Genomic DNA, 55432 nt, shown 5'->3' on the forward strand with positions numbered 1-55432 from the left:
GCCCCGTCCGCCCCGGCGGAAAGCCCGAACCCCACAACCCCGAAGCCGAAGCCGAACGACGGCGAGTAGACGCACTACTTCTCGGTTCGCGCACCGCTTTTCGAGCCCGAAAAGGAGAGCGCGAACCGAGAAAGGGTGCGGCTACAGTGATCGCAACGTGAGCCGCTGGGCGGACGGGAGCGGGGCCTGCGTGACCCAGCCTCGTGGCGTCGCGGCACGCGCGATCGCGCGGCGGACACGCTCCGCCACCTGCCCCGGGGACTCGAGCTCGTCCCAGGTCCACCGCACCACCTGGAAGCCGAGGTCGCGCAGGGCGTCCTCGCGCTGCTTTTCGGCGAAGACCGCGTCGCCGGGGGATTGCCCGGGTTTCAGTAGCCGTCCGTACTTGACGCGTCCGTCGAACTCCCCGAGCACGATGCCGTCGAAGTGGAAGTCGACCCGCCCGATTCGGCGCCCGCCGGGTTCGAACACCTCGCCTTGCTGGGGCGGGGCGGGCAGCCCGGCACTCGACAACATCACCCGGCTTCGCGATTCACCGACGCTTTCGCTGTGCCCGCTCAGGAACCGGACGACCCTCCGTGCCGCATCGACGCCGTGACGACGCGCAGCGCGGGCGAGTTCGGCCTCCAGGTCCTCTCGGCTGACGTCGAATCTTGCGGACGGCCGCGTCTCCCACCACGACGGCCTGCTCGAACGGCAGAGTTCTCGCGAGGTCGATCACGGTCCGCGCAGGGAGAGTCAGCGAGTGCCCGTCGACCACCGTCACGTGCTCTCCGATCGGGGCGCAGTGCACCGTGATCCGCCGTTTGATCCGGCCACCTCCGCGTCGATTTCTGGTGAGGTGCACGCGGTCGAGGGGCGTCTTCCACAGTGGCAGCCCGTACACGACGGCCGCGGATTGGTGACTGAGCACCGCGTCGTCCGACACGGCGTGAACTGTCGAGTCGATCAGGAAGCGATGACGTTCCTCCTCACTCAGCGCCGAGTACATCGACGCGGAGAGGTACGCGCCGCGCCCGATGCGCCGCCACTCGCCACGTGTGTACAGGCGTCGGATCTCGTCGTCGCTGTAGCCGCGGCCCAACGCCTCCTGGCGTCGTAGCATTGCCCCCGGGTCATGTTCCATGGGAACGATTCTCGCCGGAGCCACCGGAAGAATCCGGTCCGAAGGAGCCTGCTGTGGATGAACTGGAGCTTGTGGACAACTCCCGCACTCTTTCTCGGCTCGCGCACTGCCTGTGGGGGCTGAAAAGGGGTGCGTCGACCGGGAAAGAGTGCCCGAGGTCGGCCGGTCGGGACACGAAAAGGCCCGGCGGCCAGGGAAGTACCCCGGCCGCCGGGCCGTGTGAACCCGATCAGAACGCTGCTTCGTCGAGCTCCATGATGTCGTTGTCGATGTTGGCGACGATGCTGCGGGTGGCGGTCAGTTCCGGCAGGACGTTCTTCGCGAAGAAGGACGCGATGGCGACCTTGCCCTCGTAGAACGCCTTGTCCTTGTCGGAGGCACCCTCGTCGAGGGCCTTGATCGCGATCTCGGACTGGCGCAGGAGCTGCCAGCCGATGAGCAGGTCGCCGACGGACATCAGGAAGCGGACCGAACCGAGGCCGACCTTGTACAGCTCGGACGGCTGCTCCTGCGCACCCATGAGGTACCCGGTGAGGGTGGCGGCCATGGTCTGGACGTCCTCGAGGGCGGTGGCGAGCAGGGCGCGCTCGGCCTTGAGGCGACCGTTGCCTGCCTCGCTGTCGATGAACTTCTTGACCTCGCCTGCGACGTGGGCGAGTGCCACACCGCGGTCGCGGGCGATCTTGCGGAAGAAGAAGTCCTGCGCCTGGATAGCAGTGGTGCCCTCGTACAGCGAGTCGATCTTGGCGTCGCGGATGTACTGCTCGATCGGGTAGTCCTGCAGGAAGCCGGAGCCACCGAAGGTCTGCAGGCTCTCCGTCAGGTACTGGTAGGCCCGCTCGGAGCCGACGCCCTTGACGATGGGGAGCAGCAGGTCGTTGACGCGGAACGCGAGGTCCTTGTCGGCACCGGACACCAGCTTGGCGGTGGCCTCGTCCTGATGCGCCGCGGTGTACAGGTACACGGCGCGCAGGCCCTCCGCGTACGCCTTCTGCATGGCGAGGGCGCGACGGACGTCGGGGTGGTGCGTGATGGTGACGCGCGGCGCGGCCTTGTCCGTCATCTGCGTGAGGTCTGCGCCCTGGACGCGTTCCTTCGCGTAGTCGAGGGCGTTGAGGTAGCCGGTGGAGAGGGTGGCGATGGCCTTGGTGCCGACCATCATCCGGGCGTGCTCGATGACGTCGAACATCTGCGCGATGCCGTTGTGGACCTCGCCGACGAGCCAGCCCTGGGCGGGAATGCCGTGGCCGCCGAAGGTGACCTCGCACGTGGCGGAGACCTTCAGGCCCATCTTGTGCTCGACGTTGGTGACGAAGACGCCGTTGCGCTCGCCCAATTCGTTGGTCTCGAAGTTGAAGTGCGTCTTCGGGACGAAGAACAGCGACAGTCCCTTGGTGCCGGGGCCTGCGCCCTCGGGGCGGGCCAGGACCAGGTGGAAGATGTTCTCGAACAGGTCGTCGGAGTCGGCGGAGGTGATGAACCGCTTGACGCCCTCGATGTGCCAGGAGCCGTCGTCCTGCTTGATGGCCTTGGTGCGGCCTGCGCCGACGTCGGAGCCGGCGTCGGGTTCGGTGAGGACCATCGTGGCACCCCAGCCGCGCTCGACGACGGTGGCGGCCCACTTCTTCTGCTCTTCGGTGCCGTTGTGGAACAGCACGTCCGCGAATGCGGGTCCGGCCTGGTACATGTGCGCGGCCGGCTGGGAGCCGAGGATCAGCTCACCGATGGCCCACACGACGGACCGGGGGACGGGGACGCCGCCGATTTCCTCGGAAAGTCCCATGCGGTACCACTCGGCGTCCCACAGTGCGCGGAACGACTTCTTGAAGGATTCCGGCAGGGTGACGGTGTGGTTCTCGGGGTCGAAGACCGGAGGGTTGCGGTCGGCATCGGCGAAGGACTCGCCGAGCGGTCCCTCGGCGAGGCGGGCAACTTCGCTGAGCATGTTGCGGACGGTGTCGGCGTCGAGATCGCCCCACACGCCTTCACTCAGCGGCTGCTCGAGACCGAGTACCTCGAAGAGGTTGAACTCCAGGTCGCGGACGTTGCTCTTGTAATGGCCCATGTCTTCTGTCTCTCCCAGTGAGATGGTGCGGTCTATCCGTTAGTACCGCCCAAGTTATTACTCGTCGGTAACATCAGCGATATTACGCCCGATTTACCTGACTGCCAAGACTCGGGTGGTGCGCGACGACGAGCGCGTCGATTGCCGTTCCGGCGTCCGTCTCGCGGAATCGCCGTTCGGCGACGTCGACGACGAGCCGCCCGCCGAACGAGTTCACCAAATCATCTGGCGTGTACAGAATTTCAGCGTCTTGGGGACCCCCGACTCCCTGTGACAAGTTAACGGCGTCATGCCCCAAAATCATGAGGATTCCATCAGGTTTCAGCGCAGATATGGCGCGGTTCACAACCTGCAGACGCTCCTCGGGGGCGAGATGGAGGTAGATCATGAGGACGAGGTCGTACTCGCCGCCGAGGTCTGCATCGGTGACGTCGGCGACGCGGTAGTCGAGCCGTTCGCGGACCGAGCGGGGTGCTTCGGCGGCCACCCGGCGGGCCTTGTCGACGGCCACGGCAGAGTAGTCGAGCCCCGTCACCTCCCAGCCGCGGGTGGCGAGCCAGTGCGCGTTGCGGCCTTCCCCGCACGCGAGGTCGAGCGCGCGGCCGCGGGGGAGCGAGGTGACCCGCTCGACCACTACGGCGTTGGGTGGCGCGCCCCACACCAGGTCGCTCTGTGAATACCGTTCGTCCCAGGCAGCTGCATCCATGCCCCGACGCTAGTACCCGGGCTACGGAGTGAGTGTGGTCCGCATGAGGAGCACGTTGTAGTTGTTGTGCACCGTCGTGAGGAAGTAGAGGTCGCGCCCCGACGACCACGGGTGGATGTAGGCGCCGTACGCGGTGGGCAGCTCCCGGGTGTCGACGAGCACCTCCGGTGGGCCCCACGGTCCGGTGACCGACGGTGATCGGCGCATGACGACGGAGTTGTACTGGTCGGTGGTCAGCATGAGGTATTGGCCGAGGTACTCGTTGTACGCGACGGACAATTCGCCGACTCCGCCCGGCATGATCGGCTTGGCGACGTCGGGATTGCCCTTGATCCACTTGGCGCCGTCGAAGTACTCGTACGCGCCGAGGTCCATGATCTGGGGTTCCGGGACCCGCGCGATGTGGACGAGTCCGCCGCGGCCGGCAGGCGTGCCGTATTGGTAGACGAAGCCGTCGGCCTTGACGAACGCGCTCATCTGGAAGTTGGCGTTGCCGCCGACGTTCGGGCGCTGCGTCTCGGGGGCGACGGCCCAGTTCTCACCGTTGTCGTGTGAGTACACGAGACCGGAGTAGTTGGTGTCCCACGTTCCCGCCGGTCCCCAGTTCTTCACAGACATCATGCTGAGGACCTGGGTGTTGCCGACGGCGACGCCGGCGGTGGGGATGCGGCTGATCTCGACGAACGGGATCTTCGGGCTCGGGACGAGCTCCTTGGACTGGCCGAAGATGTCGCGGGGTGAGCTGTCGAAGTTCATCCCGTCCGCGAGGATGCCGTCCGAGCTGCGGAACAGCGTGCTGCTGCGCCAGGCCCACAGGCTGCCCGACAGCAGGTTGGGCAGTCCGAGCCCGGCGGAGTCGCCGAACGCCGTGAGGACCTGGCCCTGGCCGTTGTCCCACATGATCCCGAGGTCGGTGCCGAGGACGTTGGCGTCCTGGGTGCGGTTCGGACTGAGCATGCCGGTCTGCTGCGCGACCGCCTGGGTGCGTCCGGTGAGGTTCGGAATCCCGTTGGTGCCGTTGAGTCCGGGGATCGGATTGATGGCGTTGGGATTCGCGGCGGCCGGGCCGGCGAATGCGATCAACGTCACGGCTGCGCCGACGAGCGACGCTGCTGCAAGAGCTTTGGTTCGCTTCACGAAGGACACTCCATCTCTAGCAGCAGGCGGCACTGCGTGGCCCGAAGAGACCACTCCCCCTACCGGTGATCAACTGCTGGAAATCGCCAGAAGTCTAACAAGTCTGTTCTTACGAAAGTGTCGGTTTGACCGCCGTGTTCGTTTCATCGGCTGCCCTGCCGAACTGATATTACCGACGAGTAACAGGAACCGGTGCTACCCGCTGGGCGGTCGCCGACGTAACGTGTGCTGGCGACAAGTCCACACTGCGCGTAACCACGCGGGACCTGATGAGGAGATCGATCGATGGGAAAGCAGATTGCCACCGTGGCTGGAGGTCGGCAGTCCGCCCTTCTCGGGCTCGGCGTGTACCGGCCCGAACGGGTCGTCACCAACGACGAGATCTGTGAACTGATCGACTCGAACGACGAGTGGATCCAGTCGCGCTCGGGAATCCGCAACCGGCGGTTCGCGGCGGAGGACGAGAACGTCGTCACGATGTCCATCGAAGCCGGGCGTAAGGCGATCGAAGCGAGCGGGATCGATCCCGAGCAGATCGGCTGCGTCATCGTCGCCACGTCGACGTACCTCCTGCTGACCCCGCCCGCCGCGGCGGTGGTGGCCGACGCCCTGGGCACCAACGGGCCCGGAGCGTTCGATCTCGGCGGTGGCTGCGCGGGCTTCTGCACCGCGCTGACCGTGGCGTCGGACCTGGTTCGCGGGGGATCCGTCGACTACGCCCTCGTCGTGGGCGTCGAGAAGATGAGCATCACCACCGACCCCACCGACCGCTCGACGCGGTTCATCTTCGGTGACGGCGCCGGCGCCGTGGTCGTGGGCAAGAGCGACGTCGCGGGCATCGGTCCGGTGGAGTGGGGTTCGGACGGCGCCCAGGCCGACGCCATCGTGCAGGATCTCGATTGGTACGAATACATCACGACGCCGGGTGCCACGCGCCCGTACATCAAGATGGCGGGTACCGCGGTGTTCCGCTGGGCCGCCTTCGAGATGGGCAAGGTGGCACTGCGGGCGGTCGAGAAGGCCGGCATGTCGGTCGACGACCTCGACGCGTTCGTGCCGCACCAGGCCAACTCGAGGATCACGGAGGTGATCGCGCGCAGCATGAAGCTCCCCGAGAACGTGCCCGTGTCCGACGACATCGCCGAGAGCGGCAACACGTCGGCGGCATCGGTGCCGCTCGCCATGGAGGAGATGCTGCAGTCCGGCGCCACCAAGCCCGGCGACACCGCCCTGCTGCTCGCCTTCGGTGCCGGGCTGTCCTACGCGGCCCAGGTCGTGACGATGCCGGTACTCGCGAAGGACTGACCCGGCCCCGGAGGGGACAGGAAAGCAGGGGTCGATGAGCGTCACCCGGCAGTCGATCGCCGTCGCCGTGCTGATGTCCGGCGCCGTGGCCCTCGCGGGCTGCGGCGGCGGGAGCACTGGCGGCGGCAGTACCTCGACGGTGTCCGGCTCTGCGGTGGAACTGAATTCGGGCGGTGACTGCGCGGGCCGCGACGTGATCGTCAACCGGGACGGTGCCGGGGTCGTCCTCGACGGCGAGTGCGGCACCGTCACCATCGAGGCCAACGGCGTCTCGGCGAACGTCGCGACGTCGAACGCGGTCGTCGTGAACGGTCAGGACACCAACGTCGTCGGCGGGCAGACCGGAACGCTCACCATCTCGGGACGCAGCAACAGTGCCACCATCGACGTCGTCGAGTCGATCGACGTGCAGGGCAACGCCGTCACCGTACTCGGCAAGCAGGCGGGGCGGATCTCGGTCAGCGGCAGCGGGAACTCCGTGACCGTGGACGACTCCGGTGCGATGACGGTGAGTGGCAACGACAATTTCGTGCGCGCCGTGTCCCTCGACTCCCTCGAACTGACCGGGTCCAACAACTCCGTCGACTGGGATTCCGGCGCGACGACCCCGTCGGTCGACACGGGCTCGGAGAATCGGCTCACCCCACCCGGAGCGTGATCACCGGGCGCCGCAGCCGGTGAGCACCGCGGCCATCGCATCGCGCTCGGGCGGCGTCACCCAGAGCCGGTACGCCACTTTCACTTCCACCTGCCGCGCCACATAGGTGCAGCGGTACGCCGCCAGCGGGGGCAGCCATGTCGACGCGTCGGCGTCGCTCTTGCGCTGATTGGTGGGCCCGTCCACCGCCTGCAGATTGCGGGGATCGTTCGCGAGGTCCGCCCGGGTCTGCGCGTCGAGGAGCTGAGCGCCCTTCTGCCAGGCGTCCGACAGTGCCACCACGTGATCGATCTGCACGGCGTCCGACGTCTTCGTGCCCCGGGTGAACGCAATGATGGTGCCCGTGTAGAGATCCCGCAACGTGCCCGACTGCACAACGCAGTTGCGGGTGCGGTCCCGTGAGGTGATGTCGACCAGGTCGCGCCGCAGGATGTCGTTGCGGGTGTCGCAGCCGTTGCGCCCGAGGTCGACCGACACGTTGTCGGTCCAGCTGGCACCGAACAGTTCCCGGTCGTATCCCGTCTTGGGTGCCCGGCCCTTCACCTCGAGGGTGGACAGCTGGGCGAACGCCATCTGTATCTGTTGTGCGTCAGTGACTTCCGAGGGCGCGACCGGTCCGGTTCCGGCGGCGAGGGTGTCGTCGGGGTCGGGCGAGAGCATCGTGACGAGTACGACGACGAGCAGCCCGGCGAGGATCCAGGGCCACTTGGTGCGGATGGTCGTGATGATGGAGCCGGTGTTCGGTACCGCAGAGCGGGGCATGAATCTCTCCTGAAATCAACGCTGTTCGTCATTTCTATCAGGAGTGGCCCCACGGGCCGGTGATCGGCCCGGGTTACGTGGTGGCGCCCCGCAGCAGGGGAATCAGCAACTCGTCGTCGGTGAGGGCGCCGTGTTGCCCGGGGAGGGCGGACAGCCTCGACTCCGCCTTGCGCCGGACCACCGCGACGCCGCCCTGGGCGATGGCGACGACGTCGCCGATGCGGCCCTGGACCTCGGATCGCACGGCCGGCCCGAACAGTCCCGCGGTGACGGCCTCGTCGCGCGTGCCGATCCACATGCGGTGTCCCAGTTCGTTCCGCCACCGGGCGGCGACGTCGTGCCCGGCTCCGGCTCGGGTGTGGACGTGCCTGCACCGGGGTTCGCCGGCGAGCGCCACCACGTCGTCCGACAGGGCGGGAGTGGCATCGAAGTCGATCTTGTCGGCGTCGTCGACGGTGACCATGCCGTGGTCGGCGGTGACGTACAGCGTGGTGTCGGGTTGTGCCGCGGCGAGTCCCGCGGCGAGCTTCTCGACGAGCCGGTCGACGAGCGCGACCTGGTGTAGCCAGGATTCGGATCCCGGTCCGTAAATGTGCCCGAGCGTGTCGATTTCGCTGAGGTAGCAGTAGGTGAGGGTCCGTTCGCCTCCCCGGGCCGCGGTGACGACGTGCGCGATCAGGTCACCGTACGCGTGTATTCCTGTGAACGTGCCGCCGCGGAGGACGGCGCGGGTGAGCCCGGACCCGTCGAACTTCGCGGGAACCACGGTCGTGCACGTGATGCCCGCTGCCGCGGCGCGTTCGAACACGGTCGGTACGGGCTGGACGACCTCGGGCACCAGGCGGGTGAGTTCATCGCCCTTGTGGCCCGCGCGCCACGACAGCCAGTTGAGCGTGCCGCGGACCTCACGAACGTATGACTGGTAGCCGGTGATGCCGTGACCGCCGGACGGCAACCCCGTGCCGAACGACGCGATGCTGGTGGCGGTCGTGGTGGGGAAGCCCGCCCGGATCGGCCGTCCGGTCAGGCTGTCGAGGAACGGGGCGTGGTCGCGGTGGCGACGCAGCAATGTCCAGCCGAGGCCGTCGATCAAGAACACCACGGTGTGCCTGCTGTCCGGCAGGTGCAGCCGGTTGGGTTCGCCGGCAACGCCGAGTGCGGCGAGGACGGACGGCATCAGGGCAGATAGTGTCGGCTGCGAATAGACGTCGAGCGGGGGCGCCGTAACGGTCATGACTTCCACTATGGTGGATCGGCTCAGGCTGCACTTGGGATATCGGCTCAGCCCGCAATGTCGAGAGTCGGCTCAGCCGACACGGTGGTACAGGTCCACGGGCTGGCCGTCGGAGGGAAAGGGCAGCGAGGTGTAGTTGAGCGGGGCGACGTAGCCGGGGCTCACCTGCCAGTCGAATCGCCGCAGCAGGTGATGCATGACCGTCTTGATTTCGGCTCCCGCGAAGTGCATCCCCAGGCATTTGTGCACGCCGCCGCCGAACGGCTCCCACGCGAACCGGTGAACCTTGTCCTCGCGGCGTTCGGGTGCGAACCGTTCGGGGTCGAACCTCTCCGGATCGGGCCAGTACTCGGGCATGTGATGGGTGAAGTGCACGACCACCGACATGTACGTGCCCCGGGGGATGTAGTGGCCGAGCACCTCGGTGTCCGCGACCGCGCGGCGGGCGACCACCGGGACCGGCGGAACGAGGCGCAGGCATTCCTTCATGACGAGGTCGAGGTCGGTCAGTTCGTCGAGTTGACCGTAGGTCGGGGTGGACGTGCCCAGTGCCGCCGACTGCCGCCTGCACCGCTCCTGCCAGTCGGGGTGCTGACCGAGGTACTGCATCATCGTCGACAGCGTGATGGTGGATGTGTCGTGCGCCGCCATCAGCAGGAAGATCATGTGGTTGACGACGTCGTCGTCGCTGAACCGTTGCCCGTCTTCGGATTCGATGTGGCACAGCGCGGAGAACAGGTCGTCGCCGGCACCCGCTCGCCGCGCGGGCAGGTAGCGGCGGAAGAACTCCTCGAGTCGTGCGCGCCCGTCGATGCCGCGCTTCCACCGCGTTCCGGGCAGGGGATACCGCACCACCGACGTGGCGGCCTGCACGCTGTCGATGAACGCCTTGTTGATCTCGGCCATCTCCCGGGGCGTCGACCCCTCGGCGCCGCCCATGAAGATGCTCGTGGCGAGATCGAGTGTCAGCTCCTTGAGCGCGGGGTACGCGGCGAAGCCCGGGGTGGGCTGCCAGCCGTCGAGCCCCTCCTCGACGGCCGGATGGAGTGCCTCGGTATAGCGCGACAGCCGGTCCCGGGTGAAGGCCTGCTGCATGATTCGCCGGTGGGCGAGGTGTTCGTCGCCGTCGAGGAGCATCAGCCCGCGGTGGAAGAACGGCCCGATCAGCACGCTCCACCCGTCGCTGTTGACGAAGGCTCGGTCCTTGTTCTGCAGCACCGTCTGGCAGCCGTCCGGTCCGAGCACGGTGACCCACCGCTTGCCGGCCATGCTCAGCCACGACACGGGGCCGTAGCGATCCCAGCGACTCTGCAGCAGTCCCATCGGGTCGCGGAAATAGTCCAGCGAGTGTCCGATGACGGGGAATCCGGCATTGCCCGAGATGGGTTGCAAGGTGCTTTGCGGTGGGGGAGCAGCGAGAACTTTGGGCATCGGCCCTCCTCGTGGCGTATGTGACAGGACCCTCTGTCAGATGTGTGTAGTGTGCGTCACACCTGCGGGTCTGTCAACATCGAGTCATGAGTCAGCCGGCGCGCCAGTACCGCGGTCGAAGTTCGGAGGAACGCGCCGCGGACCGTCGCGCGCGACTGCTCGAGGCGGGACTGCAGGTGTTCGGCACCGTCGGCGGCGAGAAGGCGACCATGACCGCGATCTGCGCCGAGGCGAAACTGACGGAACGCTATTTCTACGAGAGCTTCCACAGCCGGGACGACCTGCTGGTGCAGGTGATCGAGGGCATTGCCGCGGAGATCGCGGAGGCGACGCGGGTCACCCTCCAGACCGTGACCGGCGACCCCGAGGTGCGGGCGCGGGCCGCGATCTCGACGTTCGTCGAGATCCTGACGGCGGACCCGCGGAAAGGGCGGGTGTCGATCATCGAATCGGCGGGCGCCGAACCGCTGCGGACGCGTCGGCGTGAATTGTTGCGGGCGTTCGCCCTGCTGGTCGCGGAGGAATCGAAGGAACTCTACGGCGACCGGGCGTGGTCGTCGCCGCAGGACGAGATCACCGCGCTGCTGTTCGTGGGTGGGCTCGCGGAGCTCATGACGGCGTGGCTGAACGGCGAGATCGAGGTGTCTCCCGAGCAGATCGTCGATGCCGCGACCTACCAGTTCACGTCCACCGCACACCGCTGAGCGGGTCCCGGGCGGAAACGTGACGGGTGTCACGTGCGAAGCTGTGGGCATGGTGGATATCGCACGCCCGCAGTTGGAGGGCACGGTCGCGGTAGGCGAGGGGCGTCGGCTCGGCTTCGCGGAGTTCGGTTCGGCACAGGGCAGGGCGGTGTTCTGGCTGCACGGCACGCCCGGAGCGCGGCGGCAGGTGCCGATGGAAGCGCGCGCGTTCGCCGAACGCGAGCACGTCCGGCTGATCGGAATCGACCGGCCGGGGGTCGGGTCGTCGACGCCGCACCGGTACGGCGCCGTGATCGACTTCGCCGAAGACCTGCGGACGGTCGCCGACACGCTGGGCATCGATCAGATGGCCGTGGTCGGCCTGTCCGGAGGCGGCCCCTACACGCTGGCCGCGGCGTACGCGATGCCCGACCGCGTGGTCGCGACCGGCATCCTCGGGGGTGTCGCGCCGACGAAGGGTCCCGACGCGATCCGCAGCGGGCTGATGGATCTCGCCGTCCTGGCGGCTCCGGTGCTGTCGGCGGGCGGTGTTCCCGTCGGGTTGGCGGCGAGTTCCGTGATCAGGCTGGCGAGGCCGTTCGCGTCGCCGATCATCGACCTGTACGGGCGGCTGTCGCCGGAGGGCGACCGCCGTCTGCTTGCGCGGCCGGAGTTCAAGGCGATGTTCCTCGACGATCTGCTCAACGGCGGCCGTAAGCAGCTCAGTGCACCGTTCGCCGACCTCGTCCTGTTCGCGCGGGACTGGGGATTCCGGGTGAACGCGGTGAAGACCCCGGTGCGGTGGTGGCACGGCGACTGCGACCACATCATTCCGCTCCGGCACGGGCAGCACATGGTGTCGCTTCTTCCCGACGCCGAGTTCCACACGATGCACGGGGAAAGCCATCTCGGGGGCCTGGGCATGTCCGAGGAGATTCTCCGCTCGCTCCTCGACATCTGGGACGCCAAGGAGGCGCAGGCGCCGTTCGGCCCGGTGTGACGGTGGCGCGGTCTGCACGCCACCGTCGCCGGGTCAGGACTGCAGGGTCGTGATCTGGAACGTGGCGCCGAGGGGGTCGGCGACGGACGCGAGCCGCCCGAACGGTGTGTCCTCCGGTTCGCGCCGAACGCTGCCGCCCAGTTCGGTCACCTTCGCGACCGCCGCGTCCGTGTCGTCGACGCCGATGTAGAACTGCCAGAACGAGGGGACGCCTTCGGGCAGGAACGAGTCGGCGTCCATGACTCCGGCCACCGTGCGGTCGCCGAGGTCGGCCCGCGAGTACCGGAATTCGTCCGTGTCGCCGAGAGCTCGATAGGTCCAGCCGAAGACGTCCGCGTAGAAGGAGAGCGCCGCCGCGTAGTTCCGCGACAGCGTTTCGTGCCAGACGGGCGCGCCGGGTTCGTCCACGAGACCGAAGCCGCCGTGTCGATCGGCCTGCCACACGCCGATGACGGCGCCGGCGGGATCGCCGAGGATGGCCATCGTGCCCTGGTCGCCCACGGTCATCGCGGGCATCATCACCTGCCCGCCCGCCTCGGCCGCCTTCGCGGCGGTGGCCTCCGCGTCCTCGGACGCGATGTAGGTGGTCCACACGTTGCCGTACGGGTTGCCCTGTTGTTGCGGACCAAGGCCCGCAATGGGTTTGCCGTTCTTGCTGAAGATGGAGTACCCGCCGTACTGCGGATCCTCGTTGGTGTCGGACCTCCACCCGAACAGCCCGGTGTAGAACGGAATGACCTGTTGGGGGTCGGAACTGGTGAGATCGATCCAGCAGGGAGCGCCGGTGAGGGACGGGCGGTCGGGCATCGCGGTCTCCTAGGGCATGGTCGGGGCAGCGCGCGGTGTGGTGCCGGTCACAAACCTACGCGTCCCGACGACCTGCCGTCGGTTCGCGACGCGCTGTGGAAGACTCGGCGCATGTCTGCGAGCGAGAACCAGGACAGCCCGGGCCGGGCCCGCCAGAATCTGATCTACCGCGACGGCGTCCTCGGCCGCACACCCTCCGTTCCCACCGATTTCGACACGCTGGAGCGACGCGCGCGGAGGAAGATGAGCGCGAAGGGGTGGGCGTACGTCCACGGCGGCGCGGGGCTGGGTCGCACGATGCAGGCCAACCGCGACGCGTTCGACAAGTGGCAGATCGTTCCCCGGGTGCTGCGCGACGTCTCGAAGCGCGACATCGGCGTCGAGTTGTTCGGGCGCAGGATTCCGGCCCCGGTCCTGCTCGCCCCGGTGGGTGCCGCCGAACTGGCCAGCCCCGAGGCGGATGTGGCGATCGCCGCTGCTGCCGCCGAACTGGGTGTGCCGTACATCTTCTCCAACCAGGGCTGTGCACCGATGGAGGAGAGCGCCGCGGCGATGGGCGACGCGCCCCGGTGGTTCCAGTTGTACTGGAGCACCGACGACGATCTCGTCGACAGCCTGCTCCAGCGCGCCGAGAACATTCGTGCGGACGCCGTCGTCGTCACCCTCGACACGACCATGCTCGGCTGGCGCCCGGAAGACCTCAACCTCGGCTCGCTGCCCTTCGCGCAGGGCCAGGGGATCGCGCAGTACACGTCCGATCCGGTGTTCCGCCGGATCGTGCACGAGCGGATCAAGGCTGCCGCCGGCAAGGCGGACGTCGAGGTGACGCTCGGCGCGATCCGGTCACTGGTGTCGATGACTCGGCGCTTCCCGGGCCGCTTCCTCGACAACCTGCGGTCGCCGGAACCGCGGGCCGCCGTGGAGACGTTTCTCGACATCTACTCCCGGCCGTCGTTGAGCTGGGCCGATATCGAGACCCTCCGCAGCAGGACGTCGCTGCCGGTCCTCCTCAAGGGCGTGCTGCACCCGGACGACGCCAGGCGCGCGCTCGATGCCGGGGTCGACGGCATCGTCGTGTCGAATCACGGTGGGCGGCAGGTGGACGGCAGCGTGTCGTCGCTGGACGCGCTCGTGGACATCGCGCCCGTCGTGGACGGCAGGCTGACGCTGCTCCTCGACAGCGGAATCCGCACGGGAGCCGATGTCTTCAAGGCCCTCGCGCTGGGTGCGGACGCGGTGACGCTCGGCCGGCCCCACCTGTACGGCCTGGCCCTCGCAGGTCAGGCCGGTGCGCGGGACGCCACGGCCAACGTGATCGCCGAGTTCGACCTCACGATGGGGCTCAGTGGCGTGACGTCGGTGGCCGAGATCGACCGGGACGCCCTGCGCAGGGCGTAGGCCGTCAGAGTTCGGCGATCGTGATGATCCCGTCCTGAAGGGCCCGCACCAGCAGCGCCGTCTTGGTGGATGCGTCACGTCCGACCAGCGCGTACTTCTCGCGGATGCGGGTCAGGTGCGTGTTGACCGTTCCGAGCGCGATGTGGAGGTCGGCGGCGACGGCGAGCTTGGAGTCGCCGCGCAACCAGTGGCGGAGAACCTCGATTTCGCGCGCCGACAACGCCGGCTTCGGATACGTGCGGGCGACTGCCGGTTCGTCCGTGTGTGGGGGGTGCCCGAGTGCGTCGGGTGCAGTGGTCATGCCGATCTCATCTTTCTGACATGTACGAAAGCGCTACAGGTACCCGACGTCCCTGCAGGCAATTCAGGTTAACTGGTGACGGCGGCGTGTGTCGCGCCAGGCCCGGATCAGCTCTCACAGCCGACGCCGTCGCCGTCGCGATCGAGGTGGGTGCCGTAGCCCGGCTCGCCCAGGTGGACCGGCGCGGCACCGGCCGCCTTGGCGGCCAAACAGTTCTTGTAGTAGACGTCGCTCGGCGGTGCCGTGTCGACGAACGGGACGGGTGCGGGCGCGGGTGCCGGAGCGGGAACGGGTGCGGGTGCTGGTGCTGGGACCGCTTCCGGGACCGTGGCGGTGCTCGGGGCGGGAGCGACGGCAGGCGTCGCGGCCCCGCAGTCCTGGAGAACCCGGGCGATCGCATCGTGCTCGGCCTGGGTCACCCACAGCCCGTACGCGGCCTTCACCTCCACCTGATCGGCCACGTAGGTGCACCGGTAGCCCTTGTTCGGGGGCAGCCAGGTTGCGGCATCGCCATCCGATTTCTGCTGGTTAGTGGGGCCGTCGACAGCTTTCAGGTTCCGCGGATCGTTGGCGAAGTTCACGCGGGTCACGGTGTCGAGCTGCTGCGCCCCCTTCTGCCAGGCGTCGGACAGCGCGACGACGTGATCGATCTGTACGGCATTCGACGTGCCCTCACCGCGGACGAAGGAGATGGTGTTGCCCGTGTACGGGTCGAGCAGCGTTCCGGTCTGTACCGCGCAGTCGCGGGTGCCCGGCTTGAACACGATCTGTTCGAGGTCGCGCCCGAGGATGTCGTTCCGCGTGTCGCACCCGTTGTGGCCGCCCTCGACCGTGACGTCGTCGGTCCACGCCTGGCCGAAGAGATCCCGGTCGTAGCCGGTCTTCGGTGCGCGCCCCTTGATCTCGAGTTCGGCGAGTTGCTGCAGCGCGGCGGTCGCGTCGGCGCCGCCGACGGCGGCGGGTTCGACCGGCGAGAGGGCGAGCGCAGACGAAACCGGAACCGGTGTCGACGAACTCGACGCGGCACGCACGGTCGTCGTATCGGCGACCGTGGGAGTCACGGACGCGGATACTGCTGTGGCCTGGGCCGATTGGTCGTCCTGTCCGGGGCTGAGGAATGAGACCGTGGCCACGACTACGACGATCCCGGCGGTAATCCAGGGCCACTTCTTGCGGGTGGCAGGTGGTGAGGGCGGGGGAAGCGTCATGCCGGTCCTTCAATGAACGTGGGGGGTCGGATGTTCATCGCGCGGAAGGGCTCTTCCGTTACTCGGCATCGCGGGAACTGTTAGCATGCCCGGGACCGGAATTCGTGCGGGTGGAGGGCGGTACACGGTCGTGACACGACAGATCTTTCGGGGGAAATTGCGAACAGCGGCCGTGACGGCCGTGACCGTGGTCTCTCTCTGCCTCGGTGGCACCGGTGCGGCGGCCGCCGATCCGATCGTCGACACCGGTCAGGCGCTCGGTTCCGCGGTGGCGCCGAACGGGTCGACGCTCGATCACGTCACCGTGATCGATCCGAGACACCTGACGTTGCACGTCTTCTCGGCGTCGATGCAGCGGGTCGTTCCGGTGTACGTGCAGCGCCCCGCCGACACGAGCGTGCCGAGGCCGACGCTGTACTTCCTCGACGGTCAGGTCCGTCGGGAGAAGACCGATGTCGAAGAGTTCCTGGCCGGCCAGAACGTGAATGTCGTCAGCCCGTCCGGCGGCGAGAACGCGTATTGGACGGACTGGAAGAGCCCCGACCCGGTGATGGGGGTGAACAAGTGGAAGACCTTTATGACTCAGGAACTTCCGCCGGTCGTCGATGCGGCCCTCGGCACCAACGGAGTCAACGCGCTCGCCGGCATGTCACGGGTGGGTACCGCCGCGCTGCAGTTGGCGATCGCCGCCCCCGGCTTGTTCCGTGGCGTGGCCGCCTACAGCGGTTGCGCTCTGACCAGTGATCCGCTCGGTCAGCTCTTCATCAAGATCACCATGGACAACTACGGCTACGGCAACCCGGCCAACATGTACGGCGAGGCGGACGATCCGGCGTGGGCGGCGAACGATCCCTACGTTCACGCCGCCGAACTGCGCGGAACGGAACTGTTCCTCTCCAACGGCAACGGTCTGCCGGGGCGCCACGAGACCCTGGACGGCCCCGGGATCGACGGGAACGTCGCTATGCTCGCGCGTCAGATCTACGCGGGTGGTCCCATCGAAGCGGTGACCAACTACTGCACCCATCGATTCACGGATCGCCTGGGGGAAATGGGAATACCTGCAACCGCGAGTTTCCGTAACTCGGGTACACACTCGTGGGGGTACTGGCAGGACGACCTGCACGATTCCTGGCCGGTGCTGGCCCGGGCGCTGGGAGTGTGAGCGACGTTCCTCCGGTGTTTCCCGGTGGCGAGGTCACCGACGACCTCGAGATCACGCGGTCGCTCGTCGTTCCGGCCGCCGAGTTGCAGTGGCGGTTCTCCCGCGCCGGCGGTCCCGGCGGTCAGGGAGTCAACACCACGGACTCGCGGGTGGAGTTGCGGGTGAACCTGTGGACGTTGTCGACGCTGTCGCCGTCCCAGCTCGAACGCATGCAGGTTGCTCTGGGGCACAGGCTCATTGACGGGGTGGTCACCGTGACGGCGTCCGAAACCCGTTCGCAGCTGCGCAATCGGCGCGCGGCGCGGGCCCGGATGGCAGCGTTGTTGCGCGCGGCGGTCCTCGCCGAAACCCGTACCCGGCGTCCGACCAAGGCGACCAAGGGTTCGCACCGACGAAGGCTCGACGCCAAGAAGCAACGCGGCCAGACCAAGAACCTGCGGAGGAAGCCGGACATGTAGGTGGTTTCACGCACCGGGAAATGGGGAATCTCCCGGATGTGTTGACCCCTGGTGTGCCGGAGGATGAGTACGGAAGCGCCGTGACGGATGACCGGAGGCGGCGAGGTCGGGGGATCGAGGGCAACATGAGTGTGCTTGACGAGGAATTACATTCGGCAGCGACGGCCGCCGCGGCGGGGGATCGCGAGGCGGTCGAGCGAGTGATGACGACGCTGTGGCCGCAGGTAGTGCGCTATTGCCGTACCCGCGTGGGGAATTCGACGCAGGTCACGCGGCCGGCCGACGAGGTGGCGCACGAAGCGCTGCTCGCGGTCGCGCGCGGACTTCCGGCTCTCGCTCGCAGTGACCATCCTGTCCGCGAGGTGTATCGCGTCGTGAGCCGGACCGTTTCGGATGTGCACGGCGGATCGGCCGGAAGTCCCGACGTTCCGGCGGAAGTGGCCGGACTGCTGCACCATCTCGACGCCACGGCCCGGGAGATCGTTCTGCTGCGGGTCATCGACGGGCTGTCCGTGCACGACACCGCGGGCCTCCTCGGCCTCCCGGTGGGCCGGGTCCTCGTCGTGCGGCACGAGGCGCTGCGGACCCTGCGGGCGAAGGTGGCCTGACCGGCGTCAGCGCCGGCCGGACAGGACGCAGAACTCGTTGCCCTCGGGATCGGCGAGCACCACCCAACTCTGCTCGCCCTGACCGACATCCGCGTGCCGGGCGCCGAGCCCGAGAAGCCGCGCGACCTCGGCCTGCTGATCGTCGGGCCGGAAGTCGAGATGCAGCCGATTCGGAGTTCGTTTCCGATCCGGAACGGCCACGAACAGGATTTCCGGGTGGCTGTCGGCCCGGGGCCGGATGTGGACGTCGCCGTCGGAGTCGGTCACGGCGCCCCAGCCCAGGGCCTCGGCCCACCAGCGTCCCAGGGCTGTCGGATCGAGAGCGTTGACCACCACGGCTTCCCATTGCAGTCCCATGCGTCAACGGTACGGCGAGCGGTTGGCGCGCGTCACGGATTCACTGCAGCGTCGGATCGACCGGTTCGACGCCGAGGCGTTCGGAGTACTGCTCGTTGAGTTCGCGCCAGCCGTAGTTCATCGCCTCGGCACCGACGATCGGTCCGATCGGATTGCCGTCGAGCAGGGCGTCGGCGACGTCGAGGCACATGTGCCACCCGGCGGCCGTCATCGCCGCGGTGTGCTGGTCGTCGACCGTGTGGCGCAGGGTCAGTCGCGTGCCGGCGTCGGTTTCGTCGATCGTCCAGAGCAGGACGTCGTCGCCCCAGGCGTGTTCGAGGACGTGAGGTGAGTCGGCCCGGGTCACGGTGCCGTCGAGTTCGGTGCGATTCTGCCCGTCGACCATGATCAGGGTCGCGGGACCGACAGTTCCGAGGTTCCGGTCCGCGGTGTACGGCGCCCACAGCGGAAGTTCGCCGGGTCGGTGAGCGCGGTCCACAGCGCCGACGGCGAGTGGGTGAACTCGCGAACGAAGGTGAGGGCCCATCGGGTGCCGTCGGGTCGTGCTTCGACGTGCCGCAGTGGGCCGGGGCGGTAGTCGCGTCGTGCGTCTGACTCGGTCATGACGGGGTCTCCTTCGAATCGAGGTGCCGCTCCAGCGCATCGAGGTGATGCGTCCACAGCCGGCGGTAGGGCTGCAGCCACGCGTCGAACTCGTCGAACGGTTCGCGGTGCAGGCTGTAGATGCGTTGCTGGGCCGCGGTGCGGCAGGTGACGAATCCGGCCTGTCGCAGCACCCGCAGGTGTTTGGACACGGTCGGCTGGGGCAGTGCGAGCTGGTCGACGAGTTCGCCGACACTGGCGTGGCCGGCCCGCAGCTGTTCGAGGATCCTGCGCCTCTGCGGTTCGGCGACCACGGTGAACACATCCGGTGCCATGGTGTGAGTATGCTCCTACGCGTATATACGCGTCAAGGAATATGAACGTCCGGTTGTGGCATGAACGCGATCGACAGCAGGGATCGGACGAACTCGCGCAGAGCCCGCTCGTCGGACGTGTCCACGATCCCCTCCGTGATGATGAGCGAGCCGATGATGCGGAACGCCCACTCGGAGATGGCGATGGGGCTCACGCCCGACAGTTGGTCGGGAGAGAACAGGCGCTCGAAATGGGGGGTCAGCAGTTGCGCCCCGAGTTCGATCATCGGCTTCGCCTTGACCGTGAACCAGGGAAGTACCACCTCGGGGTCGTCGCGCAAGCCCTTCTGCAGCAACCGGTGTTCGCGTGCGTACTGGACGGCGAACACGACGGCGTCGACGAATCGCACCTGGAGTCGGCTCTGCCGTCCTCGCAGCACCGGGTCGAGCACGACGAAGAATCGCGAGATCTCCCGCTGGAAGAGGGCGTCGAGGATGGCGGACTGGTCGCCGACGTATTTGTAGAGCGTGGGCCGGGACAGTCCTGCCCGCTCGGCGATGACCGCGTGAAGCCGGGTGCTGTAGCCGAGTTCGATCAGGCATTCCTCGGCCGCATCGAGGATCCGTTCCCGGAGTTCGCCGGGGGTCGGTGTCGTCGGCTGCGTCCTCACGGCCCTGATTGTGCTGTTCGGGTGGGGTGGGTGCAAACAGAAGCCGCAAATGTGAACTCGAGTCACAGATAACCATTGACCTACGTCACACCCGGGTTTACGTTTTACCTATAAACGGCAACGAGATGGAATCGCGCTCGATGAAGGGAACAGCGATGTCTCAGCGTTCACACACGATCGCCCGGGAAGAAGTCGCCGGCCGGCTCCTCGCGGGCTCCGTCAAGCGTTCGTACGCTCCCGTCGTCGACATCGACTGGGACGCGCCCCTCGACGACGGCAAGTACTTCCTGCCGCCGCAGGTCCTGTCCCTGTGGGGAACCGAGATGTGGGACCGGATGAGCGAGGCGCAGCGCATCGAGCTGTCCCGGCAGGAATCGGCGAACATCCTCAGCGTCGGAATCTGGTTCGAGAACATTCTCAACCAGGCGCTCCTGCGCGCGCTGCTGCACAACGACCCGAGCTCGCTGCACACCCGGTACATGCTCACCGAGATGGGCGACGAGTGCAGGCACATGACGATGTTCGGGCGCGCCATCGAGCAGATGGGCGCCAAGCCCTTCCAGCTCCGGTGGCATCAGGCAGTCGTGGTCAACCTGCTGCCCAAGACGTTTCGCGGGACCATGCTGTGGGTGGCCGCGCTGATCGGTGAGGAGATCTTCGACGCCACGCAGCGGCGAGTCCTCGAGGACCCGCAATTGCAGCCGATGATTTCCCGGCTGATGCGGATCCACGTCACCGAGGAGTCCCGGCACATCCGATTCGCGCGCGAGGGGGTGCGTCGCCGCGTCGCAGAAGGCCACCGGATCGACCGGCTGTGGGTCGGAACGCTGCAGGGGATCGGCGGCCCGCTGTTCCAGCGGCTGTTCACCAACCCGGCCATGTACGAGCGGGCCGGACTGGATCCGAAGGAGGCGCGTCGACAGGCGCTGGCAAATCCGAACTTTCGCGAGAATCAACGACGCGGGTTCGAGTCGCTGGCCGCGTTCCTCGAGGAGAACGGTCTGATGCGAGCGACGTCCCGCGCGCTGTGGCGGCGCGGAGGATTCCTGTGACACCCGGGGTCGCGGAGCCGGACGTCCTCGTCGTCGGCACCGGATTCGCCGGATTGTGTATGGCGATCAAGCTGAAGGAGGCGGGGGAGGAGAACTTCGTCGTCCTCGAGAAAGCCGATCGGGTGGGCGGGACGTGGCGGGAGAACACGTATCCCGGGTGCGGTTGCGACGTGATGTCGCTGATGTACTCGTTCTCCTTCGCGCCCAACCGGAAATGGACGCGAATGTACGCGCGGCAACCCGAGATTCTCGACTACATCGAACGGGTGGTCCGCGACTACGATCTGGCACCGCACATCCGGTTCGGCTCCGAAGTGATCTCCTACGAGTTCGACGAGAGAACGGACCGGTGGCGGGTGGAGACCAGGTCAGGTTCCGTCTACCGGCCGCGGATCGTCGTCGCCGGTCCGGGCCCACTGCACAAACCCAGCGTCCCGGATCTTCCCGGCCGGAAGTCGTTCTCGGGTGCGGCATTCCATTCCGCCGAGTGGGATCACTCGGTCGACCTGACCGGTAAGCGGGTGGCGGTCGTCGGCACCGGAGCCAGTGCCGTGCAGTTCGTTCCCGAGGTCGCGAAGACGGCCGCGCAGGTCGACGTCTTCCAGCGGACTCCGCACTGGATCCTGCCGAAGTTGGACCGCCCGATCACGGCCGGGGAGAAGGCGGTGTTCAATGCCGTTCCCGGAGTCCAGAAGGCCTACCGCGGTGCGATCTACTGGAGTCACGAATCGCTGATCGCCGGGTTCCTGCACCCGCGGCTGATGACGGTGCTGGAGTCGGCAGCCCGGGGTCTGCTGCGCAGGCAGGTGCGTGATCCCGAACTGCGCGCCACCCTGACCCCCGACTACACCATCGGCTGCAAGCGGATTCTGGTGTCCAGCAATTTCTACCCGGCCCTGCAACGCGGGAACGTCGATCTGGTCACCTCGGGCATCTCGGAGGTCACCGAGCGCGGGATCCGCACCGAGGACGGAACGATGCACGAGGCGGACGTCATCGTCTACGGCACCGGTTTCGCCGTCGGCGACCGGTTCGAGAACGAGCACATCGTGGGCCGGCGCGGGCTGACGATCCAGCGGGCGTGGCGCGACGGCATGGAGGCGTACCTCGGTGTCGCGGTCGCGGGGTTCCCGAATTTCTTCCTCATGATGGGGCCGAACTCCGGTGGCGGCAATCAGTCGATCGTCTTCGTCATCGAGGCCCAGGCGCACTACGTCACCCGATGCCTGGCGCTGATGAAGAGACGCGACGCGACGCGGATCGAGGTGCGTGCGGGCGCGCAGCGCGAATTCAACCGGGTGGTCCACCGCAAACTCGCGCGCTCGGTGTGGAATTCGGGTGGTTGCGACAGCTGGTACCTCGATTCCACCGGCCACAATCGGGCGGCGTGGCCCGGGTCGAGTGCCGCCTACTGGCGGCGCATGCGCAACCCCGACGATCGGCACTTCGAGCTGAGTTCGCTCGCCGAGCGCGAGGACGACACGGAATACCGCGGGCCCGGCGTGCTCACGTCCGGCGACCTGGCGGTGGCCGTCGAGATCTTTCTGAACGGTCACATCGAACCGGTGGACGGCCTCTACCACTGGTACGGCCGCGTCGTCGGCGACGGCGTCGACGCGGCGAAACGGCGCAACCGCGCCCCGTTGTTCCTCACGATCGGGGACGGTCCGGACGTGCCCGCGGCGCTCGCGGAGCGCGACCCGTGGGGCCACTACCGGATCTCCGGGGTGGGGACGCCACCGTTCCCGCTGACGCCGGTCGAAGTCGAGGTTCCCGTCTCCCGGGCCAAACTCGCCTCGGCGGAATAGGCTTGTAGCTGAGCGTGTATCACACGTCGGACTCGAGCGGGAAGGGTGCTGATGCGCGACGTGCTGGCGGACCTGATGGCGGTGTGGACCGCGGGTGGGACGGCGGGTGTCGGAACGGTGGTCCGCACGTTCCGCTCCGCGCCGCGACCGCCGGGGGCGTCGATGGTCGTGGCACCCGACGGCAGCGCGTCCGGTTCGGTGTCCGGCGGGTGCGTCGAGGGAGCGGTCTACGAACTCGCATCCGAGGTCACGACGTCCGGCACGCCGGTGCTGCAGCGGTACGGGATCAGCGACGAGAACGCGTTCGAGGTGGGTCTCACCTGCGGTGGAATCATCGACATCTTCGTCGAGCCCGTGTCGCGGGACAATTTTCCGGAGCTCGGTGAGATCGCCCGGGACATCGAGAACCACCTGCCGGTCGCGGTGGCCACCGTCGTGGCGCACCCCGATGCGGCTCGGGTGGGGCGCCGGCTGGTCGTCCGGCCCGAGCACGTGAGCGGTTCGCTCGGCTCGGACCGGGCCGATTCCGCGGTCACCGACGACGCCCGGGGCCTCTTGGCGGCGGGCGGCAGCACGGTCCTGACGTACGGAACCGACGGTCAGCGTCGCGGCGAGGGCATGGAGGTGTTCGTCGCCAGTTACGCGCCGAGGCCGCGCATGCTCGTGTTCGGGGCCATCGACTTCGCTGCCGCGGTGGCCCGGCAGGGCGCCTTCATGGGATACCGGGTGACGGTCTGCGACGCCCGTCCGGTGTTTGCGACGCACGCGCGGTTCCCGACGGCCGACGAGGTGGTGGTGGATTGGCCGCACCGGTATCTCGCTGCCCAGGCCGAGGCCCAGGCGATCGACGGCCGGACCGTGATCTGTGTGCTCACCCACGACCCCAAGTTCGACGTTCCTCTCCTCGAGACGGCGCTGCGCCTCCCGGACGTCGCCTACATCGGTGCCATGGGATCACGCAGAACGGACCTGGACCGGCGCGAACGCCTGCGCGAGGCCGGTCTGACCGACACCGAGCTCGACCGGCTGTCGAGCCCCATCGGCCTGGACATCGGCGCCCGGACACCCGAGGAGACGGCCGTGTCCATCGCCGCCGAGATCATCGCCCGCCGGTGGGGTGGCACGGGGCGCCCGCTGGCGGAGTCGAGCGGTCGGATCCACCACGAGGAACCCGTCGATTTCTGCGTCGACTAGGGCGGTTCACCCGGGGTTGACGGACCGTCGGTTCTTGCGGAGGCTGAGAGCATCCACGTTTGTGAGGTAGGTCATAATGCAAGTACCAGGATCCTTCGAATACGAGCGTGCCACGGGCGTCGAGGACGCCATCGCCCTGCTCGACCGGCTGGGCGACGAAGCCCGCCTCGTCGCAGGCGGCCACAGCCTGCTCCCCATGATGAAACTTCGCCTCGCCAATCCCGAGTACCTCATCGACATCAACGACCTCGAGGGCGAACTCGGCTACATCACGACCGAGCGGTCGAGGCTGCGGATCGGTGCGATGACGCGGCACCGCCGGCTGCTCGAATCGGACGAGCTCGCGGCGGCGGTCCCACTCTTCCGCGACGCGGAGAAGGTGATCGCCGACCCGGTGGTCCGCAACCGCGGGACCATCGGCGGATCTCTGTGCCAGGCCGATCCGGCCGAGGATCTCACCACTGTCTGCTCTGTTCTCGACGCCACCTGCGTGGTGCGCGGGCCCGGTGGGCGCCGCGAGATCCCCATGTCCGAGTTCCTCGTCGGACCGTACGAGACGGCGCTCGCACACAACGAGATGCTCATCGAGATCGTGATACCGGTCCACGGTCACAGCTCCAGTGCGTACGCCAAGGTCGAACGGCGGACCGGAGATTGGGCGGTCACCGCGGCCGGAGCGGCCGTCACGGTGGAGGGCGGCGAGATCGCCCGGGCCGCTGTCGGCCTGACCGCGGTCAACCCGGATCCGTCCGGACTCTCGGATGTCGCCGACTACCTGACCGGACGTCCCCCGTCCGAGGAGGCGTTCGCCCAGGCCGGGCGGATGGCCGCGCAGGCCTGCGAGCCCGTCGCGGACGCACGCGGCACCGTCGACTACAAACGCCATCTCGCATCCGAACTCACGATCCGCACACTCCGTACAGCGGTCGACCGGGTGCTCCGCAGCGACGTGGAGCACGAGCCGACCGGAGAAGAGGCATAGCCATGCAGGTGAACATGACCGTCAACGGCGAGGCAGTGAGCGCCGAGGTGGAACCGCGCATGCTGCTGGTCCATTTTCTCCGCGACCAGCTGGGCCTGACCGGGACCCATTGGGGCTGCGATACCAGCAACTGCGGCACGTGCGTCGTCACCGTGGACGGCGATCCGGTGAAGTCGTGCACGATGCTCGCCGCGATGGCGAGCGGGCACGACGTCCGCACGGTCGAGGGCCTCGAACACGACGGCGAACTCGATCCCGTCCAGCAGGGCTTCATGCAGTGCCACGGACTGCAGTGCGGGTTCTGCACCCCCGGCATGATGATGACGGCGCGGGCACTGCTCGACCGGGAGGAGAGCCCGGACGAGGCCACGATCCGGGAAGCGATCTCCGGGCAGATCTGTCGCTGCACCGGGTACACCACGATCGTGCGCTCGATCCAGTGGGCGGCGGACCATCGGGCGGGCGAGGCCGCCGAGCCGGAACCGGCCGGCGACTTCGACGCGGAGGTCCAGGAGGACAAGACACGGGGCGCCGAGGGCGCACCGATGACAGTCGAGGAACACGCACCCACCGGAAGTGCATCATGACCACCGTCGAATCCCGTCCGCCGTCGGGCGGCGCCGACATCGTCGACAACGACAAGAAGCCCTGCGGCCACGGTCGCATGTTGCGCAAGGAGGACCCCCGCTTCATCCGGGGGCTCGGAAATTACGTCGACGACATCACCCTCCCCGGCATGCTGCACCTGGCGATCCTGCGGTCGCCGGTCGCGCACGCGCGGATCGTGAGCATCGATACCACTGCGGCGCAGGAACACCCGAAGGTGACGGCAGTGGTGACGGGCGCCGACCTCGCCGCGAAGAACCTCGCCTGGATGCCGACGCTGTCCAACGACGTGCAGGCCGTGCTGGCCACCGACAAGGTGCGTTTCCAGGGCCAGGAGGTGGCGTTCGTCATCGCCGAGGACCGGTATTCGGCCCGGGACGCGCTGGAACTGATCGACGTCGAATACGACATGCTCGATCCCGTCGTCGACGCGCGCGCCGCGCTCTCGCCCGATGCGCCGGTGATCCGCGACGACCTCGAAGGCAAGACGGACAATCACTGCTTCGACTGGGAGACAGGCGATGCCGCCGCGACCGAGGCCGTGTTCGCGAAGGCGGACGTGGTGGTGAAGCAGGAGATCGTCTACCCCAGGGTGCATCCGGCGCCGATGGAGACGTGCGGTGCGATCGCCGACGTCGACCGGGTGTCCGGCAAGCTCACCCTGTACACCACGTCGCAGGCCCCGCACGCGCACCGGACGATCTACGCCTTGGTCTCCGGGATCCCGGAGCACAAGATCCGGGTGGTGTCTCCGGACATCGGCGGCGGATTCGGTAACAAGGTCCCGATCTACCCGGGATACGTGTGTGCGATCGTGGCGTCGCTCGTGACGGGCAAACCGGTGAAGTGGATGGAGGATCGCAGCGAGAACCTGATGAGCACGGGCTTCGCACGCGACTACATCATGGTCGGCGAGATCGCGGCGACCAGCGAGGGCAAGATCCTCGCGATCCGCACGAAGGTGTTGGCGGATCACGGTGCGTTCAACGGCACGGCGGCCCCGGTGAAATATCCGGCCGGTTTCTTCGGCGTCTTCACCGGTAGCTACGACATCGAGGCCGCGCACTGCGCGATGACGGCGGTGTACACGAACAAGGCGCCCGGCGGGGTGGCGTACGCCTGCTCGTTCCGCATCACGGAGGCCGTGTATCTGGTCGAGCGGCTCGTCGACTGCCTGGCGTTCGATCTGAAGATGGATCCGGCGGAACTGCGGCTGAAGAATCTGCTGAGGCCGGAACAGTTCCCGTACACCAGCAAGACCGGGTGGGTGTACGACTCTGGCGACTACGAGACCACCATGCGCAAGGCCATGGACATGATCGGCTACCAGCAGTTGCGCGAGGAGCAGAAGGAACGCCGCGAACGCGGCGAGCTGATGGGAATCGGCATGTCGTTCTTCACCGAAGCCGTCGGTGCCGGACCCCGGAAGGACATGGACATCCTGGGCCTGGGCATGGCCGACGGCTGCGAACTGCGCGTCCACCCGACGGGCAAGGCCGTCGTGCGGTTGTCGGTGCAGACCCAGGGGCAGGGTCACGAGACGACGTTCGCGCAGATCGTGGCGGAGGAACTGGGGATCCCACCGGACGACATCGACGTCGTGCACGGCGACACCGACAACACGCCGTTCGGGCTCGGCACGTACGGCAGCCGGTCGACACCGGTGTCGGGGGCGGCCGCGGCGCTGGTGGCCCGCAAGGTGCGGGACAAGGCGAAGATCATCGCCTCGGGCATGCTCGAGGCCTCGGTCGCGGATCTGGAATGGGAGAAGGGCGAATTCCATGTGAAGGGCGATCCCTCGGCCAAGGTGACCATCCAGGACATCGCGATGCGGGCACACGGCGCCGGCGACCTGCCGGAGGGCATCGAAGGCGGACTCGACGCGCAGATCTGTTACAACCCCGAGAATCTGACGTACCCCTACGGCGCGTACTTCTGCGTCGTCGACATCGATCCCGGCACCGCCGTGGTGAAGGTGCGGCGGTTCCTCGCCGTCGACGACTGCGGCACCCGCATCAACCCGATGATCATCGAGGGGCAGGTCCACGGCGGCATCGTCGACGGCATCGGCATGGCACTCATGGAGATCATCGAGTTCGACGAGGACGGCAACTGCCTCGGCGGATCACTGATGGATTACCTGATCCCCACCGCGCTCGAGGTTCCGAAGCTCGAGACCGGATTCACCGTGACCCCGTCGCCGCACCACCCGATCGGCGCGAAGGGCATCGGCGAGTCCGCGACGGTCGGATCGCCCCCGGCCGTGGTGAACGCTGTCGTGGATGCGCTCGCCCCGTTCGGTGTCCGGCACGCCGACATGCCGCTCACCCCGTCCCGGGTGTGGGAGGCCATGCAGGGCCGCGCGACACCCCCGATCTGAATGTCGCCCGTCGGCTGCGAGGAGGCCCGATGGATCTGAAAGAGCGTGCGGCGCAACTGGCGCGCGACCGCAGGCCGTTCGTCCATGCGACTGTGGTGCGGGTGCAGCCGCCCACGTCCAGTCATTCCGGCGATGAGGCGATCCTCCTGCAGGACGGCACGATCGAGGGTTTCGTCGGCGGTCAGTGCGCGCAGAATTCGGTGCGCACGGCCGCCCTGGGGGCGCTGGCGACCAACGAGAGCGTGCTGTTGCGGGTCCTTCCCGACGGGGCCGTGCAATTCCCGGAGACTCCGGGCGCGTCCGTCGTGGTGAATCCGTGCCTGTCCGGCGGCGCCATGGAGATCTTCCTGGAGCCGCAACTGCCACCCCCGTTGGTGCGGATCTTCGGCACCACGCCGATCGCGCAGGCGTTGGGGGGCATATCGGAACTGCTGGGATTCACCGTCGAGCACGACGACGCCGGTTTCGAGCAGTTCTCCGGCACCACGGCGGTGGTGCTCGCCGGCCACGGCGGACCCGAAGGGGAGGTCATCCGTGCGGCGCTCGACGCCGGGATCGGGTATGTCGGGCTCGTCGCCAGCCGAACACGCGGTGGGGCCATCCTCGACACCCTGGGTCTCACCGAGTCCGAACGGTCGCGGGTACACACCCCCGTCGGTCTCGACATCGGGGCGCGGACGTCGGCGGAGATCGCGGTGTCGATCGCGGCCGAGTTGGTGCAGGAACTGCGGACCGCGGGACTTCGCGCGCCCGAGGGCGATTCGCATCCGCGGGCGGCGGTGACCGAGGCGGTCGATCCGGTGTGCGGGATGCGAGTCGTGGTGGGGCCGGATACCGCCCACCTGCGGCGGGACGGTGCCGACTTCTGGTTCTGCGGCCCGGGTTGCCGGACCTCGTTCGCGCGGGAGACGGGAGCGGTATGACGGAGGCGTTCGAGGACGTGGGGGACGTGGTCCGGCGCTTCGATGCCGAGGACTACCTTCTGGACTTCGGAACCGCGTCGGCCCTGTATCTCGCGGCAGCCCTGCGCCGCCCGCTCCTGCTCGAAGGCGAACCCGGAGTCGGCAAAACCACCGCGGCGAAGGCTCTCGCGACCGTCCTCGGCGCCCCGCTGATCCGGTTGCAGTGCTACGAGGGCCTCACCGCGAACGAGGCCCTCTACGACTGGAACTATCAGCGGCAGTTGCTCACCATCAGGCTGGCCGAATCGCGGGGCGACGGCCTGACCGAGGACGACCTGTTCACCGAGGAATTCCTGCTGGAACGTCCCATCCTCCACTGTGTGCGATATCGGGGACCGACCCCGCCCGTACTTCTGATCGACGAAATAGACCGAGCCGACGACGAGTTCGAGGCACTCCTCCTCGAATTCCTGGGGGAGGCATCGGTCACCGTTCCCGAACTGGGAACGTTCACGGCCGAACATCACCCCGTCGTCGTGCTGACGTCCAACCGGAGCCGCGACCTCCACGACGCGCTGCGCCGACGATGCCTCTACCACTGGATCGACTATCCGGAGCCGGTGCGGGCCGCCGCCATCGTGCGCCGCACGGTGCCCGCGGCGGCGGCGCCCCTCATCGAGCACGCCACCCGCTTCGTCGGCCGGGCCCGCGAACTCGATCTCGACAAGCCGCCCGGAATTGCCGAGACGATCGACTGGGTGTCCGCCCTCGCGGCGCTGGGGGTGGCCGATCTGGTTCGCGACGACGCGATCCAGAGCCTGAGTGCCCTCGCGAAGACCCCGGACGACCGCACAATAGTTCAGGACGCATTCGCGGACTACGCGCACGGCCTGGCCACCGGATGAGAGGCAACTGCCATGAAGATCGCCAACGAGTTCACCGTCAGCGCTCCGATCGAGCAGGCGTGGGAGGTGCTCAGCGACCTCGAGGAGGTTGCCCCCCTGCTACCCGGAGCTCAGATGACCGGGCGGGAGGGTGACGATTACCTGGGGAAAGTGAAGGTCAAGGTCGGCCCGGTGACCAGTGAGTTCAAAGGCAAGGCCGCGTTCGTCGTGCGCGATCCGAAGGAGCACCGCGCCGTGATCGACGCCCGCGGGAGGGACTCGCGCGGTTCCGGCAACGCGTCCGCGACGATCACCGCCCAGTTGCACGAGGTGGGCGACCGCACCCGCGTCACCGTGGACACCGACATGAAGATCGTCGGCAAACTCGCGCAGTTCGGCAGCGGAATGATCCAGCAGGTGTCGGAGAAACTCATGGGGCAGTTCGCGGAGTCGCTGGAAGCGAAGCTCGCCGGGGGACCCGCCGAGCAGGCCACGGCCGAGCCCGAGGCGGCCGGCACCACGAACCTCTCCGTGGCCCCGCCTGCCGCCGAACCGGCGCCGCTGGATCTTCTGGCGCTGTCCGGCGCGGGTGCGTGGAAACGGTACGCCCCCATTCTCGCTGCCATCCTCGCGGGAATCGTGGTCGTCCTCGTGGTGGGCCGCCGCAGGCGATGAGCGCGTCGGGCGTCCTGCGGGGCGTCGATCTCGCGGCGTTCGCGGTGGCACTCGTCGCCCGGTTGCGCTCCCGTGGTGTCGTCGTCTCGGCAAGTGGCCCCGCGGTGTTCGTGCAGGCGCTTCATCTGTCACCGGCGGGTTCGCGGTCGCGGCTGTACTGGTCGGCGCGTCTGACCCTGGTCAACCGCGTCGACGACCTCGCGTCGTTCGACGCGGTGTTCTCCGCGGTCTTCGATGACGCCGTGCTGTCCGTGGATCCGCACGCGCGACGCGCCGCGGCGGGACGAGAGAAGGCCCTCGCAGGTGTCCGCGACGGTCGCGACCGGCCCGGTGAGGCGCAGGACGTCGAGGGCGTGCCGTGGATGACACGACCGATGATGACCGGTGGCGACGACAGCGGCGAGGACGACCTTCACGACGCGCTCACCGCCGTGCCGGACACCCTGCCCAGCAGGCTCGTGGCCCGCGCCGACGAACCCTTCGCCCGATTCGACGCCGGCGACCTCCGGCTCCTCGGATCCTGGCTGGAACAGGCCACCGCCGCGTGGCCGTCCCGCCGCACCCGGCGTCGCGAAGTGCATCGCCGCGGCCGGCGTATCGATCTGCGCGCCACCATGAACCGGTCGAGGGCCACGGGCTGGGAACCGGTGGTTCTCGCGCGGAGCCGTCCCCGGAACCGCCCGCGGCGCATCGTGATGCTGTGCGACGTGAGCCGGTCGATGCAGCCGTACGCCGCGATCTATCTCCATCTGATGCGGGCGGCGGTGCAACGCCAGACCGCGGGCAGGCCGGAGGTGTTCGCGTTCTCCACGTCGCTGACGAGGCTCACGCCCGTGCTCGCCCACCGCAGCGCCGAGACCGCGGTCCGTAAGGCGAACGACAAGGTGGTCGACAGATTCGGTGGCACCCACATCGCGGGCAGCGTGAGCGAACTACTGGCGTCCCCGCACGGCAACGCGCTGCGCGGGGCAGTCGTGGTCATCGCGTCCGACGGCTGGGACAGCGACGACCCGAAGCGCCTGGCGCATGCCCTCACCAGGGTCCGTCGCCGCGCCCACCGACTGGTGTGGCTCAACCCCCGCGCCGGTGACCCCGACTTCCGGCCGCTCGCCGGATCGATGGCGGCTGCGCTGCCGTTCTGCGATGCCTTCCTCCCCGCGCACTCCGTGTCCGCGCTCCGCGACGTGCTCGACGTGATCGGCGGGATGGCATAGCGGGTGGCGCGATACCACCCCGAGGGTGCCTGGTCGCCGGCCCGTCCTTCGCCGAAGCTCTATGGACGGTGCACACCGCCCTTCAGCTCACAGGAGGAACCCACAATGTCGACTACCAGAACTTCCGCCAGAATCGTGGTCGCCATCGGGGCGATCCTCGCGGCTCTCTCGATTTCACTGGTGGGAACGGCCGAATTCGCCGGCGCCAGACCATGTCAGAACGATTGTCACGCGCCGGTTCCCAAACCGCCGGTCGACGGCTGCCAACTCTGCAATCCCAACCCACCGCCTCCGCCGCCCCCGCCGCCACGGTAGGGAAGAGTTCGGCATGCCAGACACGCGCCTCGGCCGCACGGTCGGGGCGCGTGTCGCGTTGTGGGCAAACCGCGCCGGCAGCGCTGGCCGAGTGCCCCGACTAATCCTCCGCGCCACCGGGATCCGGCTCGCCTTCGGCCTCGTCCCGGTCGGCCCACTCCAGCAGCGGTTCGAGCGAGAACACGGCGTCGTCGATTCCGGCATGCAGGTCACCGAGTTTCGCGAAGCGGTCGGGGACGGTGGCGATGGTGAACTCGTGCGGGTCCACGTCGTCGATCTCGTCCCACGTCACCGGTGTGGACACGGTCGCGTCGGGCACACCCCGCACCGAGTACGCGCTGGCGATGGTGTGATCGCGGGCGTTCTGGTTGTAGTCGACGAACAGTTTGCGCGGATCCCGGTCCTTCCGCCACCAGGTGGTGGTGACGTCCTGCGGGGCCCGGCGCTCCACTTCGCGGGCGAAGGCCAGCGCGGCCCGCCGGACGTCGCCGAAACCCCAGTCGGGCCGGATCCGGACGTAAACGTGCATGCCGCTTCCGCCCGACGTCTTCGGCCAGCCCGTCGCGCCCACTTCGTCGAGCACCTCGTGCACCACCCCGGCCACGCGCTGCACTGTGTCGAACCCGCACTCGGGCATCGGATCGAGATCGATCCGCCACTCGTCGGGACGTTCGACGTCAGCGCGGCGCGAGTTCCACGGATGGAACTCGACCGTGGACATCTGCACCGCCCAGATCACATCCGCCAGGTGCGTCACGCACAGTTCGTCGGCGTGACGGTTGTACCGCGGAAACGTCACCCGCACCGTCTGGACCCAGTCGGGCGCACCGTGCGGCAACCGCTTCTGGTGGACCTTCTCGCCGCTCAGGCCGTCCGGAAAGCGGTGCATCATGCAGGGGCGTTCGCGCAGGGCGCGCACGATCCCGTCGCCGACGCTCAGGTAGTAGTTCGCGAGGTCGAGCTTCGTGGCACCGGTCGCGGGGAAGTAGACGCGCTCCGGGTGCGAGATCCGCACGGTCCGGTCGCCGACCTCCAGTTCGACAGCGGGAGCCTTGCTCTTGCCGGTCGCCATTCAGTCAACTTAACCCGCGTTCGATCCCTTCCGCCCTGTTTGCAGACGGTTTCGCTGGATTCACAGGCAATAGCGCGTGAATCCGGCCAATGTCCGTGCGTCTGTGGGGCGGGGGTCAGAAGCCGGGCGCCCGGCCGCCGTTCCACAGTTGTTCGGTGACGTCGTGGAAGCAGACGAGGGTCACCGGATCGTCCTCCCGACGGAGAATGGGCCGGCTGACGAGTGCACGCACTCGGGACCCGTCCTGATGTGTGAGGTCGACGGGTGCGGTGTCGGACTCGCGGAGGTGCTCGACCGCGTCGGCACCTGTCGGTGCGTCGTCCAGGGCGAGGAGTTCGGACACCGGGTGTCCGCGCAGTGAAGCGACGGGATAACCCAGCATCTCCTCGAAAGCACTGTTCGCGTGGACGACGGTGCCGTCGCTCTCGACCGCCAGGACGGGAACCGGAAGGCGTTCGAGCAGGACGAGGGCGGGTAGCTGCTCGAGGTAGCCCAAGGGAGTTTCCGGGGTCGGGCGACGTCTCTCCTCATGCTCTGCCTGTGCGCTCACAGACCTATACTCTCACCGATTCCGACCGCTCGTCCCGTTGTCGCCGCAGACGGCGATTCAGCGGTGCGCGGACTCGACCATCGGTTCGGTCGCGAGGATCCGTCCGTCGCCGCTGACAATGGTCAGGGCGGACGGGGTCAGCCGGTACTGGGTGCCGCCGTCGCCGGTGGCCACGAAGCCGGTACCGCTCGAGATCGGATCGTCGACGGAGATGGCGGCGCCGTCGCTGATGCGCACGCCCTGGTAGTAGTAGCGGCCCACTCCCGTCTCGCAGACCACGACGAGAGACTTCGTGGTGCGACCGATGAACACCGCCGGGTTGGTGTAGTTGCAGCGCGCGTCGGACGGGGCCAGGAAACCTTGCCGATCGGCGCCCGACACCTCGCCGACGATCGTCGGCGGGGGAGCCGTCGTCGTACGCGGCGTCGTCACGGCAGGCGGGACCGTCGCCGGAGCCGCGGACGCGGCGGGTACGTCCTCTGTGGCCGAGGCGCGCACCTGACTGCTGGTGGCCGCGGCGACGGTGGATGCGTCCGGTGTGTTCCGATCCAGCACGAGCCATCCGACCACCCCGCCGAGGACCAGCAGCGCAATCACCAGCACGGTCACCGTCACCGGCAGGGCCACCGACCGTCGTGCCGGCGGGGCGTAGGGAGTCGACGGGTAATACGGCGCCGCCGGGGGCTGCGCAGGTGGTTCGCCGTGGAATGCGGTCGGCGGGTAGACCGGTGGACGGCCGCGGTCGTCGACGCGCGTCGGTTCGGACCGCATCCCCGACGAGGGTTCCGGGCGGGTCGCGATGTCGGGTTCGGTCCTCCGCTCGCGAGCGGTCAACGCGGACCGGGCGGCGGCCGCGAAGTCGCCGGCCGTCGGGTACCGATCGCGGGGGTCCTTCGCCAGGCCTCGGGCGATCACCTCGTCGAACGCGGCGGGCACGTCGGGTCGAATCGAGCTGGGGCTGGGCACCGGCGTCGTGAGGTGGGCGCGGATCGCGCTGCTGATGCTGTTGGACGGGAACGGGATGGACCCCGTGAGGCATTCGTAGAGGACACACGCCAGCGAGTAGACGTCCGCGCGGGCATCGACCGGCGCATTGTCGAACCGCTCGGGCGCCATGTACGCGTAGGAGCCGACGGCACTGCCGAGCGTGGTCAGGCGGAGGTCGGAACTCGAGTGCGCGATACCGAAGTCGACGAGGTACGCGAACTCCCCGGCGGTGACGAGGATGTTCTCCGGCTTGACGTCGCGGTGGATGAGACCGTCGGTGTGCGCGGCGTCGAGCGCCGCCGCGATCTGGTCGACGATCGCGACCGCGTGTGCGGGACCCATCGGGCCCCGTGTGCGGAGCAGTGAACGCAGATCCTGTCCCACGACCAGGCGCATGTCGATGTACAGCACACCGTCGATTTCGCCCCAGTCGTGAATCGGAATGACGTGCGGCTCCTGCAACCGCGCCGCGGCATGCGATTCGCGTCGGAACCGCTGCTGGTAGGTGGGGTCCTTCGCGAGGTCGACGTCGAGGATCTTGAGGGCGACGGTGCGATCCTTGGTGGTGTCGTACGCCTCGTACACCTCACCCATTCCGCCTCGTCCGAGCAGAGCCCTGAGATGGTATTGCCCGAACTGCGAGCCGACCCGTGTACCTGCCGCCATTGCCACCCCCCTCGAAGCCGGAAACAGCACGATACACGCAGATGTCGCGCTGTCCTGGGACGCTCGCGACACCCGCCGCACCCGCGACGCGGCCAGAGATCGTTCGGAAAATCCGTTGCTCGACCTCACCGCTGTCCGTAGTGTCACGTGGCTTTGTCAACCCGTTCACAGAAGGAGTTCACCTCGACATGGAACCCGTCACCGAACGCGACATCAGGTCGTCGTTCATCAACTGCTCCAAAGGCGACGCCAAGCGTCTGCCCGTCCCTCGGGATCTGGACGATCGGCCCTGGGACGACCTCGACTTCCTCGGCTGGAGTGACCCGTCGTTTCCCGGCCGCTGCTATGTCGTCGTGCCGCGAGACGGTGGTCTGGTCGGCGTCGCGCTGCGCTACGAAACGGGCGGTTATCGCCGCGCACAGATGTGCACCGTCTGCATGACCACGCACGCCAACGGCGGCGTCTCGCTGATGACCGCGCGCAAGTCGGGTGAATCCGGACGCCGCGGCAACTCGATCGGCACCTACATGTGCGCCGATCTCGCCTGCTCGCTCTACGCGCGCCGGAAGAAGTCGCCCGCGCTGGGCAGGCAGTACCGCGAGGATCTCGAGCCCGAGGAGCGGATCGCGCGGGTCCGCGACAACCTCGATGCCTTCATCGCGAGGGTCTACGGCTGACCGACCCGACACCCACCCACCGTGCAGCTCGGTAGCTGCTGACAAGAATCGGAGGTAGATGCCATGCGCCGACATTCGAGGAACCCACTTCCCGGTGGACCCCGAGTTCGGAGACACTGCAACGAGACTCGGGGTGTTCGGGACTCCTCTCCGGTCGAGACGGCCCGGACGCTAGCGGGACCGTCCTGTCCGGAGAGGATTCCCGAACTACGCTCGTCGACGCCGAGAACTGAAGTGGGCAAACACCTTCGCCATGATCGGGGTGGTGACGAGCATGATGACCAGGCGCAACACCTGAGCGGCCGCGACGAACGTGACATTGGAGGCGGTGGATGCCGAGACGGCCAGCACCGCCGCCAGGCCACCGGGCGTGGTGGCGAGATAGGCCTCGAGCAGGCTCGCGCCGGTGAGGTGGGAGAGTAGGACGCCCAGCCCGGCGCAGGCCGCCCCGACCAGCAAGGTGAGCAGCGCCGCGTACGGCAGGATTCGTCCGATCGCCCGCAGGCTCGCCCGGTCGAACGCGAGCCCAGCCTGCCAGCCGATGAGGATCAGCGCGGCGGTCATCAGCATCGGCGGGACCGCGACCGCGTCGCTCCAGCCGCCGAGTTCGAACCCGGCACTCACGGCCAGCGGACCCAATGTCGCGGGCGCGGGTAGTCGCACGAGTGACGCCACAGCGGTGCCGCCCACGATGAACAGTGCCAGGAATGGCAGGGTCACATACCATTCGGACCCGCCGCCCTCGGTGCCTGTCACGGTGTCTGCACCGGTATCCGCGCGGAAGCCGAACGTGACGATCATCGGCATCGACACGACGACGAGCGCCACCCTCAGATACTGCACCACTGCGACGACCCGGTCGTCGCCGCCGAGTTCGCGGGCCATCGCGACGAGTCCGGTGGCGCCGCCCGCAGTCATGGAGAGGGATCCGGTCACCGCGTCCACGTCACGGTGCAGCGCGAGGAGGGCGCCGGCCGCCACGCTGAGCGCGAGAGTCGCGGCCGCGATCGAGACCACCGGCACCCACATCGAGCCTAGGGCGGCGATCGTGTCCCGGTGCACCATCAGTCCGACGGCGCTCGCCAGCACTCCCTGGGCAAGCTTCCCCAGCGGGCGGGGCACGCGGGACGGGCCCCAGCCGGTGACGGCCAGGGTCGCCGCGACGATCAGAGCCGAGAAGAGACCGGCCGCTGTCAGTCCGACGCTCTCGCCGAGCGCCCAGCCGCCGATCGAGAGTGCGATCAGTGCGGCCCACCGAAGTCCGTGACGGCGCAGTTCGGACGCGCGCGTCGGCACGGATCGTTCGGTGGATTGCACGTCGTTCACGTGTGGACGCCTACTTCGGGATGCTGTTCCTGTTCTATGGTGCGCATTAGCGTATACCTTAGCTCATACGGTGGTGAACGTTAGGATGTATGCATGGCGCGCGAAAGCAAGAGCGAACAGGTATACGTGCAGCTCAAACAGGACATTCTGAACGGGACCCTGTCTCCGGGGCAGTCGCTGAGTGCTATCGACGTGGGCACGCGGTTCTCGGCGTCTCGCACCCCGGTGCGTCAGGCCTTCCTTCGGCTCGAAGCAGACGGGCTGGTCTCGCTCACCGACCGGCAGGGGGCACGCGTCGCTCCCATCTCCATCAAGAGTGTTCGGGACCTGTTCGAGCTACGCATCCTGCTCGAGGCGGCCGCGGCGCGCATGGTCGCCGAGGCCGTCGGCCGGGACACCGCGGCCCGGCAGCAATTCGACGAGGTAGCGGACGCACTCGGGGCGATCTCGGAGGAGGACCCGTCCGAGTCCCGGCGGGATCGTTTCTACGAACTCACCGAAACGTACGACCAGGCGGTGATCGCGCACACCCGGAACTCGCAACTGGCCCGATCGATTGCCGAACTCCGGCCGCACACGGAGAGACTGCGCAACATCGCCCACTCCCACCCGGACCGTCTGGACGTCTCGCTGGCGGAGCACCGGGCGATGTGCCGTGCGATCCTCGCCGGCGACGGACCGGCGGCTGCCGCGGCCTGCACCGAGCACCTGACCCAGACGCAGAAGACCATCCTCGACGCGGTCGTCGATCCGCAGGGATCGGCCGTCGCCATCGACCTGGTCACCGCGTAGTCGGCACGGTCAGAGCGCGAGGATGGCGGGGACGCTGAGGACTGCCACGTAGTACCCCATGAACAGGACGCCTGCGTGGATCGTGAACGCCCGCGACAGCAGGCCTCCGAGGAGTCCGACTGTGAGGGTGACGGCGAGTCCGAGGATGCCGCCCTCCCACACGCTGATGACGACGACCGCCGCTTCGTGCAGGGAGCGCTCGTGCTCGCCAGCGCCCAGAACATCGAACGTCGCGCGTTCTCCTGCCGGCTAGCTGCGTTCGGGTAGGTAGCCCGGTCTAGTACTTCGGTCTATGTCGGATACTCTGGGTGTGCCTCGTGCTCGGCGAGCGAAAGGGTCTGCACATGCGAAGCGACGACGACGCCCGGAGCGGTGGTCCTGCTCCGATGCCCCGGCAGGCCGTGACCATGCAGGACATTGCCGACCGCGTGGGGGTGTCGAAGGCATTGGTCTCCATGGTGTTTCGGCGCGTTCCCGGACCGAGTGCCGAGACGCGGAAGCGGGTCCTCGACGTCGCGGACGAGCTCGGGTACCGGCCGAACCGTACGGCCGCACTGATGTCGCTCCGGCGGACCCACCTCGTGGGTGTGATGGCGGATATTCGCAACAGCTTCCACGCCGAGATGGTCGAGTACATCGTCGCCGCCGCCGACGACCACGGGTACGAGGTGGTGCTCGGTGCGCTGACTCCCACGCACGCCGAACCGAAAGTCGTCGAAACGCTGCTCGATTTCCGCTGCGAAGCCTTGATCCTGCTCGGCACCGAACTCGGCACCGACGTTCTCGACACGCTCGGGGAGCGGGTACCGGTGGTCGTGGTCGGTCGCCGCGTCGGAGACGGCGCCGTCGACGTCGTGCGCACAGCGGACGGCAAGGGGATCGGCACCGTCGTCGACCATCTCGTGGAGCTGGGGCATCGCCGAATCACGCACCTCAGCGGTGGTACGGGCACGATTGCGGCCGACCGGAAGTCGGGGTACACCCGTGCCATGCGTCGTCACGGACTCGACATCGACGTCGTCGAGGGCGACTTCACCGACAGCGCCGGAACGGTCGCCGCGGAGACGCTGCTCGGGCGGTCGCAGCTTCCCACCGCGGTGATCGCGGCCAACGACCGCAGTGCCATCGGGCTGATCGGCGAACTGCGGAGCCGGGGCGTGCGTATTCCCGAAGACGTCTCGGTCTCCGGATATGACGACAGCGTGCTCGCCCAGCTCGCGCACATCGATCTGACGTCGGTCAATCAGCAACCGCGGGAGCAGGCCGCCACGGCGGTGGACGCGGTCATCCAGCGGCTGGACCGGGGGAGGACCGAATCGGTCGCGACCGTCCTCCGCCCGCGGCTCGTCGCGCGCCGTACCACCGGGCCCGCGCCCGAGCCGATGGAAGGATCCCGGTCGGGCGTGTCCTGACCTGCGGCGGCCGTCAGTGTTCGGCGGGCCGGGATTCCTCGGCCGGCGCGGGCAGTGTGCCCAGATCGTGGGCTGAGGTTATGTACCCCCTGCACTCATTTGCACCGCTCAGAGGCAGACGCTGTGTCTGTAGTTGTGAACACGATAGAGATCCGCGTCCGGATTCATCAGCGGACAGACCCGATGGGACGGACGCAGGTCAGGAAGTTCGAGGGCCGGTGCCGGGGATGGGCACGGTCATGGCCCGAGGTGCTCAGAGCGAGGTGACTGCCCGCGGGCCTGGGCCGGGTTGACGCGTCCGGTCAGAATGCTGCCGATCGTGACGCCGACCAAGAGGGCGGCGGCCGCGGTCAGCCCGAGCCTCGAGTCGATGTGGACGCCTCCACCGGACGCGAGTTTGGTGATCAGGGACAGGCCGGCGACGGTGAGGAAGAACGGTTGCAGGGTCGCGGCGAAGGCGTGTTGCGGCCACCGGGTGGCGAGCGCGTAGATCGTCATCGGTGGTGCGGCGACCCCGGCGGTGGTGTTCATCAGCCCGGACACGAAACCCGCGGCCACTACCGGGGTTCGGCGATCGTCGTGGTGGCGCAGGCGCCGACGAGTCAGCACGGTGGCGGTGAGCCCGACGAGGACGCTGACCCCGACGACGAGGGCCAGCCACGACGCCGGGACCGCAGCGACCAGCACGGCGCCGGGTAGGACGCCGAGGGTCGCCGCCGCGGTCAGCATCCGGTAGCGGCGCCAGTCCACGTCGCGGCGCACGACACCGAAGATCAGTGCGGCCGAACAGATGCTGCAGAGGTTGACCAGCAGCACCCCCGTGGCGGGGCCGAGGAGCAGCGTGAGCAGCGGGGCGGAGACGAGCGCGAGACCGGTACCGCTGAGCCGCTGCAGGACGGCGCCGACCATCACCGCTGCCGCGACCGCCGCCCCGAGCAGGAGCGCGCTATCGATCAACTGGTGCGTTCTCCGACGCCGATCTCCATCAGGTCTTCGCCGACGATCAGGTCGCCGGAGAAGCCGGCGGCCGCGGCCTGCCATCGTTCGGTCGGGTTGTTTCCCGGTGCGAGGTGGGAGAGGACCAGTGTCTTTACGCCGGCTTCCTCGGCGACCGGGCCGACCTGCTCGATGGTGGTGTGCGAGTGCAGGAGGTGTTCGATGAACCCTTCTTCTTCCGGGCTGTACGGCGGTTCGCCGTAGAGGGCTTTGACCCAATCGGCGTCGATCACCTCGTGGACGAGGATGTCGGCACCGGTGGCCAGGGTGATCAGGTTGGGATTGGGCGCGGTGTCGCCGGAGAAGACGATGGACCCGTCGTCGGTGTCGAAGCGGAACGCGAAGGCCGGGTAGACGGCGCCGTGATCGACCAAGGTGGCGGTCACCTTGACGCGGTCGTCCTCCATCACCAGGAACGGGTCCATGACCGGGAACTGGTTGGTATTGGCCCGGGCCCCGACTTCGGTGGGAATCGGGATGTCGTGGGTGCGGATGAGCTTGTCGAGACTGGGTTTACCGGAATCGCGGAGCCGGTCGTTGATGTCGGTGGCGAATGCCTGGGTGAGGTAGTTGGTCATGTCCACCGTGCCGGGGGTGGGGTTGGTGGGGTTGACGACCGGGACGTCGGTGGTGCCGGAGATCGGGGGTAGGGCACCCCGGTCACCGGGTCCGTAGACCTCGACGGGTGCCGGCCCGGGCAGGCCCTGGTACCAGCCGGAGAGAACGATGTTGAAGTAGTCCATGGTGTGATCGGAATGCAGGTGCGTCAGGAAGACGCTGCGCAGGCCCTCGTAGCCGTGGAAGTCGCCCTCCTTGCCGAGGTTGGCCAGCCGGAGTTGGTGTGCGACACCCATTCCGCAGTCGACCAGGTAGAACGCGCCGTCCACGACGACGGCGGAGGCGATCCCGTGCCGGGTCTTGTCGCCGCTGTTGTGCGGGGCGATCCAGGTCATCGGTCCGCCGGCGGTGCCGAGCAGGGCCAGTCGGGTGCGGTGCGAGCGTGCGTTGTCGACGTAGTCGAAGGTGCCGGTGCTCGCCGCGGAGGTGGTGTCGGCGGAGGAGCACCCGGCCAGCGCGGTCGCGGTCCCGAGTGCCATGACGCCGGCGAGCAGTCCGCGGCGGGAGAGCGAATGTTGGTGAGCCTCATGGATGAGGTTGCACATCGAAATAGTCCTTCGCTGAAATTCGGCACGGCGGGCATCGGCAGGGGCGCGCGCAGCGCGGCATTGCCGGAGCGGCCGTGGAAGTTGGTGTCGACGCGGGTGCGGAGACCGGAGGCGCGGGTGCGCCGATCGGGGTTCGCATGGGGTAATTCAGGATGCGAGCGGTGCGGACCGGGCGGTGGTGGGGTTCTTCGTCCCGGCGCGTTCGCGTTCGGTCATTCCGCCCCACACCCCGTGCGGTTCGGGGGTGTTCAGGGCATGGGCGAGGCAGTGCGGCCGCACCGGGCAGCCGCCGCAGATCTTCTTGGCCGCGTTCTCGCGGCGGATCCGTGATCCGGCGGTTTCGCCGTCGGGAGCGAAGAAGGTGGCCGAACCGGTGGTGCGGCATCGGGCGTGGAGTTGCCAGTCCCAGAATTCGGTGACGGCGATCAGCTTGGCTTGCTGCCGCGAGAGCAGAGTCGACGGCACGGTGATTCTCCTCGGGGCCCCGGTGACGGTCCGCCGCCGGGCACACGGATATTTGCGGACGTGGTTGTCCGTGGCCGGCCGGAGGGGTGGGTGCGCCACGCTCCCCGCCCTCACCGGCCGGCGACGGTCAGCAATTCCTATGCAGGGATGGGGGTGCCCCGGTGGGTTTCGCTGAGCTCGGCCGGGCGCGCGGATTGTCCGGAGCCCGGATCCTTGTGGAAGACACCGTTCTTCATGATGCCGACGATCTTGGACTGGTCCTGCAGGATGGTGATGTCCTCGAGCGGGTCACCGTCGATCAGGATCATGTCCGCGTAGAACCCGGCCTTGACCTGCCCGAGGTCGTCGGGCATCCGCATGATCTGCCCGCCGAGGGCGGTGGCCGAGAGCAGGGTGTCCTTCGGGGAGAACTCGAGCAGTTCGACGAAGTGCTGCAGGTCGCGGGCGTAGGTGCCGTGCGGGGTCCACGCGAAGCCGTAGTCCCCGCCGGGCAGCACCCGGATGCCGCGTTCCTTCATCTTCTTCAGCGCCTCGATCGCACAGTCGAGTTCGTGCTGGTATCCGGCAGCTTCGGCGGCCTCGGGGGGATACCCGAACGCTTCGGCGTCGTGCAGGGTGGCGACCAGCCAGTTCAGCCCGGGTGCGACGAAGATGCGGTCCTTCTGCTCTTCGAGCATGTCCAGACCTTCCTCGTCGGTGAAGGAGGCGTGGTAGATGATGTCGACGCCGTTGCGCAGCGACATCTTCACGCTCTCCCCGGACCTGGCGTGTGAGCACACCCGCAGTCCGCGGCGGTGTGCCTCGGTGACCGCGGCCGCGGTTTCCTCGTCCGAGAAGTAGTTGTCCTCGGCGTGCTGGTTGCCGGTGATCTCCTCGCCGGACATGCTCAGCTTCACCAGGTCCGCACCCAGATCGACGTTCCGCCGGACGGCCTTGCGCATCTCCTCGGGCCCGTCGGCGAAGGCGGTGATGCCCTTGACCAGGGCGCCGCCGGTGACCGCGATCTCCTGACAGTTCGCCAGGTAGCGGGGGCCGGGGATCTGGCCGGCGTTGATGGCGTTGCGGATGACCACATCCAGGCGCGGCTTGGCGGCCGCGGCACCGACACACATGGTGTAGCCGGAATCGATGTAGGTCTGCGCCGACCGGGCACACAGCAGGGTGTGTTCCTCGACGCCCATCGTCCCGAGACCGGGCAGGTCGGCGGAGTTGACCCAGGAGAAGTGGGTGTGAGCATCACACAGACCCGACATCAGGAACTTGCCCTGGCCGTCGATGACCCTCGCGCCTTCGCGAGGCAGATCTCCTGTGCCCTTACGGACCTCGGCAATGCGTTCGCCTTCGACCAGCACCTCACCCTCGTACGGGTCGGAGCCTGTGGAGTCGAAGATCCGAACGTTGGTGAAAAGGATGGACTGATCGGGGGTGTTGGCTGACGTCATTGTCGCCACTCCTTTCTTCGGAGAAGCTCAGGGCTTGTTCAGGAATTCCTGGAGCCGGTTGGTGACAGCACTGGGATCTTCGAGGGAGTGCCAGTGGCCCACCCCGTCGAGCACGTGCTTCTGGGCGTTGGGGTAGATCGAGAGCAGTTCGTCGTTGACCGCGACCGGGCTGACCTTGTCCTCGTCGCCGGTGAGCAGCAGCACCGGGACGTCGATCGAGGAGAAGTCGGGTTCGACGGCGGCGGCGAGGGCCTCGCAGGCGCTCGCGTAGCCCTCGGGGTTCTGGCCGAGCAGCAGTTCGCGGACCAGGGCCACCGACGACGGGCGGGTGCTGTGCGTTTCCTGCGACAGCGCCGCGGCGACGATGGTGTCGGCGACGGCGGACATGCCGGCTTCACGGACGGTGCGGGCGCGGGCGCGGGTGGCGGTTTTGGCTGCCTCCGGCTGAGCGCGGACCGCGCCGAGCAGCGCGACCTTGCTGACACGCTGCGGGTACTTGGCGGCGAAGGTGTTCGCGACCAGGGTGCCCATCGAGTGCGCGACCATGGCGGTCTGCTCGATGCCCTCGGCGTCGAGCAGTGCGCGCAATTCCTCGACCCAGTTGTCGATGCTCGCGGGCCCGGCGAACGGGGAGCGGCCGTGACCGGACAGGTCGTAGCGCAGCACGGTGTGGGTTTCGGCGAGCGTCGCGACCTGCGGCTCGTACACGGTGGTGGCACCGCCGAGGCCGTGGATCAGCACGACCGCCGGTCCGCTGCCGGTCTTCTCCACGAACAGCTCGCTGGTCCCGGCCGGGGTGAGGTGGTCCACCGGGGCCGGAATGCCGATGCTGTTGCGCAGCTCGCCGAGGCCGGGGGCGGAGACGATCACCTCGTCGCCCTCGACCAGGTACTTCGGCGGGTCGAAGCCGATACCGACGCCGACCGGGGTGCCGGTGGCGATCACGTCACCGGGTTCGAGGGTGATGCCGGCCGAGAGCGTCTCGATGATGGTGGGCACGTCGAAGATGAGCTGGGCGGTGTTGGTGTCCTGCCGGAGCTCGCCGTTGACCCGGGTCTGCAGCTGCAGGTCGTTGATGTCGATCTCGTCCGCGGTGACGGCCCAGGGGCCGAGCGGGCAGAACGTGTCGAGGGACTTGCCGATGAACCACTGCTTGTGGTCGCGCTGCAGGTCGCGGGCGGTGACGTCGTTGATGAGGGTGTAGCCCCACACGTAATCCATCGCGTCGTCGCGGCTCACCTTGGAGGCACGCCTGCCGATGATGATGCCGATCTCGCCCTCGTAGTCCAGCGCGGAGGTGATGTCGGTGTGCGGGTCGACCGGATCGCCGGAGGCGATGACCGTGGCGGCGGGCTTGGTGAAGACCACCGGGTACTGCGGAACGTGCTGGCCGTCCGCGGAGCCGGTCGCGTCGAACCCACTCTTGGCGAACTCGGCGGCGTGCTCGGAGTAGTTCCGGCCGACGCAGAACACGTTGCGGTGCGGGGTGATGGGGGCGAGCAGCTTTCCGCCCTCGGCGGGGGTGCTGGTGCTCAGCCGGCCGAGCGCGGCCCGGCCGCCGGCGATGATCTCCTGCAGCTCGCGCACTGGGGCACCGGTGTCACCGAACTGCACGGGCAGCGCAGCTCCGTTCGCGTCCACAGCGCAGACGACCGCGCCGTTCTTACCTTGAATCCGCGCGAAGCGCATGAGACCTCCTGTAAAACCAATGTGAACCAAACCGGGTTGCGGTTCGTATTGGTTACGATAGGTCGCCGATGCTGTGACCGTCAACACTTGATTTTTCCGAGTGTTGGCAGGAAAGCTATAAACCAAGCCCTTATAATTGGTTCGAATTGGTTCGTCGAGAGGAGTTGTTGTGACCCTGGCTGTGGGACCTACGGCTGCCGCTCTGCGGCACATCGAAGCCCTCGTCGCCGAGCGGCAGTTGGGCCCGGGCGACAAGCTGCCGACCGAGCGGGAACTGGCCGCCGACGCCGGTGTCAGCCGTGCCGTGGTCCGGTCCGTCCTCGAGGACCTCGAACACCGGGGAACGGTGGTGCGCTACGTCGGCCGGGGCACGTTCCTCGCCCCGCGGGAGACCGTCGACCCGGAGACGGCGAACCATCCCAGCCCCAGCGAAATCATGAGCTCGCGGCTGATCCTCGAACCGGAGCTGCTCCCACTGGCAGTGGCCGCGGCGACCCGCGACGACATCGAGGAAATGCGGCGCTGCCTGCGCGGCGGGGACGGCGCCCGATCCTCGGAAGAGTTCGAGAGGTGGGACACCGCGCTGCACCACAGCTTCGCGCTCGCCACCCACAACATCGTCCTGATCGGGGTCAGCCAGCTCCTCATCGACAGCCGTCAACAACCGATCTGGGGCGGACTGAAGAAACGCACCTTCAACCCCGAGCTGCACCGCGAATACTGCGGCGAGCACGAGGACATCGTCGACGCCATCGCCGACCGGGACCCGGACAGCGCCCGCACCGCGATGCGGACGCATTTGCGGCACGTCCGCACGACCCTGTTGGGCGACAACGCCTGACCGCACCACCCACAGCACTCACCCGCGAAACGTCGACCGCTCATTTGCGGCGTCCAGGCAAGGTGTCATTTCTTGCCGTGGAGCGAAACCGTCGCATTCGAGAGTGTGTTTCGCTCGTTGTCCTCTGTGTGCGCGCCGGGATGCGGTGAGGTCCTCGCGCAGTTCGGCGATGAAGTGGCCTTGTTCGAGTGTGCGCTGCCGTAATGGCGTGATCTCGTTAGCAAGACAATCATGTCGGCTTGCAGGCGTTGGTGATCGCCGACGTCGACGACGGAGTGGACAAGTGCGCTACCGAGATAGTGCTGTCGCTGCCGCTGGAGTTCCTCGATCGTCGCCCGTAACTGCGTGATGACGGTTTTCTGCTCGGAGATCTTAGTGGCGAAAGTCTGGTTCTGGGCTCGTAGCCCGTTGATGCTGGAGTGCTCTGATGAGGCTGGCTCTGGGTGGTTGCGGAGTTCAGTGGCGGCGGTGTCGACGAGCCGGCGCAGGTTTGGATGGGCGTAGATGAATTCGCGGGAGACGCCCGCGTGCCTGGCGACGGTTGACTTGTTGATGCATGCCTGCGGGTGCTCGAGGAGCTCGGCGAGGGCATCGAGGACGGCCTGTTTCTTCTGGTCACTTCTGGCGGTGTTGTAGTGGATCAGGCCGGCGATCGCCGTCGGGGTGGGGGTACTCATGGCTGGTGCACTGCCTTCAGGTGATGGCGAAGGTCGATCCGCCTAGCCGTGGTGGCGCGGCGGCGGATGTCGGCCGATGCCCGAGACGCCGTAGAGGCCTCTGTAGGCGGGTCGGGGCGCGCCCGGATCGAGGACCGACCGGGTAGCCGACCAGAGACCGTCGGCGAACAGCGCGCGGATACCGTGTCCCGCCGGCTCGGTCCCTACCAGTCGGCGGCCGGTGACGATCCGCACCCGGGCCTGGGCGGCGCACTCACGCAGCACCTCGACCAGGGAACCCCGCATCAGCGTCGTACTGTGCAGCGGATCCCCCGACAGCCGTCCGCGCGGAACTTCCGCCAGTAGCCTCCCGGTGCCGGACCACATCCGCCTGCGACGACCTCCATACGTCCTCCCGACTTCGCATTCACTGAAGAGATTTCAGTGAAATTGCATTCAATATCTGCACGCCAAGGGTGCTCGTCAAGGGGTGCGGCCCGCTGGCCCGGATCGCCGAGTCGGGGCTTGACAGGGTGTCGTGATTCAGCTCATAGTAGTCGTACTAGACCGGTTAAATAGACCGAACTAGCCGGAGGGCGTCTTCACTCATCCGTGCGGGTGTCTGCGGGTAGCCGACCTGCACTCCCGCCGGGTCACCATCACACCGAAAGGCTTCCACTCATGACTTCCCACTCGATTGGTGTCGCCGTCATCGGCGGCGGCATGGCCGGACGAGCACACGCCGCCGGATATCGCATGGCGTCGACGCTGTTCGGAACCGACCGCCCCGACGTGCGTCTGGTTGCGATCGCCGACACCAACCAGGCCGTCGCCGACGACACCGCGAAGCGGTACGGGTACGAGCGGGCCGAGTACAGCTGGCAGACCATCGCCGAATCGCCGGACATCGACGCCGTGAGCGTCGTCGTCGCCAACCAGTTGCACCGGGAGATCGTCGAAGGGCTCCTCGCCGCGGGGAAGCACGTGCTGTGCGAGAAGCCCCTGGCCGGGTCCATCACGGACGCCGAGGCCATGGTCGCGGCCGCTGCGGATGCCGACACGATCGCGACGGTCGGGTACACCTACCGCCGGTCGCCGGCCATCCAGGCGATCCGTGACGAACTCGCGACGGGCCGCCTCGGCGACATCATCCACTTCAACGGGCATTACTGGTGCGACTACGGCCTCGACCCCGCCTCGCCGATCACCTGGCGGTACCGCGGCGGTCCCGGAACGGGCGCGCTCGCGGACGTCGGCAGCCACCTGCTCGACATGGCCGAATTCGTGTGCGGTCCGATCGTCGAGATCAGCGGCGCGACCTTCGCCACGGTGATCACGGAGCGTCCCGTGCCTGCCGGAGTCACCTACGGCCACACCAAGGCCGAGACCACCGGTGAGATGGCACCCGTCGAGAACGAGGACCTCGCGACGTTCACGGCGCGCTTCCAGAACGGCGCGGTCGGCACGTTCTCCGCTTCCCGTGTCGCGCATCAGCTTCCGGACGGACTCGGTTTCGAGTTGTTCGGGACGTCCGGCTCCGCGGCGTTCGACCTGGCTCGCGCCGCGGAATTCTCGGTGTCCAGCGAGGGCCTCGACCGCACCGTGAACGGTCAGCGGCGGGTGATCATCGGTCCGCAGCACCCGTACATCCAGGGTGGCCTGCCGATGGATGCCGGCGGCGTCGGCCACGGCAAGGCGGAGTTCTTCGCCTACCAGGCCCGGGCGTTCCTCGACCAGATCGCCGGCATCGACATCCTCGGCCCGCTGCCGTCCTTCGCCCACGCGCTGCGCGGCATGCAGATCGTCACCGCCGTCGCGGAGTCCGCCCGCGCCGACGGAGCAGCCGTCAAGATCGGCTGAACCCCAAACCCCGTAACCGCAAACCCACTGAACCGCAACTTCTTCCCACCACGCAAGGAACCCTCATGAAACTCGGTGTGTACACCGCCGTCCTGCACGACCGCAGCCTGCGCGAGGCGCTGGAGACCATCGCGTCCCTCGGGCTCGAGGGCGCGGAGATCAACGCGGGCGGATTTCTGCCCACCCCGCACCTGCCCGTCAAGGAACTCCTCTCCGGTGAGGTGTCACCGCAGGAGTACCTGAAGGTCTTCGACGAGACCGGCGTCTCCATCGCCGGCCTGAACTGCAACGGCAACCCGCTGCACGCGGATCCCGAGGTGGGCCCCGAGGACGCCGAGGACCTGCGCAACGCGATCAAGGTGGCCGGCCTGCTCGGTGTGGACCGGGTGGTCACGATGTCCGGGCTGCCCGCCGCGCACGCAGGCGGCCAGTGGCCGGCATGGCACGTGAACACTTGGGACAGTGGCTATCTCGACTCCCTCGACTATCAGTGGGATCAGGTGGCGGTGCCGTTCTGGAAGGAGATCGACGCGCTCGCCCGTGAGAACGGTGTCAAGGTCGCGATCGAGATGCATCCGCAGAACCTGGTGTTCAACCCGCCGACCCTGAAGCGTCTGGTCGAGAAGGCCGGTGCGACGAATGTCGGCGCCGAGATGGACCCGTCGCACCTGTTCTGGCAGGGCATCGATCCGGTCGCCGCGGTCGACTGGCTCGGCGACCTCGTGTTCCACGCCGCGGCGAAGGACACCCGGATCAACGAGAACTGCAAGATCTACGGTGTTCTCGACGACCGGTTCACCCGGATCCCGGCCGACCAGAACCCCACCGGGCTCGGTGGCAAACACGTGGTCAACAAGTGGCCCGAGGACTCGGCGTGGGACTTCGTCGCCGTCGGTCGCGGACACGACGTCGATTTCTGGTCCCGTTTCCTCGCCGCCCTGCAGCGGGTCGACCCGGACATGGCGGTCAACATCGAACACGAGGACGTCGAACTGGGACAGCTCGAAGGACTGCAGGTCGCGGCCCGCACCCTGAAGGACGCGGCTTCCGCCGTGGCCTCCCGCTAGAAACCGGTGACGGCGGCCAGGCGGTCGAGGACCAGGCGCAGCGGCGGCCAGGTCGACCTCCCGCGGCGGGTCACGGCGTAGGCCGTCAGCACGACCTTCGGGTTGGTGAGCGGGCGGACCGTGACTTCCTTGCGCGTGGGACGGTCGGCGGGCAGCAGGCCCACCCCGTAGCCGGCGGCGATGAGGTCCTCGACGAGGTCGAGGCTGTCGATCTGATGGGCGATGTGCGGTGTGAAACCCGCGAGCGAGGCCAGGGTGCGGACGGCGTCCTCGTCGGCGGTGTTGCGGGAGTTCACGATCCAGGGCGAACCGGCATAGGCGGCGACGTCTGCGGGTCCGTTCTCGGCGGGCGTGGGGGTGCCGAGTCCCCAGGGAGTCGACCACAACGGGACGGCCTCGAGCGCGGTGCCCGGGGATGCCGGTGCCAGGTTGTAGTCGTAGGTCAGGGCGAGATCGAGTTCGTCGTCGGCGAGCAATGCGAACGCCTCGACCGGCTCGTATTCGCTGATCACCACGTCCACCTGCGAGTGGGTGCGTGCCAGTTCGGCGACGACCGGGAGCAGCGACACCCGGATGCCCGTCGCGAAGCCCCCGACGCGCAGGGTGCCGACCGGCTCGGCGTGGGGGTCGAGGTCGAGCCGGGCGGCGTCGACGGCCGCCAGGATGGTGACGGCGTGGTCGGCCAGCCGGCGACCGGCCGGAGTGAGCCGCACCCGGCGGCCGGTCGGTTCGACGAGCTGCGCACCCGTCTCCTTCGCGAGTGCGGCGATCTGCTGGGAGACGGTCGAGGTGGTCAGCCGGTGTGTCTCGGCGACCTCACGCATGGAGCCGAGGCGGGAGAGCTCGAGCAGGAGATGCAGGCGTCGGGTATCCACCCACGCATTGTTCGCGATATCCGAACGGTTTGTCCATGAAAGTCACGTGGACGTGAACGGTCGAGGTGTCCTTCAATGCAGACATGACCAGGAACTCGACCCACGTCGGCGCGACGATGGCGCTGACCTCGATGCTGTGCGTACAGAGCGGACTCGCGATCTCCGTCGGCGTGTCCGAACGCGTCGGCGCCGAGGGCGCCGCCTGGTTGCGCCTGGCATGGGCGGGGGTGTTGCTGGCCGTGATCGTGCGGCCTCGTCCGAAGGCGTTCACGCGATCGTCGCTCGGCGCGTGTGTCCTGCTCGGGGTGGTCACGGCGGCGGTCACCCTGCTGTTCATGGCCGCGGTGGACCGGATCCCGCTGGGAACCGCCAGCGCGCTGGAGTTCCTCGGTCCCCTCGGCGTCGCTGTTCTGCACGGACGCGGTCGCCTGAAGTGGCCGGCGCTGGCGGCCGTCGGGGTGCTGCTGCTGACGCAACCCTGGGCCGGCGGTGTCGATCCGGTCGGAATCCTGTTCGCACTGGGCGCGGCCGCATGCTGGGCCCTCTACATCGTGCTCACCCAGCGCGTGGGCGACGAGGTGGCCGGTCTCAACGGGCTCGCGGTGTCCATGCCGGTCGCCGGATTGGTCGCGACTGCCGTGGGTGGACCGTCGATGCTCGGAAAGATGACGCCGGACCTGTTGATCATCGGGCTGGGTTTGGCGATACTGCTGCCGGTCGTGCCGTTCACGCTGGAGATGCTCGCCCTGCGCCGGCTGAACACGGCGGCATTCGGGACCCTGATGAGCCTCGAACCGGCGTTCGCGTTGATCATCGGGCTCGTCGTGTTGCATCAGGTTCCCGACCACGCGGCCGTGGCCGGGATCTGTTTCGTCGTCGCGGCGGGGATCGGAGCAGCGCGGGCCGGGGCGCGCACGACGCCCGACGAGGGCGACGTCGCGGAGTCTGCCGCACCGTTGTCCGCGCCGACCTGATACCTTGAACGTCGTTCAAGTTTGAAGCAAGAGGAGTCGTCATGGCAGGTGTCGAGAGTGCTCGGGTGTCGAGGCTCGGTATTTCAGCGCGGGACATGGCGCAGATCGCGGTGTTCGCCGCGCTGATCGCGGCGCTGGGTCTGCCCGGCGCCATCACGGTCGGCTTCAGCGGAGTGCCGATCACACTGCAGACGCTCGGCGTCATCCTCGCCGGCGCGGTGCTCGGCGCTCGCAAGGGCACAGCCGCCGTCGCGGTCTTCATCGCACTGATCCTGATCGGCCTGCCCCTGCTGTCCGGTGGCCGCACCGGACTGACCGCGCTCGCAGGCCCCAGCGCCGGGTACCTCATCGGCTGGATGCCCGCGACGCTGATCATCGGTCTCCTCACCGCTCGGATCCTGCCGAAGTACCCGATCGCGCTCGGTCTGCTGATCAACGCCCTCGGCGGGATCGTCGTCATCTACGTCTTCGGCACCGTCGGACTCCTGCTCCGCACCGATCTGGGTGTCGGCGCCGCCATCACCACCAACTTCGCCTTCATCCCCGGCGACCTGCTCAAGGTCGTCGTCGCGACCGTGGTCGCCAAGAGCGTGCATCGCGCGTACCCCGGCCTGATCCGTACGTGAGTTCCGAACTCGGCGGCTCCGGCGATCAGCCTGCTCTCGACTTCGAAGACCGCACCTACACGTACGCCGAACTCGACCGTGCCATCGACCGATGGATCCTCGAGCACGGCCCGGGTGCGCCTGCCTACGACGCGTCGACGCTGCCGGTCCCGGACGCCCTGATCTGCGTGTGCGCGTCGGCGCGGCAGGGGACGGCGGTGATCGTCGAGAACCCCGACGCGCGCCCGGACCGCGCGGTGATTCCGCCGTCCGCGTTTCTGCTGGTCGCGACGTCCGGCTCCACCGGCAGGCCGCGTCCGCTCGCGCGCACCGCGGCCTCCTGGTTCGACAGCTTCCCCGCCTTCACCGCGATCACGGGCATCGACGCGACCGACCATGTGCTGATCACCGGCCCGTTGCACGCCACGATGCACCTGTTCGGCGCCGTGCACGCACTCTGGCGTGGGGCGTGCGTCACCGACGACCCGTCCCGGGCGACGGTGGTGCACGCCGTTCCCGCCGTTCTCCGTGAGGTGGTGGGGAAGGCCCCGAAGCTGCGCACGGCGATCGTCGCCGGGACCGCCCTGGACGACGGCGCCCGCGCGGTGGCGGACGGCATCGGGATCGTCGAGTACTACGGCGCCGCGGAACTCTCCCTCGTCGCGGCGCGCCGGGTGCCCGAACCGCTCCGGCTGCTGGACGGCGTCGACGCCGACATCCGCGACGGTCTGCTGTACGTCCGGTCGCCGTACAGCGTGATCGGAGTCCCGGAGTGGTTCGGTGTCGGTGACCTGGCCGAACTCGGTGACGACGGCGAGCTGACGGTGCGCGGCCGGGGAGAATCCGCGATCAATGTCGGCGGCACCACGGTGGTCGCCGAGGACGTCGAGCGCATCCTCGGGACGCTCGACGGTGTCGCCGCGGCCGCCGTCGTCGGATCGCCGCATTCGGTGCTCGGGGAGACCGTCACCGCCGTGGTGGAGCTCGACGGCACCGCGGAGATCGGCGACGTCCGTTCCCGAGCACGGCGGATGCTGACGAAGGAAGCCCTGCCCCGCCGCTGGGTGCCGATCGAGGCGATGCCGCGGACTGCCAGTGGCAAGGTCGCCCGAGGCCGAGTGAGAGACTGGCTGGCATGAGCTCTGTCCCTGTCCTGGTGGCGCCGCGCCGCACGCCGATCGGCAATGCCGGGCACGGGTTCGCCGATCTGACCACCACCGACCTGGCCGCCCCCGTGCTCCGCGAGGTTCTGACGTCGCTGCGGGAGTCGGGTATCGATGCCGAGGTCGACGACGTCGTCCTCGGCAACTGCCTCGGGCCTGGCGGTGATCCGGCGCGGGTCGCGGCCCTGCAGGCGGGGATGGGTGTGGAGGTTCCCGGTGTCACCGTCGACCGGCAGTGCGGTTCCGGACTCGACGCGGTGATGCAGGCCGCGCTCCGTGTGCGCAGCGGCGCCGACGAGCTGATTCTGGCCGGCGGCGTCGAGTCGGCGAGCACGGCGCCGTGGCGGTTCTGGCCGGCGGCGGGGGGCGCCGATCCGGTGCGCTACACCCGCGCTCCCTTTGCGCCGGAGGGCTTCCCCGACCCCGACATGGGAGCGGCCGCGGACGATCTCGCGCGGGTGCGCGGCATCAGCCGTGAGCGGCAGGATGCGTACGCGGCGCGGTCGCACACGCTCGCCGCAGCCGCCGACTTCTCGTCGGAAATCGTGCCGATCGGTGACATCGAGCGGGACCAGCGCATTCGCGCAGGCATGACCGAGGCCAGGCTCGCGCGGCTACGCCCCAGTTTCGGTGCCGGCGGAACGGCCACGGCGGGCAACTCGTGCGGCATCTCGGACGGTGCCGCCGTGCTGGCGGTGACGACCGAGTCGCTGGCCGCCGGACTGCCTGCGTTGCGAATTCTCGGCTCGGCCGTCGCGGGATCGGACCCGGCGCTGCCCGGACTCGGACCGGTTCCCGCGATCCGCACACTCCTGAAGAGGACCGGATGCGACGTGGCGGATCTGGGCGTCGTCGAGATCACCGAGGCCTTCGCGTCGGTGGTGCTGGCGGTCTCGGACGAACTCGGCCTGGACGAATCTGTGATCTGCCCGCAGGGCGGCGCCATCGCCATGGGGCACCCGTGGGGCGCCTCGGGGGCGATCTTGTTGGTGCGCTTGGCAAGTCAGATGCTGCGCGAGGACGGACCCGCGCTCGGGCTGGCGGCCTGCGCCATCGGCGGCGGACAGGGCATCGCGATGCTCGTGGAGCGTGTGTCGTGAGTGAGATCGTCTTCGATTCGGTGACGCACGCCTTCGGGGACCGCCCGGTGCTGCGCGGCGTCGACCTGCGTTTCTCCGAGCGCCGCGTCGGCATCATCGGTTCCAACGGTTCCGGCAAGTCGACCCTGGCGCGCATGATCAACGGGTTGCTGAAGCCCACCTCCGGCACGGTCACGGTCGACGGTGTCGACGCCGCCAGGAAGGGCGCGCAGGTGCGCCGCAAGGTCGGGTTCGTGTTCACCGACCCCGACACCCAGATCGTCATGCCCACGGTGTCCGAGGACCTGGCGTTCTCGCTGCGCCGGTCCGGTCTGAGCAAACAGGAGATCGCCGGTCGCGTCGAGGAGATCCTGGTGCGGTTCCGGCTCGACCGGCACGCCGATCACCCCGCGCACCTGCTGTCCGGGGGCCAGAAGCAGCTGCTCGCCATCGGCGCCGTCCTCATCCGCAGGCCCGAGGTGGTCATCGCCGACGAGCCGACGACGCTGCTGGATCTGCGGAACGCGCGCGTCGTCTCCGAAGCGCTCGATTCGATGGACCAGCAGGTGATCGTCGTGACCCACCAACTGGCGCTGCTGGAGAGTTTCGAACGGGTCATCGTCATCGACGACGGTCTCGTCGCGTTCGACGGCAGCCCGGACGACGCCGTCCCGGCGTACCGGCAGTTGGTCGAATGATCGGCCTGTACCGCCCGGGCGACTCGCTCCTGCACAGGATGCCCGCCGGGCTGAAACTGCTGCTGTTGATCGCGTCGATCGTCACGGCCACGGTGTTCGTGCGCACCCCGCTCGAGGTCGGCGTCGTCGTCCTGGCGGTGGGACTGCTGTTCGCGGTGGCCTCCATTCCGTGGCGGGTCGCCGTGGCGCAGTTGCGCCCGGTGGTGTGGATGTTGTTGATCATCGCCGTGTTCCAGGTGCTGATCACGTCGCCCGCGCGGGCGGTCGTCGTGTGCGGGGTGCTGCTGATCTCGGTGGCGCTCGCCGCGTTGGTCACGCTCACCACCCGGGTCACCGACATGCTCGACACGGTGTCGCGCGCACTCGGGCCCCTGCGGAGGTTCGGG

Annotated in this window: 59 protein-coding genes (1 of these 59 cut by a window edge); 30 read left to right on the forward strand and 29 right to left on the reverse strand. The window is 68.1% G+C overall.

Going from position 1 to position 55432, the window contains the following annotated elements; translation table 11 throughout:
• Positions 1 to 141: 141 nt before the first annotated feature.
• The 5 genes from G9373_RS48230 to G9373_RS22415 form a co-directional block, all read right to left on the reverse strand.
• Positions 142 to 519: a hypothetical protein gene (locus G9373_RS48230; protein ID WP_338132103.1), complete on the reverse strand. Its 378-nt coding sequence runs from the start codon at positions 517 to 519 to the stop codon at positions 142 to 144.
• Between the two features lie 13 nt (positions 520 to 532).
• A complete protein-coding gene (locus G9373_RS48235) occupies positions 533 to 1126 on the reverse strand; it encodes a hypothetical protein (RefSeq protein ID WP_306671898.1) in 594 nt (197 codons plus the stop codon).
• 229 nt (positions 1127 to 1355) lie between these two features.
• The gene (locus tag G9373_RS22405) at positions 1356 to 3191 is read right to left on the reverse strand and encodes an acyl-CoA dehydrogenase (RefSeq protein ID WP_005575004.1); all 1836 of its coding nucleotides are present in this window, start codon (positions 3189 to 3191) and stop codon (positions 1356 to 1358) included.
• A gap of 82 nt (positions 3192 to 3273) precedes the next feature.
• Positions 3274 to 3897 carry a class I SAM-dependent methyltransferase gene (locus G9373_RS22410; RefSeq protein ID WP_005575002.1) on the reverse strand — a complete coding sequence of 208 codons (624 nt, stop codon included), beginning with the start codon at positions 3895 to 3897 and terminating at the stop codon, positions 3274 to 3276.
• A 21-nt stretch (positions 3898 to 3918) separates the two neighbouring features.
• Positions 3919 to 5034 (reverse strand): DUF4185 domain-containing protein, encoded by a 1116-nt coding sequence (locus G9373_RS22415; protein ID WP_043794175.1) that lies wholly within the window; start codon positions 5032 to 5034, stop codon positions 3919 to 3921.
• Positions 5035 to 5319: 285 nt separating this feature from the next.
• Between G9373_RS22415 and G9373_RS22420 the strand changes: the two genes are divergently transcribed.
• Both G9373_RS22420 and G9373_RS22425 read left to right on the forward strand, forming a co-directional pair.
• Positions 5320 to 6339, forward strand: coding sequence for a beta-ketoacyl-ACP synthase III (locus G9373_RS22420; RefSeq protein ID WP_005574998.1), 1020 nt, complete (start codon positions 5320 to 5322; stop codon positions 6337 to 6339).
• A gap of 34 nt (positions 6340 to 6373) precedes the next feature.
• Positions 6374 to 6997, forward strand: a complete 624-nt coding sequence (locus tag G9373_RS22425) for a DUF3060 domain-containing protein (RefSeq protein WP_005574996.1) — start codon at positions 6374 to 6376, stop codon at positions 6995 to 6997.
• Here the strand turns inward: G9373_RS22425 and G9373_RS22430 are convergent, their stop codons facing one another.
• From G9373_RS22430 to G9373_RS22440, 3 genes are all read right to left on the reverse strand, one after another.
• On the reverse strand, positions 6998 to 7759 hold the full coding sequence (locus G9373_RS22430; RefSeq protein ID WP_005574994.1) for an HNH endonuclease family protein: 762 nt from the start codon (positions 7757 to 7759) through the stop codon (positions 6998 to 7000).
• 73 nt (positions 7760 to 7832) lie between these two features.
• Complete coding sequence (locus G9373_RS22435) at positions 7833 to 8993, reverse strand: nucleotide pyrophosphatase/phosphodiesterase family protein (RefSeq protein ID WP_005574992.1); 1161 nt, start codon at positions 8991 to 8993, stop codon at positions 7833 to 7835.
• Between the two features lie 72 nt (positions 8994 to 9065).
• On the reverse strand, positions 9066 to 10424 hold the full coding sequence (locus G9373_RS22440; RefSeq protein WP_005574990.1) for a cytochrome P450: 1359 nt from the start codon (positions 10422 to 10424) through the stop codon (positions 9066 to 9068).
• An 86-nt stretch (positions 10425 to 10510) separates the two neighbouring features.
• Here G9373_RS22440 and G9373_RS22445 point away from each other — a divergent pair, with 86 nt between their 5' ends.
• Both G9373_RS22445 and G9373_RS22450 read left to right on the forward strand, forming a co-directional pair.
• Positions 10511 to 11128: a TetR family transcriptional regulator gene (locus tag G9373_RS22445; protein ID WP_005574988.1), complete on the forward strand. Its 618-nt coding sequence runs from the start codon at positions 10511 to 10513 to the stop codon at positions 11126 to 11128.
• A gap of 49 nt (positions 11129 to 11177) precedes the next feature.
• A complete protein-coding gene (locus G9373_RS22450; protein WP_005258512.1) occupies positions 11178 to 12107 on the forward strand; it encodes an alpha/beta hydrolase in 930 nt (309 codons plus the stop codon).
• A 33-nt stretch (positions 12108 to 12140) separates the two neighbouring features.
• Here G9373_RS22450 and G9373_RS22455 read toward each other — a convergent pair whose 3' ends face one another.
• On the reverse strand, positions 12141 to 12914 hold the full coding sequence (locus G9373_RS22455) for a VOC family protein (protein ID WP_005574986.1): 774 nt from the start codon (positions 12912 to 12914) through the stop codon (positions 12141 to 12143).
• A gap of 111 nt (positions 12915 to 13025) precedes the next feature.
• Here G9373_RS22455 and G9373_RS22460 point away from each other — a divergent pair, with 111 nt between their 5' ends.
• On the forward strand, positions 13026 to 14312 hold the full coding sequence (locus tag G9373_RS22460) for an alpha-hydroxy-acid oxidizing protein (RefSeq protein WP_005574985.1): 1287 nt from the start codon (positions 13026 to 13028) through the stop codon (positions 14310 to 14312).
• A gap of 4 nt (positions 14313 to 14316) precedes the next feature.
• Here the strand turns inward: G9373_RS22460 and G9373_RS22465 are convergent, their stop codons facing one another.
• Positions 14317 to 14613, reverse strand: coding sequence for a LuxR C-terminal-related transcriptional regulator (locus G9373_RS22465; protein WP_005574983.1), 297 nt, complete (start codon positions 14611 to 14613; stop codon positions 14317 to 14319).
• Between the two features lie 107 nt (positions 14614 to 14720).
• Positions 14721 to 15821 carry a DUF1524 domain-containing protein gene (locus G9373_RS22470; RefSeq protein ID WP_043794171.1) on the reverse strand — a complete coding sequence of 367 codons (1101 nt, stop codon included), beginning with the start codon at positions 15819 to 15821 and terminating at the stop codon, positions 14721 to 14723.
• Between the two features lie 172 nt (positions 15822 to 15993).
• On the opposite strand from G9373_RS22470, the gene G9373_RS22475 reads away from it, so the two are divergent.
• From G9373_RS22475 to G9373_RS22485, 3 genes are all read left to right on the forward strand, one after another.
• Positions 15994 to 16986: an alpha/beta hydrolase family protein gene (locus G9373_RS22475; RefSeq protein ID WP_120659609.1), complete on the forward strand. Its 993-nt coding sequence runs from the start codon at positions 15994 to 15996 to the stop codon at positions 16984 to 16986.
• A gap of 14 nt (positions 16987 to 17000) precedes the next feature.
• Positions 17001 to 17444: an alternative ribosome rescue aminoacyl-tRNA hydrolase ArfB gene (gene arfB / locus G9373_RS22480; protein ID WP_007299171.1), complete on the forward strand. Its 444-nt coding sequence runs from the start codon at positions 17001 to 17003 to the stop codon at positions 17442 to 17444.
• A 125-nt stretch (positions 17445 to 17569) separates the two neighbouring features.
• A complete protein-coding gene (locus tag G9373_RS22485; protein WP_167116846.1) occupies positions 17570 to 18052 on the forward strand; it encodes a sigma factor-like helix-turn-helix DNA-binding protein in 483 nt (160 codons plus the stop codon).
• 6 nt (positions 18053 to 18058) lie between these two features.
• On the opposite strand, the gene G9373_RS22490 is transcribed toward G9373_RS22485, so the two are convergent.
• The 5 genes from G9373_RS22490 to G9373_RS22505 are packed head-to-tail and all read right to left on the reverse strand — an operon-like array spanning position 18059 to position 19976.
• Complete coding sequence (locus G9373_RS22490; protein ID WP_005574977.1) at positions 18059 to 18409, reverse strand: VOC family protein; 351 nt, start codon at positions 18407 to 18409, stop codon at positions 18059 to 18061.
• A 40-nt stretch (positions 18410 to 18449) separates the two neighbouring features.
• Complete coding sequence (locus G9373_RS46600; protein WP_240960668.1) at positions 18450 to 18794, reverse strand: SRPBCC domain-containing protein; 345 nt, start codon at positions 18792 to 18794, stop codon at positions 18450 to 18452.
• Between the two features lie 2 nt (positions 18795 to 18796).
• Positions 18797 to 19012, reverse strand: coding sequence for a hypothetical protein (locus tag G9373_RS46605; protein WP_240960669.1), 216 nt, complete (start codon positions 19010 to 19012; stop codon positions 18797 to 18799).
• The gene (locus G9373_RS22500; RefSeq protein WP_005258499.1) at positions 19009 to 19326 is read right to left on the reverse strand and encodes a metalloregulator ArsR/SmtB family transcription factor; all 318 of its coding nucleotides are present in this window, start codon (positions 19324 to 19326) and stop codon (positions 19009 to 19011) included. Before G9373_RS22500 ends, G9373_RS46605 begins: the two co-directional genes overlap by 4 nt.
• Positions 19327 to 19358: 32 nt before the next feature.
• Entirely contained in the window at positions 19359 to 19976 is a 618-nt protein-coding gene (locus G9373_RS22505; protein WP_005258497.1) for a TetR/AcrR family transcriptional regulator, read from the reverse strand.
• Positions 19977 to 20101: 125 nt separating this feature from the next.
• Here G9373_RS22505 and G9373_RS22510 point away from each other — a divergent pair, with 125 nt between their 5' ends.
• The 10 genes from G9373_RS22510 (at position 20102) to G9373_RS22555 (ending at position 31673) form a co-directional block, all read left to right on the forward strand.
• Positions 20102 to 21028 carry a diiron oxygenase gene (locus G9373_RS22510; protein ID WP_080606167.1) on the forward strand — a complete coding sequence of 309 codons (927 nt, stop codon included), beginning with the start codon at positions 20102 to 20104 and terminating at the stop codon, positions 21026 to 21028.
• The gene (locus tag G9373_RS22515) at positions 21025 to 22836 is read left to right on the forward strand and encodes a DUF4873 domain-containing protein (RefSeq protein ID WP_005574972.1); all 1812 of its coding nucleotides are present in this window, start codon (positions 21025 to 21027) and stop codon (positions 22834 to 22836) included. Before G9373_RS22510 ends, G9373_RS22515 begins: the two co-directional genes overlap by 4 nt.
• 51 nt (positions 22837 to 22887) lie before the next feature.
• Positions 22888 to 24030 (forward strand): XdhC/CoxI family protein, encoded by a 1143-nt coding sequence (locus tag G9373_RS22520; RefSeq protein WP_054246503.1) that lies wholly within the window; start codon positions 22888 to 22890, stop codon positions 24028 to 24030.
• A 76-nt stretch (positions 24031 to 24106) separates the two neighbouring features.
• On the forward strand, positions 24107 to 25012 hold the full coding sequence (locus G9373_RS22525; RefSeq protein ID WP_120659606.1) for a xanthine dehydrogenase family protein subunit M: 906 nt from the start codon (positions 24107 to 24109) through the stop codon (positions 25010 to 25012).
• Positions 25013 to 25014: 2 nt separating this feature from the next.
• Complete coding sequence (locus G9373_RS22530; RefSeq protein WP_005258492.1) at positions 25015 to 25599, forward strand: (2Fe-2S)-binding protein; 585 nt, start codon at positions 25015 to 25017, stop codon at positions 25597 to 25599.
• Entirely contained in the window at positions 25596 to 27998 is a 2403-nt protein-coding gene (locus tag G9373_RS22535) for an aerobic carbon-monoxide dehydrogenase large subunit (protein WP_005566271.1), read from the forward strand. The genes G9373_RS22530 and G9373_RS22535 overlap by 4 nt, the downstream gene beginning before the upstream one ends.
• Positions 27999 to 28027: 29 nt before the next feature.
• The gene (locus G9373_RS22540) at positions 28028 to 28921 is read left to right on the forward strand and encodes an XdhC family protein (RefSeq protein WP_120659605.1); all 894 of its coding nucleotides are present in this window, start codon (positions 28028 to 28030) and stop codon (positions 28919 to 28921) included.
• Positions 28918 to 29805, forward strand: a complete 888-nt coding sequence (locus tag G9373_RS22545; RefSeq protein WP_005258486.1) for a MoxR family ATPase — start codon at positions 28918 to 28920, stop codon at positions 29803 to 29805. The genes G9373_RS22540 and G9373_RS22545 overlap by 4 nt, the downstream gene beginning before the upstream one ends.
• Positions 29806 to 29817: 12 nt before the next feature.
• Positions 29818 to 30459: an SRPBCC family protein gene (locus tag G9373_RS22550; RefSeq protein WP_005566267.1), complete on the forward strand. Its 642-nt coding sequence runs from the start codon at positions 29818 to 29820 to the stop codon at positions 30457 to 30459.
• Complete coding sequence (locus G9373_RS22555; protein WP_167116849.1) at positions 30456 to 31673, forward strand: VWA domain-containing protein; 1218 nt, start codon at positions 30456 to 30458, stop codon at positions 31671 to 31673. Before G9373_RS22550 ends, G9373_RS22555 begins: the two co-directional genes overlap by 4 nt.
• Positions 31674 to 32088: 415 nt before the next feature.
• Here the strand turns inward: G9373_RS22555 and ligD are convergent, their stop codons facing one another.
• The 3 genes from ligD to G9373_RS22570 form a co-directional block, all read right to left on the reverse strand.
• A complete protein-coding gene (gene ligD, locus G9373_RS22560; protein WP_005566263.1) occupies positions 32089 to 33060 on the reverse strand; it encodes a non-homologous end-joining DNA ligase in 972 nt (323 codons plus the stop codon).
• A 115-nt stretch (positions 33061 to 33175) separates the two neighbouring features.
• On the reverse strand, positions 33176 to 33610 hold the full coding sequence (locus G9373_RS22565) for a PAS domain-containing protein (RefSeq protein ID WP_043789608.1): 435 nt from the start codon (positions 33608 to 33610) through the stop codon (positions 33176 to 33178).
• Between the two features lie 57 nt (positions 33611 to 33667).
• Entirely contained in the window at positions 33668 to 35263 is a 1596-nt protein-coding gene (locus tag G9373_RS22570) for a serine/threonine-protein kinase (protein ID WP_005566259.1), read from the reverse strand.
• A gap of 188 nt (positions 35264 to 35451) precedes the next feature.
• On the opposite strand from G9373_RS22570, the gene G9373_RS22575 reads away from it, so the two are divergent.
• Positions 35452 to 35940, forward strand: a complete 489-nt coding sequence (locus G9373_RS22575; RefSeq protein WP_005566258.1) for an FBP domain-containing protein — start codon at positions 35452 to 35454, stop codon at positions 35938 to 35940.
• A 207-nt stretch (positions 35941 to 36147) separates the two neighbouring features.
• On the opposite strand, the gene G9373_RS22580 is transcribed toward G9373_RS22575, so the two are convergent.
• Positions 36148 to 37266, reverse strand: a complete 1119-nt coding sequence (locus tag G9373_RS22580; RefSeq protein WP_005258473.1) for an AbrB family transcriptional regulator — start codon at positions 37264 to 37266, stop codon at positions 36148 to 36150.
• A 93-nt stretch (positions 37267 to 37359) separates the two neighbouring features.
• Between G9373_RS22580 and G9373_RS22585 the strand changes: the two genes are divergently transcribed.
• Positions 37360 to 38058, forward strand: a complete 699-nt coding sequence (locus G9373_RS22585) for a GntR family transcriptional regulator (protein WP_005566256.1) — start codon at positions 37360 to 37362, stop codon at positions 38056 to 38058.
• A 9-nt stretch (positions 38059 to 38067) separates the two neighbouring features.
• Here G9373_RS22585 and G9373_RS22590 read toward each other — a convergent pair whose 3' ends face one another.
• On the reverse strand, positions 38068 to 38220 hold the full coding sequence (locus G9373_RS22590) for a hypothetical protein (RefSeq protein ID WP_164709531.1): 153 nt from the start codon (positions 38218 to 38220) through the stop codon (positions 38068 to 38070).
• Positions 38221 to 38402: 182 nt separating this feature from the next.
• Between G9373_RS22590 and G9373_RS22595 the strand changes: the two genes are divergently transcribed.
• The gene (locus tag G9373_RS22595; RefSeq protein WP_082359759.1) at positions 38403 to 39470 is read left to right on the forward strand and encodes a LacI family DNA-binding transcriptional regulator; all 1068 of its coding nucleotides are present in this window, start codon (positions 38403 to 38405) and stop codon (positions 39468 to 39470) included.
• Between the two features lie 237 nt (positions 39471 to 39707).
• Here G9373_RS22595 and G9373_RS22600 read toward each other — a convergent pair whose 3' ends face one another.
• The 5 genes from G9373_RS22600 to G9373_RS22620 all read right to left on the reverse strand — a co-directional run bounded on the left by G9373_RS22600 (position 39708) and on the right by G9373_RS22620 (position 45228).
• Positions 39708 to 40427 (reverse strand): sulfite exporter TauE/SafE family protein, encoded by a 720-nt coding sequence (locus G9373_RS22600; protein WP_054246499.1) that lies wholly within the window; start codon positions 40425 to 40427, stop codon positions 39708 to 39710.
• Positions 40424 to 41629 (reverse strand): MBL fold metallo-hydrolase, encoded by a 1206-nt coding sequence (locus G9373_RS22605; protein WP_167116852.1) that lies wholly within the window; start codon positions 41627 to 41629, stop codon positions 40424 to 40426. Before G9373_RS22605 ends, G9373_RS22600 begins: the two co-directional genes overlap by 4 nt.
• A gap of 150 nt (positions 41630 to 41779) precedes the next feature.
• Complete coding sequence (locus G9373_RS22610) at positions 41780 to 42097, reverse strand: WhiB family transcriptional regulator (RefSeq protein WP_275948797.1); 318 nt, start codon at positions 42095 to 42097, stop codon at positions 41780 to 41782.
• A gap of 137 nt (positions 42098 to 42234) precedes the next feature.
• Positions 42235 to 43539, reverse strand: a complete 1305-nt coding sequence (locus tag G9373_RS22615) for an amidohydrolase family protein (RefSeq protein ID WP_054246497.1) — start codon at positions 43537 to 43539, stop codon at positions 42235 to 42237.
• 27 nt (positions 43540 to 43566) lie between these two features.
• A complete protein-coding gene (locus G9373_RS22620) occupies positions 43567 to 45228 on the reverse strand; it encodes an alpha/beta fold hydrolase (protein ID WP_054246496.1) in 1662 nt (553 codons plus the stop codon).
• Positions 45229 to 45397: 169 nt separating this feature from the next.
• On the opposite strand from G9373_RS22620, the gene G9373_RS22625 reads away from it, so the two are divergent.
• Positions 45398 to 46069, forward strand: coding sequence for an FCD domain-containing protein (locus tag G9373_RS22625; RefSeq protein WP_054246495.1), 672 nt, complete (start codon positions 45398 to 45400; stop codon positions 46067 to 46069).
• A 65-nt stretch (positions 46070 to 46134) separates the two neighbouring features.
• Here the strand turns inward: G9373_RS22625 and G9373_RS22630 are convergent, their stop codons facing one another.
• Complete coding sequence (locus G9373_RS22630) at positions 46135 to 46746, reverse strand: DUF6262 family protein (RefSeq protein WP_240482845.1); 612 nt, start codon at positions 46744 to 46746, stop codon at positions 46135 to 46137.
• Between the two features lie 42 nt (positions 46747 to 46788).
• Entirely contained in the window at positions 46789 to 47112 is a 324-nt protein-coding gene (locus tag G9373_RS22635) for a hypothetical protein (protein ID WP_054246494.1), read from the reverse strand.
• Positions 47113 to 47406: 294 nt separating this feature from the next.
• On the opposite strand from G9373_RS22635, the gene G9373_RS22640 reads away from it, so the two are divergent.
• A complete protein-coding gene (locus tag G9373_RS22640) occupies positions 47407 to 48585 on the forward strand; it encodes a Gfo/Idh/MocA family oxidoreductase (protein WP_120659602.1) in 1179 nt (392 codons plus the stop codon).
• 65 nt (positions 48586 to 48650) lie between these two features.
• Positions 48651 to 49652, forward strand: coding sequence for a sugar phosphate isomerase/epimerase (locus tag G9373_RS22645; protein WP_054246492.1), 1002 nt, complete (start codon positions 48651 to 48653; stop codon positions 49650 to 49652).
• Here the strand turns inward: G9373_RS22645 and G9373_RS22650 are convergent.
• On the reverse strand, positions 49649 to 50527 hold the full coding sequence (locus tag G9373_RS22650; RefSeq protein WP_007299151.1) for a LysR family transcriptional regulator: 879 nt from the start codon (positions 50525 to 50527) through the stop codon (positions 49649 to 49651). The genes G9373_RS22645 and G9373_RS22650 overlap by 4 nt on opposite strands.
• A gap of 83 nt (positions 50528 to 50610) precedes the next feature.
• Between G9373_RS22650 and G9373_RS22655 the strand changes: the two genes are divergently transcribed.
• The 6 genes in view from G9373_RS22655 to G9373_RS22680 are tightly spaced (at most 41 nt apart) and all read left to right on the forward strand, a layout consistent with a single transcriptional unit that may run on beyond the window.
• The gene (locus tag G9373_RS22655) at positions 50611 to 51501 is read left to right on the forward strand and encodes an EamA family transporter (protein WP_005566210.1); all 891 of its coding nucleotides are present in this window, start codon (positions 50611 to 50613) and stop codon (positions 51499 to 51501) included.
• 41 nt (positions 51502 to 51542) lie between these two features.
• Positions 51543 to 52127: a biotin transporter BioY gene (locus G9373_RS22660; protein ID WP_120659600.1), complete on the forward strand. Its 585-nt coding sequence runs from the start codon at positions 51543 to 51545 to the stop codon at positions 52125 to 52127.
• Positions 52124 to 53245, forward strand: a complete 1122-nt coding sequence (locus G9373_RS48240) for an AMP-binding protein (protein ID WP_120659599.1) — start codon at positions 52124 to 52126, stop codon at positions 53243 to 53245. Before G9373_RS22660 ends, G9373_RS48240 begins: the two co-directional genes overlap by 4 nt.
• Entirely contained in the window at positions 53242 to 54369 is a 1128-nt protein-coding gene (locus G9373_RS22670) for a thiolase family protein (RefSeq protein ID WP_120659598.1), read from the forward strand. Before G9373_RS48240 ends, G9373_RS22670 begins: the two co-directional genes overlap by 4 nt.
• Positions 54366 to 55046 (forward strand): ABC transporter ATP-binding protein, encoded by a 681-nt coding sequence (locus tag G9373_RS22675; protein WP_005258449.1) that lies wholly within the window; start codon positions 54366 to 54368, stop codon positions 55044 to 55046. The genes G9373_RS22670 and G9373_RS22675 overlap by 4 nt, the downstream gene beginning before the upstream one ends.
• Positions 55043 to 55432 carry the 5' portion of an energy-coupling factor transporter transmembrane protein EcfT gene (locus G9373_RS22680; protein ID WP_005574607.1) on the forward strand. Its footprint extends 213 nt past the window's final position, so the window shows 390 of its 603 coding nt (coding positions 1–390); it begins with the start codon at positions 55043 to 55045; its stop codon lies beyond the right edge, outside the window. Before G9373_RS22675 ends, G9373_RS22680 begins: the two co-directional genes overlap by 4 nt.

Source organism: Rhodococcus sp. A14 (assembly GCF_011603105.1).
In the GTDB taxonomy this organism is placed as follows: Bacteria; Actinomycetota; Actinomycetes; order Mycobacteriales; family Mycobacteriaceae; genus Rhodococcus_F; species Rhodococcus_F opacus.

Coding starts and splice junctions, on each gene's coding strand:
- G9373_RS22645 (WP_054246492.1), top strand. CDS start 48,651: ATGAAACTCGGTGTGTACACCGCCGTCCTGCACGACCGCAGCCTGCGC.
- G9373_RS22630 (WP_240482845.1), bottom strand. CDS start 46,746: ATGAGTACCCCCACCCCGACGGCGATCGCCGGCCTGATCCACTACAAC.
- G9373_RS22570 (WP_005566259.1), bottom strand. CDS start 35,263: ATGGCGGCAGGTACACGGGTCGGCTCGCAGTTCGGGCAATACCATCTC.
- G9373_RS22525 (WP_120659606.1), top strand. CDS start 24,107: ATGCAAGTACCAGGATCCTTCGAATACGAGCGTGCCACGGGCGTCGAG.
- G9373_RS22485 (WP_167116846.1), top strand. CDS start 17,570: ATGAGTGTGCTTGACGAGGAATTACATTCGGCAGCGACGGCCGCCGCG.
- G9373_RS22640 (WP_120659602.1), top strand. CDS start 47,407: ATGACTTCCCACTCGATTGGTGTCGCCGTCATCGGCGGCGGCATGGCC.
- G9373_RS22555 (WP_167116849.1), top strand. CDS start 30,456: ATGAGCGCGTCGGGCGTCCTGCGGGGCGTCGATCTCGCGGCGTTCGCG.
- G9373_RS22405 (WP_005575004.1), bottom strand. CDS start 3,191: ATGGGCCATTACAAGAGCAACGTCCGCGACCTGGAGTTCAACCTCTTC.
- G9373_RS46600 (WP_240960668.1), bottom strand. CDS start 18,794: ATGGTCGACGGGCAGAATCGCACCGAACTCGACGGCACCGTGACCCGG.
- G9373_RS22545 (WP_005258486.1), top strand. CDS start 28,918: ATGACGGAGGCGTTCGAGGACGTGGGGGACGTGGTCCGGCGCTTCGAT.
- G9373_RS22655 (WP_005566210.1), top strand. CDS start 50,611: ATGACCAGGAACTCGACCCACGTCGGCGCGACGATGGCGCTGACCTCG.
- G9373_RS46605 (WP_240960669.1), bottom strand. CDS start 19,012: ATGACCGAGTCAGACGCACGACGCGACTACCGCCCCGGCCCACTGCGG.
- G9373_RS22575 (WP_005566258.1), top strand. CDS start 35,452: ATGGAACCCGTCACCGAACGCGACATCAGGTCGTCGTTCATCAACTGC.
- G9373_RS22445 (WP_005574988.1), top strand. CDS start 10,511: ATGAGTCAGCCGGCGCGCCAGTACCGCGGTCGAAGTTCGGAGGAACGC.
- G9373_RS22470 (WP_043794171.1), bottom strand. CDS start 15,821: ATGACGCTTCCCCCGCCCTCACCACCTGCCACCCGCAAGAAGTGGCCC.
- G9373_RS22500 (WP_005258499.1), bottom strand. CDS start 19,326: ATGGCACCGGATGTGTTCACCGTGGTCGCCGAACCGCAGAGGCGCAGG.
- G9373_RS22550 (WP_005566267.1), top strand. CDS start 29,818: ATGAAGATCGCCAACGAGTTCACCGTCAGCGCTCCGATCGAGCAGGCG.
- G9373_RS22455 (WP_005574986.1), bottom strand. CDS start 12,914: ATGCCCGACCGCCCGTCCCTCACCGGCGCTCCCTGCTGGATCGATCTC.
- G9373_RS22430 (WP_005574994.1), bottom strand. CDS start 7,759: ATGCCCCGCTCTGCGGTACCGAACACCGGCTCCATCATCACGACCATC.
- G9373_RS22670 (WP_120659598.1), top strand. CDS start 53,242: ATGAGCTCTGTCCCTGTCCTGGTGGCGCCGCGCCGCACGCCGATCGGC.
- G9373_RS22530 (WP_005258492.1), top strand. CDS start 25,015: ATGCAGGTGAACATGACCGTCAACGGCGAGGCAGTGAGCGCCGAGGTG.
- G9373_RS22425 (WP_005574996.1), top strand. CDS start 6,374: ATGAGCGTCACCCGGCAGTCGATCGCCGTCGCCGTGCTGATGTCCGGC.
- G9373_RS48235 (WP_306671898.1), bottom strand. CDS start 1,126: ATGGAACATGACCCGGGGGCAATGCTACGACGCCAGGAGGCGTTGGGC.
- G9373_RS22410 (WP_005575002.1), bottom strand. CDS start 3,897: ATGGATGCAGCTGCCTGGGACGAACGGTATTCACAGAGCGACCTGGTG.
- G9373_RS22440 (WP_005574990.1), bottom strand. CDS start 10,424: ATGCCCAAAGTTCTCGCTGCTCCCCCACCGCAAAGCACCTTGCAACCC.
- G9373_RS22540 (WP_120659605.1), top strand. CDS start 28,028: ATGGATCTGAAAGAGCGTGCGGCGCAACTGGCGCGCGACCGCAGGCCG.
- G9373_RS22490 (WP_005574977.1), bottom strand. CDS start 18,409: ATGGGACTGCAATGGGAAGCCGTGGTGGTCAACGCTCTCGATCCGACA.
- G9373_RS22450 (WP_005258512.1), top strand. CDS start 11,178: ATGGTGGATATCGCACGCCCGCAGTTGGAGGGCACGGTCGCGGTAGGC.
- G9373_RS22460 (WP_005574985.1), top strand. CDS start 13,026: ATGTCTGCGAGCGAGAACCAGGACAGCCCGGGCCGGGCCCGCCAGAAT.
- G9373_RS22420 (WP_005574998.1), top strand. CDS start 5,320: ATGGGAAAGCAGATTGCCACCGTGGCTGGAGGTCGGCAGTCCGCCCTT.
- G9373_RS22660 (WP_120659600.1), top strand. CDS start 51,543: ATGGCAGGTGTCGAGAGTGCTCGGGTGTCGAGGCTCGGTATTTCAGCG.
- G9373_RS22620 (WP_054246496.1), bottom strand. CDS start 45,228: ATGCGCTTCGCGCGGATTCAAGGTAAGAACGGCGCGGTCGTCTGCGCT.
- G9373_RS22635 (WP_054246494.1), bottom strand. CDS start 47,112: ATGTGGTCCGGCACCGGGAGGCTACTGGCGGAAGTTCCGCGCGGACGG.
- G9373_RS22615 (WP_054246497.1), bottom strand. CDS start 43,539: ATGACGTCAGCCAACACCCCCGATCAGTCCATCCTTTTCACCAACGTT.
- G9373_RS22465 (WP_005574983.1), bottom strand. CDS start 14,613: ATGACCACTGCACCCGACGCACTCGGGCACCCCCCACACACGGACGAA.
- ligD (WP_005566263.1), bottom strand. CDS start 33,060: ATGGCGACCGGCAAGAGCAAGGCTCCCGCTGTCGAACTGGAGGTCGGC.
- G9373_RS22595 (WP_082359759.1), top strand. CDS start 38,403: ATGCGAAGCGACGACGACGCCCGGAGCGGTGGTCCTGCTCCGATGCCC.
- G9373_RS22605 (WP_167116852.1), bottom strand. CDS start 41,629: ATGTGCAACCTCATCCATGAGGCTCACCAACATTCGCTCTCCCGCCGC.
- G9373_RS22510 (WP_080606167.1), top strand. CDS start 20,102: ATGGAATCGCGCTCGATGAAGGGAACAGCGATGTCTCAGCGTTCACAC.
- G9373_RS22520 (WP_054246503.1), top strand. CDS start 22,888: ATGCGCGACGTGCTGGCGGACCTGATGGCGGTGTGGACCGCGGGTGGG.
- G9373_RS22585 (WP_005566256.1), top strand. CDS start 37,360: ATGGCGCGCGAAAGCAAGAGCGAACAGGTATACGTGCAGCTCAAACAG.
- G9373_RS22435 (WP_005574992.1), bottom strand. CDS start 8,993: ATGACCGTTACGGCGCCCCCGCTCGACGTCTATTCGCAGCCGACACTA.
- G9373_RS22535 (WP_005566271.1), top strand. CDS start 25,596: ATGACCACCGTCGAATCCCGTCCGCCGTCGGGCGGCGCCGACATCGTC.